A 57,409-nucleotide genomic window follows, 5' to 3' on the forward strand; every position below is an offset into this window, starting at 1 on the left:
TACTCGGAACGGGTCGAGAGCCATGCCGAGATGTCGAAGCGGGTGAACCAGTCTCAGGCGGCTGCGGATTGAGCCAGATGGTCCGCGCCTCTGGTGCCCCGGACGTGGCCAGAGCAAGCGCGGGCCCGACCGCTCATGTGGGCGTCAGATGGCGGGCGTCAGATGGCGGGCGGCCAGAAGGGCGGCGATGCGATCGGTCTCGGCCAGCGGCCTATAGCTCCAGTCGCCGATCGCCCCGTCATAGTCTCGGACCGCGCCTTGGGCGAGCATCGCCGCGTGAAACCGGTCCATCTTGGGGTGGCGGCCAGACAGGCGGAAGGCGTGCACGGGTCGCCCACTGGCGGCGGCTTCCGACACCATGTTGACCGAATCCTCGGTCACAAGAACCGCCTTCGCCAGCCCGAGGATCGCCGGATAGGGGTTCTCGCCCAGCCCGTCCCAGATCCAACATCTGCCCTCCGGCAAAGTGTGCCGCAGCCGTTTGACGAGCGCCGGATCGCTGCGGGGCGACGGGGTGATCATCAGCGACCAACCTGCGGCGACCAGAGCGCCGAGGCGCTGTTCGAGCCGTGCGCTGTCGGCCTCGGTCCATGTGACCTCGCGGGCCGGGCCACCGATCAGCACCGCAAGGCGGGGCTGCGGCAGATGGGCGAACCGCGGTGCCTGCCGCGCGGCCTCTTGCGTGATGCTGATCGCGGTGATCCGTCCCAAAGAGCCCAACACCGGCAGCACGTTGGGCCCGCTCAGCCCGTCGTGCTGCGGCAGCACAACCGCGTCGAAAAGGTTGAAGGGCAGATCGGGGTCCAGCACCATCACCGAGGCCACACGCCGCCCGGCACCGCGCAACCGCCGGGTCAATTCCAGCACCAGCGGTGCGGCGTGGCGTCCGGCTCCGATCACTGCCACGGGGCCGCGTCCGGGCAGCGGCGCGAAAAGCGCGGCACCGCCCTGCAAGGCGACCTCTGGCCAGAAGGGAAGAACGCTGCTGGCCCGGTGCCAGCCCGCGGCGGGCAGACGTCTGGCCCAGCGGCGGATGGCGAAGCGGCGCTCGATAAGATGCGCGCCCGCGTGCCGTTGCAGCGCCTCGGCCAGACCCAGCGCCTGCGCGAGGGTTCCGCCCTCTCCCGTGGTCAGGCAGAGGACCTGTGGCTGGGTCTGTGTGGGCGGAGCGCTGTCCTTCGGCGTCATGGTGTAAGCTTAGCCAAGCCATTGCGCCTGGCAAGCGCCGGGCGCGTCTGGGTGTGTCTGGGGCAATTTCGATGCGGAGGGGTTTGCTCATGTAGCGTAAACTTGCCGATACATGCGCGTGAGCGGAAATTTTCTTGCGGCAGGTTACGCGTCAGGCATGCTGGCCATGCATTGGATGTAAGTGTTTTTCACCGCAGACACGGTCCATTTTAGGGACTTTGCGGCGACGTTTTTCTTCAACTCAGATTTTCAAATGATCCGCCCGCACGAGTATTTCTCGGGAGAGTGTTTTTGGGCAGAACCATAGAACGCATTCTGTTTCTTCTCGATCCGGAGGCTCGCCGCCGCCTGTGGCTGGTGTTCGCGGTCAGCATTGGCATGGGGCTGGGGGATATGGCGGCGGTGCTGTCGATCGCGCCGTTCCTGATGGTTGCCGCCGATCCGCAGGCCGCACTCAGCCACCCGACGCTCAGCGCGCTGCACGACTGGCTCGGCTTCTCCGGCAACACCGGCTTTCTGATCGCGCTGGCGCTCAGTTCCTTGGTGATGCTCAGCGTGGCCATCCTGTTCCGCATCTGGGGCTTTTATTTCCTGCGCGGCTTCGTGCGGCATCAGAGCGTCAGCCTCGCGTCCCGGCTGGTGGCGCGCTACATGCGGGTGCCGCTCGACCGGCGGCGAAAGCGCCACTCTGCGGAACTGGTCGCCAACATCCAGACCGAGGTCGAGCGGGTGGTGAACGGGGTGATGATGAACTCCGTCCGGCTGCTGACCGGGATCAGCACGGCCGTATCGCTGGCGATCATGCTGCTGGTTGTGGAGCCGCGCGCGGCGCTGACCATGGCGCTTCTGCTTGGTTGCGGATATGGCGCGATCTTCGCGCTGGTGCGCGGGCCGATGCGACGGGTCGGGGCCGAACGCATGGGCGCCACGCGTGAGACCGCACGGCTGCTGAGCGAGGCGCTGTCGGGCTCGCGCGAGGTAAAGCTCTACGGCATGGAGCGCAGCTATCTCGAGCGGTTCGAGCGCAGTTTCCGCCGCCGCGCCGAGGCCACCACCACCGCCGATCTGCTGCGCGACATTCCCAAGTCGATCCTCGAGGTGCTGACCTTCGGCACGATGATCCTTCTGGTGATCTGGACCCTGATCGAAGAGGGCGAGGGCAGCAACGCGCTGCCGCTGGTCGCGCTTTACGCCTTTGCCGCGGCGCGGCTGTTTCCGGCGCTGCAGCGCATCTATGCTGCCGCCGCCGCGCTGCGCGGCGATCTGCCCGCGCTGGACGAACTCCATGCCGATCTTGCCGCGACCGAGGCGATGCCGCTCTCGGAGCCGGTAGCGGGGGCCGGGCTGCCACTCGACGAGACGCTGGAGCTGCGGGACGTCAGCTATGCCTATCCCGACGGAACGCGCCCGCTGATCGAGGGGCTCGACATGCTGGTCCCGGCGAAAACCATCGTCGGCGTGGTCGGGGCGACAGGGGCGGGCAAGAGCACCATCCTCGACATGCTGACCGGGCTGATCACCCCCGGCAGCGGCAGTCTGATGATCGACGGCACAAAGATCGACGGTGCCAATCTGGCGCGCTGGCGCGCATCGGTGGCCTATGTGCCGCAGGATATCTGCATGATCGAAGGCACCATCGGCGACAATATCGCCTTTGGCAGCACCGCCCCCGGTGATCGGGACGCAGCGCTGCGGCGGGCGGGCGGTTTTGCTGGGCTGGATGGGCTCATCGCCGAACTGCCCGAGGGCTATGACACGCCGCTGGCCGAGCGCGGCCAGAGCCTGTCGGTCGGTCAGCGCCAGCGCATCGGCATCGCGCGGGCGATGTTCCGCGACCCGTCGCTGCTGGTGATGGACGAGTCGACCAGCGCGCTCGACACGATCAGCGAGGCGGAACTGACAGCGGCGGTGCAGACGCTGCGCGGCAGGATGACCGTGGTGATCGTCGCGCACCGGCTGAGCACCGTGCGCAATTGCGACCTGATCTATGTGATCGGCGGCGGGCGGGTGCTCGAGGTCGGCAGCCATGAGGAACTGACCGGACGCGAGTCGAAATTCCACGCCTTTCACCGGGCCGCCACATGACCGGCGCCCTGCGCCAATCCGGCAAAGACGACGCGCCGGTGCTGCGCGTCGCGCAGGTGATCGGAAACCTGCAGTGGGGCGGCACGCAGGAACTGCTGGTCTATCTCGCCGAGTGTCAGGCGCGGGCGGGGCTGGCGCTGCGCGTCTACGTTCTCTCACCGCCCTGTGCGACGCCCTATGCCGACCGGCTGCGGCAGGCTGGGGCCGAGGTGCGCTTCGTGCCAAAGGGGCGAGGCGGTGCGGCCGGGCAGGTGCTGCGATTGGCGCGGGCGCTGCGGCGCGGCGGCATCCAACTGGCACATGCGCATCTGCGGCTTGCAAATACGCTGACGCCGCCCGCCGGGGCGCTGGCGGGGGTGCCGGTGCTGGGCGGATTGCATCTGCCGCATCCGGGCGGCGGCTACCACGCGCGGGCCGAGAGCCTTGCGCTGCGCGGCCTTGCGCGCGGGGCGATCGCCTGTGCCGACAGCGTCGCCAGTGACAACCGCCCGAGGCTTGGGGCGCTGCCGATTGCGGTCGTGCCCAACCCCGCGCCGCCGCCGCCAGACCTCAGCGCGGTTCTGGCACGCCGCGCCGAGGGCAGGACAGCGGAAGTCCCGGCGCGGTTTCTGGTGGTTGGACGGCTGTCGCCGGAGAAGGGCGTCGGCACGGTGATCGAGGCGGCGCGGCTTCTGGCGGGGCAGGGCGCGGCGTTTCGCCTGTCGATCGTCGGCGACGGGGCGGCGCGCGGCGCGCTCGAGGCACGGGCGGCGGGGCTCGAGGGCCATGTGAGCTTTCTGGGGGCGCGCGACGACGTGCCGGAGTTGCTGGCGCGTCATGACATCTATCTCAGCGCCTCGCGCGCCGAGGGGCTGTCGATCGCGCTGCTGGAGGCAATGAGCCACGCGCTGCCCGCGATTGCCACGCCGGCGGGCAGTGCCTTTTCGGTGCTCGATGACACCACCGGGCGGCGCGTTCCACCGGGGGATGCGGCCGCGCTCGCGGCAGCCATGGCCGAACTCGCGGCAGACGCGGTGCTGCGGCAGCGTCTGGGGCTTGCGGCGCGGGCACGGGTGTTGCGTGCGCACCGGGTCGAGGATTGGAGCGCGGCGCTGGCGCGGCACTATCGCCGCGTCGTCGCCGGGGATTTCCGCCCCGGCGGGGCACCGCGAGGCAGCCCCTATCCAAACCACTGAACTGATCGAAGACGAGAGGGCATCCAGCTACCCGGAGGAGGGGGACACTATGCCGAACACGAATAAGATCGAAAGAAGCGTCAAGTCGGTGCTGCAGGGATCGCCGCTTTATGCGCCTGCCAAAGCGGTGAAAGAGCAGGTGCGCCGGGCGCATTTCTCGCTCGCGCAAATGTCGGACAAAGTGGTCCGCCCGGCGCCGCATGAGGTGTTCCTGAGCCTCACGTCGAACTGCAACCTGCGCTGCGGTGCCTGCTGCTATGGCCGGGACTTCATGCATGGCACGCAACTGCCGTGGGAGATCGGCAAGCAGCTGATCGACGATTGCAAGGAAATGGGGATCGGCAACATCCGTCTTTATGGCGGCGAGCCGCTGCTGCATCGGGACCTCGACAAATTCGTGGCGCGCATCCGCGAGCGCGGTCTGAATATGTATGTCACCACCAACGGGCTGCTGCTGGACAAGAAGATCGACAAGCTGGTCGAGGCCGGGCTTAAGAAGGTCTCGGTCGGCCTTTATGGGCTGGGCGATGACTATGACGAGTACGTGCAGCGCAAAGGCTCGTTCGAGTTGGTGAAGAAATCGCTCACCGCCACCCGTCGGCGCTACAATTCGGACAAGTTGCCGATGAGCCTCGACTGGCTGTTGATGCGCGGCACCGGCAAGCCCGAGACGGTGCGGGACACGCTGCAATTCGCCCGCGATCTGGACATGCAGATCTACATCAACCTGATCCACTATTCGCTGCCCTATTTCGTCAAGAAGGACGGTGCCAGCGACAACCAGCCGTTCTGGTTCGAAGAAGAAGACCGGCCGCTGCTCGAAGAGATCGCCGGGATGTTGCTTGAGGTCAAGAAAAAGGAGCCCGACCTCATCCGCAACACCGAGCGCGGCATCCGCTCGATCCCCGACTGGCTGATCCGCAAAGAGAAGATGCGCTTGCCCTGCACCAGCTACGACATGCTGTGGATCGGACCGGATGGCACGGTGCAGCTGTGTTTTGTGACCTTCAAGATGGGCGATCTGCACAAGCAGCGGCTGACCGAGATGCTGTTCACCGAAAAGCACAAGCAGTTCTCGCGCGATGCGTTCAACCTCAACTGCCCGAACTGCAACTGCGGCTATGACAAGCGGGTGAACCTGCACCGGCAATCGCGGGCGCTCTACACGCCGAGCTGAGCTAGGCTGCCGCCCCTGAGAGGCCCATGAGCGGCGCGGCTGCGCCATGGCGAAGGCCGGTCCTTTGGGACCGGCCTTTTGCCTCTTGATTGGGGCGCGTTACTGGATCGCGGCCTGACGCGCCCGGCGTTTTTCGTCGGCCAGCGCCAGCACCGGGGCGAGCCAGCCGGTGGCGTCGATCCTGTCGCTGAAGAACTCGGCCCCGGCCATCGTGTGGTGGCCATAGTCGGGGAAGTATTTCTCTAGCGTCTCATTGGCCGAGTAGCAGGTCTTCTGAGCGTCGGCACAGATGTAATCCATTCGGTCGAGCACGATCAGGCCGGGGTCCTCGGCGGCGAGCCGGTCGATCTCGGCATTGGCGTCGATCACCCGCTCGTCCTGCTCGCCGCTCTTGTACACATCGAAATATTCGGTGTTCGAGCGTGCGGCGATCGTCGCGCCATCCGTGAGACCTTCGGCATAGGCCTCATGCACGACCTTGTCGAAGATGGTCCATTTGCCACCAAGGTAGGTGGGGAACTCGAAGATGCTTTTGACGATGATGACCCGTTTGCCATCGGCCTCCATCCGCGCCAACAGGTCTTTGAGGATGCTCACGTCGCCACGCCGGTCGTCGAAACGGGTGATGATCATCACCGCGTCGGCTTCGCGGTAGTTGGCCGATTTGAACAGCGGGTTCTTCGGAGTGAGTTCGCCGATCTGCGCATTGAACCGCGCCGTCTGAACCCGGCTTGTGGCCTCGTCGCTCAGATAGAGCAGGTTGAACATATCCTTCGAATGGGAATTGCCCACCAGCAGCAGGCGCAGCTTATCGGTGCCGTCGTCGAACCATTTGCGCTGGTTGTTGCCGTTCTTGCAGTTGCCAAGGCAGTCGAGTTGGTCCGCATAGCTGCGCAGGGTGGTCCATGTGGCCAGCCGCAGGCTGTTGTTGTCGTTCTGGTAGCTGAGCATCGAAATACGCTGGTCGAGCGCATTGTACTGGCCGCTGCGGAAATCGAGCCGGTCATAGGTGTGCACATAAAGCCCCAGCGCGATGAAGGCAGTGATGCCAGTGGCGCTTAGCGTGAACACCCGCAGCCGCGGCACACGCGCCTTGCGCACCGGCGTTTCGATGTATTTCCAACTGGCCCAAGCCAGAAAAAGCGTCAGCGCGATCAGCCCGGCCATCACGTACCAAGGCGGCTCGTAGAGCGCGTTGTGCCGCGCAAAGGCCATGAGCGGCTGGTGCCAGAGGTAGGCGCTGTAAGAGATGAGACCGATGCCGATCATCGGCTTCAGGCTGAGCAGCCGGTGCGCCAGCGTGCCGGGCGCGGCAAAGAGGATGATAAGCGCGGCGCCAAGCGTGGGAGCGAGCGTAGAGAGGCTCGGGGTTGGGGTCTCTGCGTCGAAGCCAAAGATCGCGAAGGCAATGAGGCCAAGGCCGGCAAGAGACAGGATGTTGCGCGTTCCCGATCCCAGTGCCCCCGTTCCCAGTGCCGCCGGACCGCTGCGCAGATAAAAGGCGCACATCGCGCCGATGCCAAGCTCCCACGCGCGAGCGGGCAGCAGGAAGAAGGCGGCCATGGGCGCATGACTGACTTGCCATTGCGCCAGCGCGAGGCTGCCAAGGCAGATGATCCCGAGGCTCCAGACCAGCGTCTTGTGGCCGAACCGCCAGAGCGCCATCAGAAGAAGCGGAAAGAAGATGTAGAACTGCTCTTCCACCGCAAGGCTCCACGTGTGGAGCATGGGTTTGAGCTCGGCTGCCGTGTCGAAATAATCGGCCTCCATCCAGAACAGAATGTTCGAGGAGAAGGACGCCACCGCAACGAGGCTGCGGCAGAAGTCGGTGAAATCCCGGCTCTGCAACAGCAGCCACGCCAGCACCAGCGACACGATGCAGACCACGAAGAGCGCAGGAAGGATACGCTTGGCGCGACGCTCGTAGAACCGCAGGATGCTGAAATCGCCGCGTTCCAGTTCGTCCATGATGATGGTGGTGATGAGATAGCCGCTGATGACGAAGAAAATATCGACGCCGACGAAACCACCACTGAAAAGCTCTGCACCAGCGTGAAAGAGGATGACCGGCAGCACCGCAACTGTTCGCAGGCCGTCGATTTCCGAACGATACTTCATCAGGAAAAGCCCCGATCTAAATGAAAAATACTTAAAATTGGTGGCCGCAAAAACACCGCAGCCCGATTGGTCAAAAGATACATGCGACCCGAATCGTCGCGTCTGAAACACCACTATTATAGCGAGCGCATTGCGCTGGGTTAACCACGTGTCTGTGTCATTGGCGGAACTCGGGGCTCTGCCTGCTTCTGCGCCGGTCTCGGCTGCCGATGCCCAGAGATATAGCTGAATTTTCCGCGCACCTCGCACGCATAGAGTGTGAGGGGGTCCGAAAATAAGGCGAAATCTCCGGTTTTGTCAGAAACGGCGGCGCGGTTGCGGGTGCCCGGTCAGCGCCTCCCAGAAGGCATCGGCGCGCTTTTCGAAGGTGGCGGCGTCGCGGGCGTCGCTCTGGTAGAAGGCGCCCTGCGCCACGCCCGGAGCGTATTCCTGTTCGACCCAGCCGCGTGGGTCGTCATGGGGGAATTTATAGCCCACATGGCCAAGGCTCTCGGCGCCCTTGTAATGAGCGTCGCGCAGATAAAGCGGCACCGCAGCAGGCGGCGCGCTGGTGACATGGCCGAGCGCCGCGCCGATGCCGCGCGTCACCGAACCCGATTTCGGCGCGCGCGCCACATGCAGCGCCGCATGGGCGAGGATAAGCTGGCACTCGGGATAGCCGATCTTCTCGACCGCCTGCGCGGCGGCGACGGCGGTCTGCAGCGCGGTATTGTCGGCAAGGCCCACGTCCTCGGAGGCGTGGATCATGATCCGCCGGGCGATATAGCGCGGGTCTTCGCCGCCATGGATCAGCCGCGCCAGCCAATAGAGCGTCGCGTCGGGGTCCGAGCCGCGCATGGATTTCACGAAGGCCGACACCACGTCGTAATGCTGATCGCCCGAGCGGTCGTGGTTGATCGCCGCCGCCTCATAAGCCTCGGCGATCATCTCGTCGCTGATGGTGACCGCGCCGTCATGTCCGACAGCCAAGCTTTCGAGCGTGGTCAGCGCGCGCCGCGCGTCGCCGCCCGAACGCCCGGCGATGAGCCGCCGCTGCTCGGGCCGCAGACTGACCTTGATGCCCTGCGCCGCCAGATGGTCGACACCGCGCTGCACGACCTCTTCCATCTCTTCGATGCTCAGCGGCTCAAGCTTGAGAATGGTCGAGCGCGAGACCAGCGCGGGCGGCAGCGCGTGATAGGGGTTGCCGGTGGTGGCGCCGACGAAATCGGCGGTGCCTTCCTCGCAGATCGACAGCAGGTCGTCCGCCTGCGTGGCCGAGAACCGGTGCACCTCGTCGACGAAGATCAGCAGCGGACGGATGCGCGCCTCGTCGGCGATCTTGCGCAATTCCTTCACCCCGTCGCGGGTGGCGTGCAGCGGGCGGAACTCCTTGCCCAGCATATTGCCCACCGCGCGGGCGATGGTGGTCTTGCCGATGCCCGGCGGGCCGTAGAGGATCAGACTGCCGAGCGCGTTCGCCGCGATCCGGCGGCGCAGGATAGAGCCCGGTTTCACCAGCTTGGGCTGGCCGATGATGTCGTCCAGCGTCTCGGGGCGCAGCGCAGCGGCCAGTGGGGTGCGGCCAAGCCGGGGGCCGGTGTCGAAAAGATCGCTCATGCTCTGGCCTCATCTGCGGGCGTTGCTTGATGCGCTAGCAGATCACGCCGGGGCGGGCAAATGCGGGCTGATCGGCATATCAATCTTGGTTGTAGCCTCTGTCCTTCGCGCGCCGACCTGCTAGACATTTCCGCAACTTGGCGTGCGCAACGGTACGCCCTTTCTCGACGCCCATCTAAGGAGTGCCCGATGACCGATTATGTCTTTGCCCCGCAAGAAACCCCCAGTGTTGCCGTTGCAGGCAGCGAGGCGCGTTTTCCGCTGCGCCGCATCTTCTGCGTCGGGCGCAACTACGCCGAGCACGCGCGCGAAATGGGCCATGATCCCGACCGCGAGCCGCCGTTCTTCTTCGACAAGCCGATCGACACGATCGCCGAGGCGGGGGACGCCATTCCCTATCCGCCCGCGACCGCCGATCTGCACCACGAGGGCGAGTTGGTCGTCGCGCTGGGGCAGGGCGGTGTCGATATCCCCGAGGACAAGGCGCTGGAGTGTGTCTGGGGTTATGCCGCGGGCATCGACCTGACGCGCCGCGACGTGCAGGCCGAGGCCAAGAAGAAGGGCCGCCCGTGGACCATGGCCAAAGGGTTCGACTATGCCGCCGTCTGCGGTCCGGTGCATCCGGTGGCGCAGGTCGGCCATCTGGACAAGGGCAGGCTGCGGCTGGCGGTGAACGGCGAAGAGCGGCAGAACGGCGATATGGCGCAGATGATCTGGTCGGTGCCCGAGGTGATCGCTTACCTCTCGGGGCTGGTCGAATTGAAGGCGGGGGACCTCATCTACACCGGCACACCCGCTGGGGTCAGCGCGCTGGAACGCGGCGATACCTGTGTGGTCGAGATCGAGGGTCTGGCACCGCTGGAGATCAGCATCGGCTGAGCCGGGCCTCGCAGGTCCGAAACGACAAAGCGCCAGCCCGAGGGCTGGCGCTTTTGTTTTGGTCTCTCTGCCAGCGCGGCGTGTCAGCGTCTGCGGAATTCCGTCCAGATGAACAGCGCCCAGGCGGCGATCATCATCAGGGCCAGACCGGCCCATGTGAGCGCGTAGCTCAGATGCGCATTGCGGAAGCTGACGACCGTCTGCCCGCCGCGCGGCCATGCCTGCGCGTCATCGCCCATGTCCTGATCGACGAAATAGGGCGCGGCCTTCTCGAAGCCTTTAGCCGAGGTGATCGAGCCGATGTCGCGGCGGTACCATTGGCCATTCTCGGGGTCATTGTCGCGCGAGAAGAGCCAGCCCTCGCTTTCCGAGATGCGCAGCAGGCCGGTGACCGTCTGTTTGCCCTCGGGCGCGTCGCGCGTGGCGGGGTTTTTCAGCCGCTCCGGCACCAGCCCGCGGTTGACCATCACCACGGTGCCGTCGTCGCGGCGCAGCGGGGTCAGGATCCAATAGCCGGGGCCGAAGTCGGCGGGGGTGTAAATCTGTACTTCCTCTTCGTTGAGGAAGGTGCCGCTCAGAGAGACATGGAGGTATTCGGCGCTCTCGGCGGTGATCCCGGCCCAGTCGTCCGGGACGGGGGCGGGGACGGGCGCGGCATGGACGCGCGCCTCGACCCTCTCGATAAGGGCGACCTTCCAGTGCAGGCGCTGAACCTGCCAGATCGCCAGCGAGGTGAAACCGACGAGAGCCGCCAGTGCCACCAGTGTGACCGCAATGATGAGCGGCCAGCGGCGGCGCTGCGCGCCGGGCTTATGCGCCGCCGCCGCGCTCATCAGTTGTGACCTTCGTGGCCGCCGGACATGCTTGCGCCCGGCGTGGCTTCGGAATCCATCACCATGTTGCCTTCGCTCATCGGCATCATGTTGGCGTTCATGTTGTGCATGACCCAGAGCGAGCCTGCCAGAACGATGCCGACGATGACCACCGCAAGAACGGTGGCTGCCATGGTCCAGCCGCCTTCATTGTCGCTCTTGAGGTGCAGGAAATACACCAGGTGAACGATGATCTGGATCGCGCCCAGACCCATGATGATGGCGATCAGCCAGGTCCGCGACATGTCGCTTTCCATCATGACCAGCGCGAAGGGGATGACGCTGAGGATCACCGCGAGGGCGAAACCGGTCATCAGCGTGCCCATGGTGCCGTGCGATGCTTCGGAATGTGCGCTCATCAGATCAACCTCACCAGATAGACGAAGGAGAACACCCCGATCCAAACCAGATCGAGGAAGTGCCAGAACATGCTCAGCGTCGAGAGGCGCTGCATGTTGGCCGGGATCATGCCCTTCATGCGGATCTGGGCGATCAGCACGCAGAGCCAGATCAGGCCTGCGGTCACGTGCAGACCGTGGGTGCCGACCAGCAGGAAGAAGGCCGACAGGAAGCCCGAACGGTCAGGGCCCGCGCCGATGTGGATCAGGTGACGGAATTCGTAGACTTCCATCCCGATGAAGCCGAGGCCCAGCACGCCGGTGATCACCAGCCACAGGGTGGTGGCGTCCATGTCGTGCTTTTCCGCCTTCAGCATGGCAACGCCGAAGGTGACCGAGGAGAACAGCAGCAGCGCCGTCTCGATGGCCACGAAGCCCGGCTCGAACAGGTCTTTCGGACCCGGACCGCCGGCGAAGTTGTTGCCCAGCACCGCATAGGTCGCGAAGAGCGATGCGAAGATGATGCAGTCGCTCATCAGGTAGATCCAGAACCCGATGGGCGTGGGGCTCTCGTGGTGATGATCGGGGTGGTGGTCGGGGCCCGCAGGCCCCTCCACTCGTCCGGTCAGCGGAGTGTCAAGCATGGTCATGCTGCACCTCCCTTCGCTTCTTTTTCAGCGACGGTTGCCGCCGGGATCCAGTGATCCTGATTGTAGTTGAAGGTATGCGCGATGGTGGTCGCGATCATGCCGATGAACGAGATCGCGGCGAGCCACCAGATGTACCAGATCATCGCGAAACCGAAGACCAGAGCCATGGCGGCGACGATGACGCCGGTGGCCGTGTTATTCGGCATGTGGATGTCGTGGTAGCTGGTGGACCACTTGAAGCCGTCCTGCTTCATCTTCCAGAAGGCGTCGCGGCCGGTGACCACCACGTCCTGCGGGAAGTTGTAGTTTGCGGGCGGCGACTGGGTTGCCCAGTCGAGGGTGCGCGCATCCCACGGGTCGTTGCCGCAGGCCAGTTCCTTGCGCCGCATGATCGACACGGCGAAGTTGATGAAGCCGCAGGCGATACCAATGGCGATCAGCACCGCGCCGAAGGCGGCGATGATGAAGTAGATCTGCCACGCCTGATCCATGTAGCTCTGCAGACGGCGGGTCACGCCCATCAGGCCGAGCGCATAGAGCGGCATGAAGGCGAAATAGAAGCCGATGCACCAGAACCAGAAGGTGCGGCGTCCCCATTTGTCGTCCAGCTTGAAGCCGAAGGCCTTGGGCCACCAGAAGGTGACGGCGGCATAGACCCCGAACACCACGCCGCCGATGATGACGTTGTGGAAGTGGGCGATGAGGAACAGCGTGTTGTGCAGCTGGAAGTCGACCGGCGGAACCGCCAGCAGAACACCGGTCATGCCGCCGATGGCGAAGGTCACGATGAAGCCGGTGGTCCAGAGCATCGGCACTTCGAAGCGCACGCGGCCCTTGTACATGGTGAACAGCCAGTTGAAGACCTTAACCCCGGTGGGCACCGCGATGATCATCGTGGTGATGCCGAAGAAGGTGTTCACATTGGCGCCGGAGCCCATGGTGAAGAAGTGGTGCAGCCACACGACGAAGGACAGCACCATAATGCAGGCGGTCGCCCAGACCATGGTCTTGTAGCCAAAGAGCGGCTTGCCCGAGAAGGTCTGCACGATCTCCGAGAACACGCCGAAGATCGGCAGGATCAGGATGTAAACCTCGGGGTGACCCCAGATCCAGATCAGGTTCACATACATCATGGCGTTGCCGCCAAGATCGTTGGTGAAGAAGTGGAAGCCAAGGTAACGGTCGAGCGTCAGCATGGTCAGCGTGGCGGTCAGCACGGGGAAGGCTGCCACGATGAGCACGTTGGTGCAGAGCGCGGTCCAGGTGAAGACCGGCATGTCGAAGAGCTTCATGCCCTTGGCGCGCATCTTGAAGATGGTTGCCAGCAGGTTCACGCCCGAAAGCGTCGTGCCCACACCGGCGATCTGCAGCGCCCAGAGGTAGTAGTCGACGCCCGGCCCGGTGGAGAAGGCCGATCCCGACAGCGGCGGGAAGGCCAGCCAGCCGACACGTGCGAACTCACCGATGAAGAGCGAGATGTTCACCAGCAGCGCGCCAGCCACCGTCATCCAGAACGAGAAGTTGTTCAGGAAGGGGAAGGCCACGTCGCGGGCACCGATCTGCGTCGGCATGACGTAGTTCATGATGCCGGTGATGAAGGCCATCGCCACGAAGAAGATCATGATCACGCCGTGGGCAGTGAAGACCTGATCGTAGTGGTGCGGGGGCAGGTAGCCCTCGGCGCCGCCAGCCGCCATGGCCTGCTGCGCGCGCATCATCAGCGCGTCGGCAAAGCCGCGGATGAACATGATGAAGCCAAGCACCATATACATGATGCCGATCTTCTTGTGGTCGACGCTGGTGATCCAGTCACGCCAGAGCGGACCCCAGAGCTTGAAGTAGGTCATCAGGACCAGCGCGACGAGGCCGCCCAGAACGATGGCCGAGAAGGTGCCGACAAGGATCGGCTCGTGGTACGGAATCCAGTCGAGAGTCAGCCGGCCGAAAATCGGCGACCAGGTCTCGGGGGCTTGGACATGTGCTTCAGTTGCCATGCTGCGCCTCTCCCTCGTGGGTGTTCATCGACAGCTTGTCGCTGTCATCGTGAGTGTCGTGCGCCGGTGCCGCAGGCTCGGACGGCGTGCCGATCAGGTTGCCGAAACCATCGACTGCACGCTGATCGTCGTACTCATACTTGTGCTTGTCGCCGATGCCAGCGAGGCCGCCGCCACCCTGTTCGTCCTGCATCATCATCTGATCCATGCAGACCTTGCCCTGCTCGACGCAGAGGCCGCGGATGCGGTCGAAGAGGCCGTCGTCGACAGCGCTGTAGTACTGCACGTCAGCATCCATCGTCGGCTTTTCGAGCTCGAGGTAGGCGTCGCGGGTCAGCGCGTCATCCGATGCGCGGGCTTTCTCGACCCACTGGTCGAAGTCGGCATCGCTCATCGACTCGGTGTCGAAGTGCATTTCGGCAAAGCCCGGGCCGTTGTAGTGCGCGGCCTGACCGAAGAAGGTGCCTTCTTCGTCTGCGATGAGGTGCAGCTTCGTCTCCATGCCGGCCATGGTGTAGATCATGCCGCCGAGCGCGGGGACCGAGAAGGTGGTCATCACGGTCGAGGAGGTCAGGCGCAGGTTCAGCGGACGACCGGCGGGAACCGCCAGTTCGTTCACCGAGGCGACGCCCAGCTCGGGGTAGATGAACAGCCATTTCCAGTCGAGGGACACGACCTCAACTTCGAGCGGCTCGCCGATCTCGGTGCCGATCTCCGTCGCTTCGAGCGGACGGTACGGGTCGAGACGGTGGGTGTAGATGTAGGTGTAGACGCCAAGGATGGCGACGATGATGATCGGCACGCCCCACAGCACATACTCCAGACGGGTGGAGTGCGACCAGTTGGGGGCGTAGTCGGATTGATCGGGGCGGTCTGCGCGGTAGCGCAGCGGGAACCACACGGCCATGAAAATGACCGGGATGATCACGATCAGCATGAGCAGGGTCGAAATGACCAGCAGATCACGCTGCTCGGCGGCCACCCAGCCCGACGGTGCAAGCACGTCGTACTGGCATGCCGACAGGCTCGCGACCGCTCCCAGCAGGATCGGAATTTTGAACGATAGTCTCAAGTCAGCCTCGCAAGTCTTTCCGGGCTGACGGAGTGAGAGGAGGAGGCCAGCCCGGGAGAAGAGTTCGGGCGCACTCAGCACGGGCGCGTCCGGTAAAGGTGGCACGCGCGTAGAATGCTGCGAGCGCGAACCGAATAGGTCATTCCGTCGCACATATTTGCCGATCAGCTATCCGTGACGGAACGTGCGGCGCGGCGACTCGTTCACCGCGCGCGCTGGAAATAGACCGGGAAAGTGCGTACTTTCTAGCGAAAACATGCGGAAAGCCGCACGATTTTCTCGCGGCTGCAGCATCGCGAAACCGGCAATTCCTTGCCGTCATCTGCAGCTTGCGAAGTTTTCGCCGGTAAAACTGACACAAAAAATTGAACAAGTCCCACCACGACTTGCGTGGCTTCGGCGGCGAAAGATGCGCAAATGACCTGCGGGTTCCCGCAACTGCGCCGGCCATACCGGCAAGGATTCGCCGGCGCTTGGCTGCCCTTTGGGAATGGTCTAAGCCAGCTTCAAGCGGACCGCAGCAGCAGGGCCGCATGACACAGACCCATGCCCACAGGAGCGCCTGCCTTGTCCGAAGCCCCCCAGATCACCGCCTTTGCCGCCGCACTGCAGCAATCTCACGCCTCCGGGCAGCGGTTCGTGCCCGAGACCGGCATGGCGCTGCCGCGTGACCGTGCCGAATGTCTTGCCGTGCAGCAGGCCGTCTCCGAGGCGCGCGGCGCAGTCGCAGGGTTCAAGGTCGGGGCCGGGACGGGCGCGCTTGCTCCCACCGTGGCACCTATTGCTGCAGCCGATGTGGTGGCCAGCGGCGGGGTGGCGAAGACCCGCGATCAGCTGGGCATCGAGCTGGAAGTGGGCTTCGAGCTTTTAAAGCCGCTGCCCGCCGCGGGCCTGCCCGAGCCGGTGCAAGAGTATTTCGCGCCGCGCGTGGTGATCGAACTGGTGGACACCCGTCTTGAGGGCGAAGCGGCCTCCGATCCGGCGCTGAAGCTGGCGGATATGCAGATCAACGCGGGCATGGTGCTCGGTCCGCGACTCGAAGATTGGGACGGCAGCGATTTTGGCACCGTGGCGGGGTGGTGCGATGCGGGCGAGACGCGCCTGCTGGACGGCGAGGCGACGGTGCCCGGAGGTTCGGCGCTGGCCAACCTCGGGCTGCTCTGCGAGGTGCTGGGCGATCACTGCGGCGGTCTGCAGCCGGGGCAGGTGGTGATCACCGGCTCGCTCTGCGGGCTGCCCTATTTCCCTGCCGGGACCGAGGTGTCGGGCCGTATCGAGGGGCTGGGCGAGGTTTCCGTGACGCTGGCCTGAGCAGGCCACGCGCCCAAGGCGACAAGGAAAAAGGCCCGGCGATTGCCGGGCCTTTTGCTTTGGGTGGGTCTGGGCTCAGGCTGGGCTCAGGCGGCGCTCAGCGCAGGTAGGTCATCGGATCGACGCTGTCGAACCCCTTGCGAACCTCGAAGTGCAGGAAGGCGGGGTCGGCGGCGCGGACCGAGCCGATGGTCTGGCCACGGCTCACCGCATCGCCTTTCTTGACCTGCAGCCCGTCGAGATGGGTGTAGATCGACAGCAGCTCGTCGGCGTGACGGATGACCACGATCTGCACGTTCTCGGTGTTGCGGGTGATCGCCGCGACGGTGCCGCTGGCTGCGGCCTTCACGGCGCTGCCCGCTGGGGCCGAGATGTCGATCCCCTCGTTCTTGCCCTTCGAATACTCGCGCACGATCGAGCCGTTCACCGGCATCGCCATCACCGCGTTGGAACTGGTCGCGGCGGCTTGCCCGATGTCGGCGACCGGCTTGGCGGGGGTGCTTGCGGCGCTGGCGGTCTGCACCGCGCGCGAGGGCTCGTCCTGCGGCAGCGGCTGGCTGGCAGAGGGCGGCTGCGGCGTCGGCGAGCCGCTCCCCGGCGAGACGGTCACGCGCTCGGCGCGGGTGCCCTGTTCCTCGACCACGGGGATCAGCAGATACTGGCCTTCGCGCAGGGTGAAATTGGCGTCGAGCCCGTTCCATTCGCCCAGCGACTTCGGCGTCACACCGTAGAGACGGGCGATGGTATAGGCGGTCTCGCCGCGCTGCACCTTGTGGCGGATCGGCTCGGTACCGGTGGCTGCGGTGCTGCCGGTGGGCGCGGGGGCCAGCGTCGAGGAGGTGACGGTGGTGGCGCGCGACGGCGTCGTGGTGGGGGCGCTGTCGATGGCGTTCCCGGCCAGTGTGGCGATATCGACGTTGCCACCGGTGGGCTCGGCCACGCGGCGCGGCAGGGCGAGCACCTCGCCGTCGCGCAGCACATCGTCCGCCTGCATGCCGTTGTAGCGCGCAAGCTCGCCCGCGGGCAGGCCGACGCGGCTGGCGATGGCGGCGACACTGTCGCCGCGGCGGGCCACGGCCACCTGATAGTTGGGGTAGGAGATCACGCCGCGGGCGTCGGGCGCGGGGCGGTCGGCGGTGCTGGCGGCGAGCGCCGCCTGCGAGGTGTCCACCGTGCCACCCATGCGGCCGCGCATGTCATAGTCGAGCGGACCCGAGCAGGCCGCCAGCAGGGCGGCTGCGGCCAGCGGCCCGGCGAGGCGGGCGGCGGAATTGCGGAGGCTGTCGTCCATCTGTCTCGATCCTCAACTGCGCCCCTTGTCCCGGGGCGTCTCGTAAATCTGCTTCGGGTGGCGGTCAGCTCTCTCTGGCCAGACCTTCCACCAGCGGCACGAAGCGCACGGGGCGCAGCTCGTCATAGTCAAAGCCCTGTTCCGTGCGCGTCACCCGGATGAGGTGTTGCACGGTGTCGGACTGCCCCACGGGCAAGACCATGATACCGCCAATCCGCAGCTGGGCCAAGAGCGGGCCGGGAGGGTCCTCGGCGGCGGCGGTCACCAGGATGCGATCAAAGGGCGCTTGGTCCTGCAGGCCAAAGCTGCCGTCGGCGGTGAAGGCGGTGATGTTCGACAGATCGAGCGCGTCAAAGACCTTGCGCGCCTCGACCACCAACCTGCGATGACGGTCCACGGTATAGACGCGCCGGGCCAGCTGGCTGAGGATCGCGGCCTGATAGCCAGAGCCGGTCCCCACTTCGAGCACCTTGTCGCGGTTCGACACGTTCAGCGCCTGGGTCATCAGCCCGACGACCGAGGGCTGCGAGATGGTCTGCCCGCAGGGAATGGGCAGCGGCATGTCCTCATAGGCGCGGTCGGTGAAATAGCCCTTCACGAAGAGCCCGCGGTCGATCTTTTCCATCGCCTCGAGCACGAGGCTGTCGGTGACCCCGCGCGAGCGCAGGGCAAAGAGGAGCTGCATCTTGGCTTCTGCGTCGAAACTCATGCGAAGGCATCCTCCAGCCCCGCAAGTGCGTCATGGGCGGTGAGGTCGGCGCGCATGGGCGTGACCGAGATATAGCTTTCGAGGTTGGCGGCGGCATCGGTGCCCGCGGGCGCGGGCTGGCGCTGGTCGCCGCCCCGTATCCACAGGAAGCGCCGCCCCGAAGGCGACATATGCGGCTCTACCGCGTAGTTGGTGCCAGCCCGGCGGCCCTGCGGCACGACGCGGGTGCCCAGAACTTCGGCGGCGGGGCAGGGCGGGAAGTTGACGTTCCAGAACAGCCGGTAGTCGCCATCGGATTTCGTGCCCGAGGCAAGGATACGGCGGACCACCTCGGCGCCATGGGTGGCAGCGCCTTCGAAGGGGTTTTCCAGCTCGCGGGTGCGCGGCCCGAGGTATTGCGACAGGGCGATCGACGGCAGCCCCTGCAGTGCGCCTTCCATGGCGCCACCCAGAGTGCCGGAATAGAGCGCGTTCTCTGCCGAGTTGTTGCCGCGGTTGACCCCCGAAAGCACCAGATCGGGCGGGCAGTCCTTCATCACATCATGCAGACCGGCAAGCACGCAGTCGGCAGGGCTGCCCTCGGCGGCCCAGCTGCGCGGACCCATCTGCGCGATCATCATCGGATGGGTGTAGCTGATGCAATGGGCGACGCCCGACTGCTCGAAGGCCGGGGCGACGGTCCAGACCTCGCCCTCGGGCCCGGCAACCTCTTCGGCGAGGGCCTGCAGAACGGCGAGGCCCGGAGCGTTGATGCCGTCGTCATTGGTGATGAGAATGCGCATGGATTGGGTCCCTGTTATGGGACTTGCATAGGGAATGGCCTGCGGCGGGGCAAGGCGCAGCGCAGCCGCAAAGCGGCGCTGATGCGATCCGGTCTCAGGTGTGTCTCAGAAGTAGCGAAGCGCGCCTCTTGGCAAGGCAATGGGCGCAGGGCCGAGGGGCGCTGTGGATGCGCCCGCTTAGGCCACTGGTCTCAGCTTTGACGGCTTAGAGAATGCCCAGATCCGACAGCAGCCGCGCCGCTTCGGCATAGGGAGAGGCCAGCGCCTCTTTGTCCTCGCCGGGGTGGAAGCGCATGCGGGTGGCGGTGTTCATCGGCAGCGGCTGCACGATATCCACCTTCGGGCCGATCTTGGCGCTTTCCGCCTGCCAGCTGCGGGCCAGCGCGATCTGCGCGCCCTTGGTGGTGCCGTAAGAGCCGTAGAACTTCTCGCCCGCGTGGTCGTCTTCGAAGAACACCGCGCGTCCAGCCTCGCCCAGCAGCGGCGCGACGAAGGGGATCAGCACGCCGGTCGCCGTGAGGTTGGTGGCGATGGATTTCTCCAGATCCTTGGCGTCGAGATGGCTGGCCGGGGTCAGCGGTGCCGCGTGAACGGCGGTGTGCAGCCAAAGCGCCGCGCCGCCCCAGCGGTCCCAGATCGAGCGACACAGCTGCGCCATGGCGTCGGTCTTGGTGATGTCCATCGGCGCCAGCGTGGCAGAGCCACCGCGGGCCTTGATCCGGTCATCAAGATCTTCGAGCCCGCCGATCGTACGACCGACAGCGACCACGTGGTAGGCGGGTGCAAGGGCTTCGGCGAGGGCAAAACCCAGCCCGCGCGAGGCACCGGTGACAAGGGCGATCTGTTCACTCATGCCCGTTCTTTCTCTGCGCGGCGCGGGAATGTCAATTGCCGCGCGGGGTCATGCGGTTGCCCGCAAGCCCCCGCAAGCCCCCGCAAGTCCGTGTCGGTCAGGGGATCTCGAGCCACTGCGCGGCATCGCCGCTGGAGAGGGCGATGCGGTCCGCGTCGATGGCGACCACTTTCTGGCGGCCAATGCGCGAGCCGACACCTACGATCACCACCCGCCCGCTGGCGAGGCGCACCAAGGCACGGGGCGCACGTCCGGCGCTGCGCACGCCGAGAAGGGCAAGGCCACGTGGCAGCGGCGCCTTGGTCGTCGCGTTGGACGCGACATTGGCTGGGGTGGAATTTGCCATGGCCTTCTCTCCTCTTTGAACTGCGGGGGATGCAGCCAATTAAAGAAGCTCGACGGGCATAAAAAGGGGGACGTGTGGTCACGTCCCCGTGGGGTGCTTGTCACGTCGCGTCATATGCGGAAAACGGCTGGCGCCCCGGCGAAAGGGCGCGCAGCCGGCGCGTCATTCCGCTGCGGTCTTGAGCTTGAAGCCCTTCTCGATCATGTCCGCAGGCTCGACCGGGTATTCGCCCGAGAAGCAAGCGTCGCAATACTGCGGGCACTTGTTGTTGCGGCCTTCCTCGCTGGCACCGACGGCGCGGTAGAGACCATCGAGCGAGATGAACTTGAGGCTGTCGACACCCAGATGCTCGCGCATCTCTTCTTCCGACATTGTGGCGGCCAGCAGCTTTTCGCGCTGCGGCGTGTCCACGCCATAGAAGCAGGGCCACGCGGTGGGCGGCGAGGCGATGCGGAAGTGCACCTCGGCGGCGCCCGCATCGAGGATCATTTCCTTGATCTTGCGCGAGGTGGTGCCGCGCACCACCGAGTCGTCGACCAGGATCACCCGCTTGCCCTGAATGAGCGCGCGGTTGACGTTGAGCTTCAGGCGCACGCCCATGTTGCGGATCTGCTCGGTCGGCTCGATGAAGGTCCGGCCCATGTACTGGTTGCGGATGATCCCCATGCCGTAGGGGATGCCGCTCTCATGGGCAAAGCCGATCGCCGCCGGGGTGCCGCTGTCGGGCACGGGGCAGACGAGGTCCGCCTCGACCGGCGCTTCGCGGGCAAGCTCCACGCCGATCTGGCGGCGGGTCTCATAGACCGAGCGGCCACCGATGATCGAGTCGGGGCGCGAGAAATACACATGCTCGAAGATGCAGAACTTCGAGGGCTGCGCGCGGAACGGACGGCGGCTTTCGACCTTGCCGCCCGAGATCACGACCATCTCGCCCGGTTCGATCTCGCGCACGAATTCGGCGCCGATGATGTCGAGCGCGCAGGTCTCGGAGCTGAGCACATAGCCGTCGTCGCCGACCTTGCCGAGCACCAGCGGGCGCACGCCCAGCGGGTCACGCACACCGATCAGCTTGGTGCGGGTCATGGCGACCACCGAGAAGGCCCCCTCGACGCGGCGCAGCGCGTCTTCCATCCGGGCCGGGATGTCGCGTTGCAGCGAGCGCGCCATCAGGTGGATGATGCATTCGCTGTCCGACGAGCTTTGGAAGATCGAGCCGCGCTCGATCAGCTCGCGGCGCAGCGCGTCGGCATTGGTGATGTTGCCGTTGTGGGCGATGGCGGCACCGCCCATGGAAAACTCACCAAAGAACGGCTGAACGTCGCGGATCGCCGCGCCTTTCGAGCCGGCGGTCGAGTAGCGGACGTGACCGATGGCAAGCTGACCGGGCAGCGTTTCCATCAGCGAGGCGCGGGTGAAGTTGTCACGCACGTAGCCGAAGCGGCGGGCCGAGTTGAACCCGTGTTCGGGGGCGTAAGAGACGATCCCGCCGGCTTCCTGTCCCCGGTGCTGCAGCGCGTGCAGGCCGAGGGCGACGAAGTTCGCCGCGTCGGTGACCCCGTTGACCCCGAACACGCCGCACTCTTCGTGCAGCTTGTCGGCATCGACGGCGTCGAAATCAAAGGGATGAGCGGGGGGCATCTGGCGATCGGACAAGGGCAGCTCCGAATCCAATTAGGCTGGGGACAGCCCTCTCATACTGGCATGAGGGGCCTGTGTCACGGAAGCTTCGCATATGCACGCCGCGCCGCGGCAAGGCAAGGGGGGCGCTAACACTTGTGCGCGACTTAGTGATCGTAGCGTCAAGCGTGCCCCTTTCGCCACGCCTCACAGCAAGCAGATCGCCGTACAGGGCGCCGGGCAAGAAAAAAGCCGCGCCCGAAAGCGCGGCCATGTTCGTCATGTGGTCTTGATCCCAGCGCCGCCCCGCGAAGGGCCTGCGGCTCAGGCGTCGCTGCCTGCCGGGGCTTCGCAGATGCCCACCAGTTGCTCATACTGCAGGGTGATCCAGCCAAGCGCCGCCTCGGGGTTCTGCTCTTCGATGCGGTCGGTGAACTGCGAGAACACCGCAGCCGAGCGCGAGTCGTCGACCATGGGGATGTCCTGCGAGGTGATCACCGTGTCGTAGACGAAGAAGGCGATCGCCACGAGCAGCACGCCGCGCGCCACGCCGAAGAGAAAACCAAGCCCCTGATCCAGCCCGCCGAGCGCCGAGCGCTGCACGAGGCTCGAGAACACCGGGGTGAAGAGCGAGACGATCACCAGCGCCAGCGCAAAGACCGCGGCAAAGGCCGCGATGATCGAAAGCTCGCAGCTGTCTGCGAGGAAATCGCCCAGAACCGGGATTTCCTTGACCAGCGGCTGCACCTGCGGTGCGAAGATGAAGGCAAGGATCGCCGCGACGATCCAGCCGAGGATCGCCAGTGCCTCACGCACCAGCCCGCGCGAGTAGGCGAGCAGTGCCGACAGCACGATGACGAGCGCGACCACCCCGTCGATGATAGTGAATCCGTCCATGCGCCTCGCGCCCCTCGTCTTGTAAAATCTGATCGGTGCCGCGCCTTATCCGGCGCCGAACACCTCTCCCACCAGCGTGACCAGATCGGGCATCTGACTGAGCGACATGCCGCTCTTGCCCGTGGCCTTTCCGCCTTTTGGCAGGATCGCGTTGGAAAAACCAAGTTTTTGCGCCTCTTTCAACCTGTTTTCGGTCTGGCCGACCGGGCGCAGGGCGCCAGAGAGGCTGATTTCCCCGAAAACAACGGTTTCCGGGGGCACCGCAATATCCTCGCGAGCGGAAAGCAGCGCGGCCGCAACGGCAAGATCCGCCGCTGGCTCGTTGATCTTCATGCCGCCCGCGACGTTGAGATAGACGTCGAGCCCGGCAAAGGGGATGCCGCAGCGCGCTTCGAGCACCGCGAGGATCATCGCCAGCCGCCCGCCGTCCCAGCCGACCACCGAGCGCCGCGGCTGTGATTGCGGGGTGGGGGCGACCAGCGCCTGAAACTCCACCAGCACCGGGCGGGTGCCCTCGATGCCGGAGAACACCACCGAGCCGGGGGCCGGGGTGCCGCGCTCCGACAGAAACAGCGCCGAGGGGTTGAGCACTTCGGCCAGCCCGCCGCCGGTCATCTCGAAGACGCCGATCTCATCAGCCGGGCCGAAACGGTTCTTCACCGAGCGCAGGATGCGGAACTGGTGGCCACGCTCGCCTTCGAAATAGAGCACCGTATCGACCATATGCTCGACCACCCGCGGCCCGGCGATCTGCCCATCCTTGGTGACATGGCCGACCATGATCACCGAGGTGCCATGGCGCTTGGCGAAGGTGGTCAGCTCATGCGCGGCGGCGCGCACCTGCGCCACCGAACCGGGCGCTGATGCGACATTGTCCACCCACATGGTCTGGATCGAGTCGACGATCACGAGGCCGGGCTTTTCCGCCTCCAGCGTGGTGAGAATGTCGCGCAGGTTGGTCTCGGCGGCCAGTTGCACCGGCGCCTCGCCGAGCCCCAGACGCTGGGCGCGCATGCGCACCTGCGCGCGCGCTTCCTCGCCCGAGGCGTAGATCACCTTTTGTCCGGCGCGGGCAAAGGCCGCAGCCGCCTGCAGCAGCAGGGTGGATTTGCCGATGCCCGGATCGCCGCCCACCAGAATGGCCGAGCCCGGCACCAGCCCGCCGCCGAGCACCCGGTCAAGCTCGTCGATCTTCGAGGCGGTGCGCGGCGGCGCCGCCTCGGTGGTGGCGAGATCCGAGAGCGCCACCTTGCGGCCCCGCGTTGCGCCAAGCGCCTTGCCCGAGGGGCCCTGCGACAGCGGCACCTCTTCGGTGATGGTGTTCCATTCTCCGCAGGCATCGCACCGCCCCGACCATTTCGAGGTGATGTTGCCGCAGGACTGACAGACGAAATTCGGGGATGCTTTGGCCATGGCCGGGTTCTGCCCCTTCGGCGCGTCTTGCGCAAGCGCTGGCGCGCGCTTGAGCGAGTGGGGCCAAGGTCTTCTTCTCTTTGAAAATACGCCGGGGCTGAATGCGGCGCAGCCGCAGAGGGGGCAGCGCCCCCTGCTTTATTCGCGACTTTGAAGTGAGGGGCCGTGGTCCGGCGGGGGCGTCGCCCCCGCCGGCAAAGATCATTCCGCTGCGCGCGGCAGCGTCACGACGCGATCGGGCTGCGGGGCCTCGATCTCTTCGGGGGCAGGGCCGTCAAGGCTGACGGTCGCTTCGGGCAGGATCTCGGGCAGGATGTCTTCAAGCTCGTCCACCAGCCGCGCCAGCTGCGCCTGCGCGATCGACTCGTCCATCTCCAGCCGGTCGTGCCAGCGTCGAATCTCGACGGCAGCGGCCTTGGCCTTCTCGATGCGCTGGTTGAAATCCTCGACCTCTTGCTGCCGCGCGATGAGAAAGTCCTTTGCGCGCTCGACGTTACGGTCTGAATAGGTGCGGGCAAGATCGCGCGAGACATGGCTCATCTGCGCCGCCACCTCGAGCACCGAAGGCTCGAGCTCGGCCAGATCGGGGTGATCGCGCAGATACGCGATGCGCTCCCGCACCGAATCGAATTCGGACTGAAGCTTGAACGCCCCCTCCCGGTCGGCGCGATGCGACATCGTATAGGCGCGGGCGATATCGCGCATGCCGATCTGGAACGACCGGTGCGAGCGCTCCAGCGCCATCACATGCGCCGCGTTGGGCAAAAAGGACATCAGGACGAGGGCAATACCAGCAAGTGTGCATTGGACCCAGAGCCCCGCGTTCTCAACCGGTTGACCGCCGAGACTGAGATCGATCTCAAGCCATGGCGCGAGCCCGGCCAGAGCGGCACCTGTCCAGATGAGTAGAGCAAGACCGACAACACCCACAGTGATGAACGCCAGCCTTTGCAGGATGTAGTGCAGGGCAAGACCTGCGTCGCGAAGTTGGGACACCATGCGGGGACTCCCAAGAAAAAGCCAAAGAATGAACCGTTTGTGATTAGAATAGGTCGAGTGTACCGAAAGGAGAGAAAAAAGTTAACTTTAATGAGATGTCGGGCCGCAGGGCGAACAATCCAAGTGGCAGAATTGCAATTGTTCCCAAAAAACTTTGCGGTTCAGGCCTCTAAAAGGCATGTTTCATGCAGTTTTTTAGGTGAATTTAGCCCGACTTTTTTTATCGGATTGGGCGCGAAAAAATTTTCGGATTTTCTCACTCGGAGGCGTTTGAAGGCCCTTTCAGGGCCGGTTTGCGGCCCTCGCAGAGCCCGATCGCCAGCGATGCGAGCACACAGAATGTGAAGAGATAGAGGCCCCAGCCGGTCTCGATCCGTCCCACGCCCATGCCCTTGATCAGCGTCACATAGACCGCCACCAGAAAGATGTCGGCCATGGCCAGCTTGCCCAAAGCATTGATCAGCGGCAGATGCTTTCGGGGCAGGCGGCCGAATTGGATCAGCGCGAGGCCGCCCAGTTTCAGCATCGGCGCGACCAGCGCAAAGACCACCACCACCAGCGCAAGAAAGATGTCGCTGCGCCAGAGCGCCGCGATGCCCGACAGCACGCTGATTTCCGACAGGCTGAAGAGCGGCAGCAGCCCGGCGCGCATCAGCGGCGCGGTCCAGGCGATGGGGTAAAGGACGAAGAGCGCGAGATTTGCGTATTTCAGCATGACCGATCGGGTGACAGAGGACGAAAAGCACCGCGTTGCCCGGCAACTGGGGCCAGCCCGCCGCGGCGGCCACGCGGGCCGGACGCGCCAAGACTACAGAGGAAGGCCATGAATATCGAGCGGTTCGCTCGGTGGCCTGTTGCGGCGGTTCTCTCTGATCCTTGAAGCGGTGTCCTTGCGGTCGGGCCTGATCGCCTCCCGACGGGCAGGCTCTAGCCCTGCCGCGGCATAAAGGCCCTGACAAAATCAGCGAGGCAGGCGTCTCTGAGGGCGCTTTCCAACGCGCGCCGTTCGGCCTCTGCGGCAGAGCGAAGGCCCAGTTCGGCGGCACGGATCATATGGGACACAAGGCCGATGGGCTCGTCCCTCGTGAAGGTTTCAAGCAGATCGACATGCCGCTTGGCGAGATCGGTGTCGCCGTCAAGCATAGCCCGTTCCAGCACGCAGGCGTGAAACCAGATGACCGCATGGGCCAATGAGCCCCGCGCGATGCAGGCCAGCCCATCCGCGATCGCCTGATCTCTTTGTGGGCTATCCTTGGCCGCAAGAACAGCCAAGCCAAAGATCGTCCCGCCGACATAGGCGTCCGTTCCGGCACCGAGCAGCAGTGGCTCGAGCCTTGCCCGTGCCGCGCCCATGTCGCCGCGACGCAAGGCGACAAAGGCATAGAGCGTCTCGACATCCTTCGAAAACCGGCTCTCGCCGCGCGCACTGGCGAGTTTTGTGATGGCCTCCAGATCCTCCTCGAGCCCGCGCAGATCGGCATTCGCCAGCCGCATCTCGGCGCGGACTTCGCGTCCGATCATCTCGGTCCGGGCCGCACCGCACTGCATGGCGCTGTCGACGGCGATATCGACCAGCAGATGCGCGCGCGGTCCCGGCTCGGCGAAGAACAGCGAAAAGGCCCGCATGAAGAGATATTCTTCGCGGACCAGCCCCAGACCGGCCTCCTCGGCCTTTTCGACCGCGCGCGAGAAATGGTGGAAGGCGGTGGCGAACCGGCCCGCCGCATAGGCGGCATCGCCGATGCCGCCATGGCCGCGGGCGATGCCGCGCGGATCGCCGGTCGCCTCTGCGGCGGCCAGCGAGGCCCGGTGCTGGGCCATGCAGACCGCAAGGTCGCCAAGAACGAAGGCCCGGTTGCCGCGCTGCTCGTGGATCTCTGCCCGCCCGAGGCCGCTGAGGCCAATGCTGTCGGCAATCTCTTCGGCGGCGTCCAGAGCCCGGTCGGCCTCGGTGCCGCGGTCCATCCTGTGCAGCACCAGCGCCTGACGGCAGAGCATGGCGGCGCGCGTTTCGGCGCGGGTCGCGCTGGCGTGGGCGGCCCGGTAGTCATCGAGCGCGCCTGCCATGTCGCCCCGGATCCGCCGCAGCCCGGCGCGGCACGAGTGCAGTTCCGCCACGGCTTCCGGCTCTCCCCCGCGCGCAAGGCCCGCCTCGACATAGGGCAGCGCCGCCGAAAACCGCCGGGCGGCAATCATCGCGTTCGCAGCCGCGGCGGCGGCGCGGCAGGCCTCGGCGTCGCTGTCGGTCTTCAGCGCATGGTCCGCCCAGCGGATCGGGTCGGTCTCTCGGAAATGGCTGGCGGCGCGGGCGTGCCACTCTTTCCGAAGCGGTTCGGGGACGGATTCGTAGATTGCCCGGTGCACGAGGTCATGCCCGAAGGCGAGCCCCAGATCCGCCGGGTGCAGCAGGTCGCCGTTCGGACGCGGGCGCGGAAGTTCGGGAAAGATCGCGGCGCAATCGCTGGACGAAAACCTGACGCCGAGGATCGACGCCCGGCGCAAGGCCGCGCGCTCGTCTTCCGGCAGGCGTTCGATCTGTTCCTGCACCAGTTCCGCCACCGACTGAGGCAAGGCTCCGGCGGACCATTTGGCTTCGAGCAGCCGGATCAGAAACAGCGGGTGCCCGCCCGCGTGGGCGACGGTGTCATTGGGGATGCTGTGTCCGGGAGCGATCGCTTGCACCAGTTCGCGCGCCGCGGTCTGCGGCAGAGGCGAGAGCGCGATGCGCACGACGCCTGCCTGCGCGCGCGCCGAGAGCCGGTGGTCAAGACTGCCCTCATGCGGGCGCTCGGTGAGCAGAAAGATCACCGGGCTCTCCTGAAGACGGCCGAGCAGTTCGAGAATGAAATCGCCCGCGCCCAGCGGGCTCCAGTGGCAATCCTCGATCAGCACGATCAGCGCGGCGTCGCTTGCCGCCTGCCTGAACGCCTCCGAGAGCACGTCGAGGATCAGGCGCTGCTGGGTTTCAGGATCGAGCGCGCTCATCCGAAGCGCCGCATCCGGGGCGATCTCTGGATCGGTCAGCCATGCAAGCACCGCCCGTTCCACCGCTGTTGCATCGGGCCTCGGTCCGGGGGTTTTGGGCAAACTCGACGCCAGACGTTGCGCCGGATGGCGCTCGCCGGGGGAAAACGCATCAAAACCGATCTCGACCGTCGCGCGCCCAGAGCGCCCGGCGCGGTGCAGGATTTCGGTCGCGAGGCGGCTCTTGCCGATCCCGGCCTCGCCCGAGATATGGACGACGAGGCTGGTTCTCATGTCTGCGGCGGCGCCGATCGCCGCTTCGGCCTGAGCCAGTTCAAGCGCGCGGCCAATCATCGGAAGCTGCGGACGCTGGGGTGCGGCCCCGGCCTGAAGGTGCACCGCGCGCTGGTCCGGCGCGGCGGCAAGCCCGAGGCGTGTGGCGAGGTCTCTGGCGAGAAGGACCTGTCCGGGTTCGGCAAGCGCGGCGATGCGCCGGGCGTCGACGATGCAGCGGGTCGGCACCGCGTCGGCGCCGGTGACATCGACCAGCCCGAAGGCCATGCTCCCGTCCGCTGCCGCGGCCAGTTCCAATGCGACGTTGGACACCGGGCGCAGTTCCTGCCCGGAGAAGAGGAAGGCGATTTCTCCGGGTCCTGAGGAATGCTCCTCTGCTCCTGCCGCAAGGGCTGCGCGGTGCAGCACCGTGTGATCCGGCATGGGCTCCATCTCGAGCCCGAGCAACAGATACGCCGGTGCAACCTCCGGCGCTGCGTCGCTCTCTATCGCCGCAGCCGGAGCTGATGCGCCGCCAGAGCCGCGGCGGATCCGGTCGAAGAGAGCCCGCGTTTCCGGCTCGGGCGCGGTGCCGAGGTCTCGTGCCAGCGCGGTCTCGAGTGCCTCAAAGCGTGCTCGCGCCGCGCCGCGCATCCCATTGGCAGCGTCGATCCGCATCAGGCGGCGATGGGCGAGCTCGTTGAGCGGATCGAGGCCGAGCAGGCGATGCGCCAATGTCGACGCTCCGGCGCTGTCCTCGACCCGCTCGAGCTCGCGCGCGAGCGTCTCGCAGGCAAGGCTGGACAGTCTGGCGCGCTCGGCAGAAAGCGCCTGTTCGAGATCGGGCGAGACACCGTCGTGCCCATCAAGGAAGGGGCCGCGATAAAGCCGCACCGCTTCGGCGGCGTCGTTGCGCGCAAGCGCCGCGTGAAATGCATCGAGGTCGGTGGAGACCGCGGTGCCAAGTCGCAGGTCGTCGCCTTCGGCCTCGATCCAGCCCTCGCCACAGGCGCGACGGATCTGCGCAGACGCTTGCCGCAGACTGACCCGCGCCTGCTCGGCGTCGCTGGTTTCCCATAGCAGCGCAGCGAGCCGGGCCCGCGACATGCTCCGGCGGCGCGCAGCGGCGAGCAGACCGAGCAGCATCCGGGCCTTTCGCGCACTCAGCGCTATCGGTGTGCCGTCGCGGGACAAAGCGAGGCCCCCAAGGCACTCGAGCCAAAGCTCCATGGTTTCACGCGCCTTTCACGCCCAGCCTCCGCAGCGTTTCACGGCAATAGGAGAGAAAGCCCCCACGACCCGAAACAAGGTGAAACGACCCATGCAACTTTTCAAAAAACCATTCTGGTCGGGATGGCGGGTCCGTCGGGCTCGCCCGCCGATCGCACCGCACGAGCTATCCCGCCACATCCGCACCGATCTCGGCCTGTCGGACATTCATTCCGTTGATCCGGGCACGCGGCTTGCAATACACCACCCATTTCCATGGTGATCCAGATGACTTCTTATCGCAACAATCTGCCGCAATTGAGCGGCGAGCTTCTGCTGACCGACTCGGGGCTGGAGACGACCCTTATCTTTCTTGAGGGCCTCGATCTGCCCGCCTTCGCCGCTTATCCGCTGATGGAGAGCGCCGAGGGGCGCGAGGTTCTGGCGCGCTATTACCGCCGCCATCTGGCCATCGCGGCGGATCACGGCACCGGCTTCGTGCTCGAGGCGCCGACCTGGCGCGCGAGCCGGGACTGGGGCGCCGAACTTGGGCATGGTCCCGAGGATCTGGCCCGCATCAACCACGCGGCGATCAGCTTCCTGTCGGACCTGCGGGCGACCGCCAGCAGCGTCCATCCGGTGGTGATCTCTGGCAACCTCGGTCCGCGCGGCGATGGCTACCGGCCCGACACCGCGATGACTGCCGATGAGGCCGAGGCCTATCACGCCGAGCAGATCGGCTGGTTCGCCGACACCGATGCGGACATGGTCAGCGCTTTCACGCTGTCCACCGTGGCCGAGGGCGTCGGCGTCATCCGGGCCGCCGTGAAGGCGGGGCTGCCAGTGGTGGTCGCCTATACGGTCGAGACCGACGGGCGCCTGCCCGACGGTACCGAGCTTGGCGCTGCCATCGCGCAGACCGACGCCGAGACCGGAGGGGCCGCCGCCTACTTCATGGTCAATTGCGCCCATCCGGACCATTTCCGCGATGCGCTCGAGGCCGGTTCCGGCTGGCTGAAGCGGATCGGCGGCATTCGCGCCAACGCCTCGCGGCTCAGCCACGCCGAACTGGACGAGGCTGAAGAGCTCGACCCCGGCAACCCGGACGAGCTGGGCCGCGATTACGCCCGGCTGCGGCGACTGCTGCCGAACCTTGCGGTGATGGGCGGCTGCTGCGGCACCGACCACCGGCACGTCGAGGCGATGGCCGACTGCTGCGTGCCGACCCGCGCGGCCTGATCCTTTCTGCCGCCCGCCATGGGCGGCAGAAGCACCGCTTCGCCCCGATTTGGGGCGCGGCACAGACAGACACTTTTCAAGACCCGCGCCGGGATTCCCCCGGCCAAGTGATTTTCACCCAAGGCTCAATTTTCAACCACCAGATCTCAAAGGATGATTTTCATGACCTTTGCCATGTCACCGTTTTCGATTTCCGGGCAGGCCATGCCCGCTTCCGATCACAAGCCCAAGGGGCACGCGCTGCGCTATCGCGGCGTTGCCTATCACCCGGCCCAACGGTCCTTTGCCGTAGAGCGGATTGGCGTGCCGATGATCTATCGCGGCATCGCCTATCTCAGCGAACCACGGGCCGGCGCGCCTGCCGGGGCCGAGGGCCAGCGGCGCTATCGCGGCGTCGCCTACTGACCGGAAATTTTCCCAATCCCCGCTGCTGCCGAACGCAATCGGCAGCGGCACCTTCCTGATAAATGGATTTCTCCCATGACCTTTCGCTGCACTTTCCTGATGGCCCTCGGCCTTTCCACCGCACTCACCCATCCCGCGCTTGCCCATGAGACCGAGCGCCGCACCGAGCTTTTCAAACCGGGCGTCCATCACGCCGCCCGCGAGCTTCCGCCCACCGAGGCGGCGGCGCTTGCCGCTGCTGCGGGCTACGGCGATTTCGGCTTCGATCCCGGCACGCAGGTGCCGCAGGCCCGTGCTGCCTTCGAGCAGGGCATCGCGCTGCTTTGGGGGTTCAACCATGCGGCGGCGGTGCAGGCGTTCCGCGCCGCGCAAGAGGCCGACCCCAGCTGCTTTGCCTGCCATTGGGCCGAGGCCTATGCGCTTGGGCCCAACCTCAACGACGGGATGCACGACGAGAACGTCGGCCCCGCTTTCGACGCGGCCTGGACCGCGGTCGACACCGCCGTGAGCGAAAAGGAGATGGCACTCGCCCGCGCCTTGGTGCTTCGCTACGCCTTCGAGGGCGGCGACCGCGACCTTATGAACAAGGCCTTCGCCGAGGCGATGGGCGAGGTGGCGGCCCGCTTTCCCAATGACCCCAATATCCATGTCATCCACGCCGACGCGCTGATGAACATGCAGCCTTGGGACTATTGGGAGGCCGATGGCGTCACGCCCAAAGGCAATGGGGCCGAGATCCTCGCGGCGCTCGAACGGGCCATCGAGCTCGCCCCCGAGCATCCGGCGGCGCTGCATCTCTACATCCACGCGGTGGAGGCCTCCGCCGACCCGGCCCGCGCCGAAGGGGCCGCCGATGCGCTGCGCGGCAGCGTGCCGATGGCGGGTCATCTGGTGCACATGCCAGCGCATATCTACAACCGCATCTGGCGCTATGAGGATTCCATCGCGGTCAACACGGCGGCGATCGACGCGGATGAAACCTACCTCGGGCTTGCCGGTGATGGTGCCAGTGCGCTCTACCGCTATGGCTACTACCCGCATAACGTCCACTTCCTGCTGGTTGGGGCGCAGATGGCGGGGCTGAAGGACGAGGCGCTTTCGGCCGCGGAAAAGCTGGCGGCGGTGACGTCCGACGAGGTGTCCCGCGATCTTGCATGGGTTCAGGCGATCGAGACCGCGCCCTATACGGCGCATGCGCAGTTCAGCGCGCCTGAGGTGATCCTCGCGCTGCCCGATCCGGGCGACGCCTTTCCCTTCGTGAAGGGGCACTGGCACTATGCGCGCGGCACGGCTTTGGCTTTGCAGGGCGATCTGGAAGGTGCGCTTGCCGAGCAGAAGGCCATCGAGGCGATCCTCGCCGAGGCGGACCTGTCGGGGCTGGAAGAGCAGTATCTCCCGGCGCATGACGTGCTGGAGATCGCCAAGCACATCGTCGAGGCACGGATCGCGCAGGCGCAGCAAGACTGGCCCTCCGCCGAGCACCACCTAGAGGCCGCCATCGCGCTCGAAGCCACGATCGCCTACATGGAGCCGCCCTATTGGTACTACCCGGTCAGCCAGACGTTGGGCGCGGTTCGCCTGCAGGCGGGTGACTTCGACGGCGCGCAGGACGCTTTCAACGCGGCGCTGGCCAGCCATCCCGGCAACGCTTGGGCGCTCTGGGGGCTTGCCGAGATTGCCCGCCGCGGCGGCGCACAGGGGGCTGCACAGGAGGCGGCACAGGAGGCCGGGGCGCGCTTCGACCGCGCTTGGCTCGGCAGCGGTGCGCCCGCGCTGAACCGGCTCTGAAACATGGGGTGCCGCCAATCGGGGCGGCACCCCAACCGCAAAACTTCACACCCAAGACTTTGGCGGCGCGTCACCCCGGTCATTGCCGCCGCCGCGCCGCTTGCCTAACGTGCCGCAAGGTAAGGAGGAGCATTTTCATGACAGACAGAACCCCCGGATTCGACACGCTTGCCGTGCACGCGGGCACCGAGCCCGACGCCGCCACCGGCGCGCGGCAGGTGCCGATCTACCAGAGCACATCCTATGTGTTCCGCGACGCGGATCACGCGGCGCGTCTCTTCAATCTCGAAGAGGTAGGCTACATCTATTCGCGGCTGACCAATCCCACCGTCTCGGCGCTGGCGAACCGTGTCACCGCGCTCGAAGGCGGCGCGGGCGGCATCGCCTGCTCGTCTGGTCACGCGGCGCAGATCATGGCGCTGTTTCCGTTGATGGCGCCGGGCTGCAACATCGTCTCGTCCTCGCGGCTTTATGGCGGCACCATCACGCAGTTCAGCCTGACCATCCGCCGCTTTGGCTGGTCCGCGACCTTTGTCGACACCGACGATCTGGACGCCGTGAAGGCGGCGATCGACGAGAACACCCGCGCGCTCTTTTGCGAGACCATCGCCAACCCCGGCGGCTATGTCACTGACCTTGGCGCCATGGCGAAGATCGCCGAGGAGGCGGGTATTCCGCTGATCGTCGACAACACCACCGCCACTCCGTGGCTCTGCAAACCCATCGAGCATGGCGCGACGCTGGTGGTGCATTCGGCGACCAAATACCTCACGGGCAATGGCACGGTCACCGGCGGGATCGTGGTGGATTCGGGCAAGTTCGACTGGTCGGCCTCGGACAAATTCCCTTCGCTCTCGCAGCCCGAGCCCGCCTACCACGGCCTGACCTTTCATGCGGCGCTGGGGCCGATGGCCTTCACCTTCCACTCGATCGCGGTGGGACTGCGGGACCTTGGCATGACGATGAACCCGCAGGGCGCGCATTACACGCTGATGGGGATCGAAACGCTGGGCCTGCGCATGGAGCGGCACGTGAAGAACGCGCAGGCGGTGGCCGAATGGCTGGAAAAAGACCCGCGCGTCGAGGCGGTGACCTATGCGGGCCTGCCGTCTTCACCTTGGCATGAGCGGGCGCAGCGCATCGTTCCCAAAGGCGCGGGCGCGCTTTTCACCGTGGCGCTCAAGGGTGGTTATGACGCCTGCGTCAAGCTGGTGGACAGCCTGAAGCTGCTGAGCCATGTGGCCAATCTCGGCGACACGCGCAGCCTGATCATCCACCCGGCCTCGACCACCCACCGCCAGCTTGACGAAGCGCAGCAGGTGAAGGCCGGGGCGGCCCCCAATGTGGTGCGTATCTCGATCGGCATCGAGGATGTGGCGGATATTATTGCCGACCTTGATCAGGGGCTGGCTGCAGCAGCAGGGTGACCGCTTCGGCTGTGACGTGGCGATCTGGCACCCCGGTGCCCCCGGTGCCAGATCGCATCACGGCGCAGGCGGGACGCTGCCGTGTGACCGGGCGGCCTCAGATGTAGCGGGTGATAAGCCAGAGCGCGATCAGACCGATGACCAGCAGCAGGTGCAGACCATCGATCCAGCGCCAGCGGCGGCCGCCGAGAAAGGCGCTGAGCGCGAGCGGGGCCGAAGCGATCAGCAGGGTGGGCAGCCCCTGACCGAGGGCGAGCGCGCGCGAAAGCGGCGGGTAGAGCGGATTTTGCGTGAGTTGTAGCGCCGGCGCGAGACCGGCGTAGAGCACCAGCGCGGCCATGAGCAGCGAGGGCAGGGCCGCAAGCTGCGCCGGGCCGCGGGCTACCAGCGCGCGCAGCAGCGACAGAAGCGCCAGAACCGCGGGATAACCAAAGCTTTTCAGCAGGATGAAGGAGAGCAGCAGCGGCGTGGGTTCGAAAAGGCTCATCGCACGGCCTCGATCGGGCCGTCGGCACGGCCATGGATGAATTGCTGCAGGTAAGGGTCTGTGGCACCGTCCATTTCGCTGACCGGCCCGCTCCAGTGGATGGTGCCCGCATGCAGCATGGCGACCTGATCGGCGATGGCGCGCACCGAGCTCATGTCATGGGTGATGGTCAGCGCGGTGGCGCCCATCTCTGTGACGATCTCGCGGATCAACGCGTTGATCACCCCGGCCATGATCGGATCGAGACCCGTGGTCGGCTCGTCGAAAAAGATGATCTCGGGGTCGGCGGCGATGGCGCGGGCGAGGCCGACGCGCTTTTGCATGCCGCCCGACAGTTCGGCGGGCAGGCGGTCGGCGACTTCGGGGCCGAGGCCGACGCGGGCAAGCTTGGCGATGGCGATCTCTCGCGCCTCACGCCGCGGGCGGCGCTGCGGGCCGCGCAGCAGGCGGAAGGCCACGTTCTGCCAGACCGGCAGCGAGTCGAAGAGCGCGGCGCCCTGAAACAGCATCCCGAAGCGCGGCATCAGCGCGTCGCGGGCGCCCCGGGTCCCTTGGGTGACATCCTGCCCGGCCACCTCGATACGCCCGCTGTCGGGGGTAGTGAGGCCAAGGATGCATTTGAGCAGCACGGATTTGCCGGTGCCCGAGCCGCCGATGATCACCATCGAGCTTCCCTTGGGCACAGTCAGGTCGACGCCGCGCAGCACGGGCGTTCCGTCAAAGCTCTTGTGCAGGTTCTGAAGAGTGATCATGCCGAGAAGAACACCCCAGTGAGCAAAAAGTTCGCCGCGAGGATAAGGATTGCCGCCGCTTCGACCGAAGATTTGGTGGCGCGCCCAACGCCCTGCGCGCCGCGGCCCGAATGCATGCCGTAATAGCACCCCAGAAGCGCGGCGATGCCGCCAAAGGCCGCGCCCTTGGCCAGCGAGGAGAGCACATCCAGCGGCTCGAGGAAATCGAGCGTGTTCTTGAGGTAGGCCACCGGGGTGAAGCCGAGCGAGCTTGTGGCCACCGCGTAGCCGCCTGCGATGCCGATGACATCGCCCACCGCGACCAGCAGCGGCACGGTCAGCAGCGCCGCCAGAAAGCGCGGCGCGACGAGGTATTTCATCGGATCGGTGGAGAGGGTGACCAGCGCGTCGATCTGCTCGGTGACTTTCATCGTGGCGATCTCGGCGGCGATCGAAGAGGTCACGCGGGCGGCGATCATAAGCCCGACCAGCACCGGCCCCAATTCGCGCACCATGCCGATGGCGACGATCTGCGGCACCACCGCCTCGGCGTTGAAGCGCGCGCCACCGGAGTAAATCTGCAGCGCCAGCGCGCCGCCAGTGAAGATCGCCGTCATGCCCACCACGGGCAGCGACAGCCAGCCGATGTGCAGCAGGGCCTGCAGCACCTCGCGGCCATAGAACGGCGGGCGCAGAATGTGGCTGAGCGCCGAAAGACCAAAGAGCGTTAGCCGCCCGGCAGAGGCCAGCCCGCGCAGCACCGTGCGCCCAAGCGCGCCGAGCGCTGCGATCACCGGCGCGGCGATGGCGGCGCCAAGGCTCATCCGCCGCGGTAGACCCGCGCGTAGCGGTTGCCGAGCGAGGTGAGGATCTCGTAGCCGATGGTGTCGATATGGCGCGCCAGATGGTCGACGGTCTGATGCGGGCCGAGCAGTTCCAGCGTTTCGGGCACCTGCTCGACGGCGGTCACATCGACGGTGATCAGGTCCATCGAGATGCGGCCCAGCAGCTTGCAGCGGGTCTCGCCAGCCCAGAGATAGGTCTTGGGCGCAAGCGCGCGGATCAGGCCGTCGGCATAACCGGCGGAGATTGTCGCGACCTTCATCGGCGAGCGCGCCACAAACGCGTTGCCGTAGCCCACCGACTCGCCGGTCTGTACTTCGCGGGTCTGGATCACCGGGATGTGCAGCGCGGCGACGCGATGCGCCTCTTTGAAGGGCAGCCCGCCATAGAGACCAATGCCGGGGCGGGTGACGTCGAAATGATAGTCCTTGCCCAGCAGGATGCCGCCCGTGGCCGACAGCGAGCGCGGCGCGTCGAGCCCCTCGGTCATTTCGCGGAAGTTGCGCAGCTGATGGGCGTTCATCCCGTGGTTCGGCTCGTCGGCGCAGGCCAGATGCGACATGATCAGCCGCGGCTTTTGCTTCATCGCCGTGTCGCGCAGGGCCAGCCACTCGTCAGCCTCGAGCCCAAGCCGGTTCATGCCGCTGTCGAGCTGGACGCCGAAGGGATGGCCGGGAAGGCTTTCGGCGTGGCGCAGCATCTGCTCGATGGAGTTGATCATCGGGGTCAGCGCCGCGTCGCGGATAAGCGCCGCATCGCCCGCCATATGGCCGCCGAAGACGTTGATCTCGGGACCCTCGCCAAGCGCCTGGCGCAGAACCACGCCTTCCTCGCAGGTGGCGACGAAGAACCGCCGCGCGCCTTCGCGCGCCAGCATCGGCGCGACGCGATCAGCGCCGAGACCGTAGGAGTTTGCCTTGACCACGGCGCCGGTCTCGCAATCGGAGAGGGCGTCGAGGGCGCGCCAGTTGGCGCGGATCGCATCGAGATCGATGGTAAGCTGTGCCTGTGCCATGGCGCGTTGATTGCCGCGCGGGCAGGGGGCGTCAAGAGGGAAAGCGCCGAAGTGGGGCGCGAGGTGGTCCTGCTGTGGGGGCAGGGCCTCTGGCGCGGGCAGGCAGGCAGGCAGGCGGGCCGGAGAGTGGGCGTAGCGAGCCAAGGCCCTGCGGGGGTTTCACACCCCCGCACCCCCGTGGGATATTTTGGCCAAGAGGAAGAAGCGGACTTTAGAAGTTGTCGCCTTCGCCGTTCTGCCAAGGACGCACGAGGTTGCCGAAGCGGGTGAAGCGGCCCTCGAAGCTCAGTTCCACCGTGCCAATGGGGCCGTGACGCTGCTTGCCGATGATCACCTCGGCCTTGCCGTGCAGGCGCTCCATGCGTTCCTGCCAGGCGGCCATTTCGTCGAGCCGGTCATCCGAGGGCTTCTCGCGCTCCACGTAATACTCCTCGCGGAACACGAACATCACCACGTCGGCGTCCTGTTCGATCGAGCCCGATTCCCGCAGGTCCGACAGCTGCGGGCGTTTGTCGTCACGGCTTTCCACCTGACGCGAGAGCTGAGACAGGGCGATCACCGGGATGTTGAGCTCCTTGGCAATGGCCTTGAGACCCATCGAGATCTCGGCGATCTCGTTGACACGGTTTTCGGCGGTGCCGCGCACCAGCTGCAGGTAGTCGACCATCAGCACGTCGAGGCCGTGCGTTCGCTTCAGCCGCCGCGCACGGGCGGCAAGCTGGGCGATCGGGATGGCGGGCGTGTCGTCGATGAACAGCGGGCAGGCCTCGAGGCTCTTTGCCGCGTCGACGAAGCGGCGGAACTCGGTCTCGGTCATGTCGCCGCGGCGGATCTGCTCGGAGGGCACTTCGGCGGCTTCCGACAGGATACGCGCGGCCAGCTGCTCGGCGCTCATTTCGAGCGAGTAGAAGCCGACGACGCCCCCCTCGATCGCACCCTCGGTGCCATCGTGGCGGGTGCCCTTCTTGTAGGCCTTGGCGATGTTGAAGGCGATGTTGGTGGCCAGCGAGGTTTTGCCCATCGAGGGGCGCCCGGCGAGGATCAGAAGGTCCGACGGGTGCAGGCCGCCGAGTTTCTTGTCCATGTCGATGAGGCCGGTGGAGACGCCAGCCAGACCGCCCTCACGCTGATAGGCGGCGTTGGCCACGTTCACCGCATCGGTCACGGCGCGCAGGAACGACTGGAAGCCGCCCTCGGTCTGGCCCTGCTCGGCCAGCTTGTAGAGCGCCTGTTCGGCCTGCACGATCTGTTCGCGCGGCTCGGATTTCACGTCGACCTTGGTGGCGCGGGCCGAGATGTCGCGGCCCAATCCGATAAGATCGCGGCGCACCGCCAGATCGTAGATCATCTGCGCGTAGTCGCGCACGGCAAAACTCGAGACCGCGGCGCCGGCGAGGCGCGCCAGATAGGCCGGTCCACCCAGTTCCTTGAGGCCCTCGTCATCTTCCATGAACGCCTTCAGCGTCACCGGGGACGCGAGGTTGTTCTTGGCGATCCGCGCCGCGGCGATCTCGAAGATGCGGCGGTGCACCGGGTCGTAGAAATGCTGCGGGCCGAGGATGGCCGCGACCCGGTCGTAGACATCGTTGTTGGTCAGGATCGCGCCCAGCAGTTGCTGCTCGGCCTCGATCGAATGCGGCATCGTGTCAGCCTGCTCGACCTCGACGCCCGTGGCGTTGAATACGCTGTGATCGTTCATGCCTGTCCCCTTGGCCCATGTCGCCATGGTCCGACGTCTTTTTGTCCCTTTGATGTCCCGCTGGCTCCCCCGAGTCCCGCAGGTTCAAGCGTCATAGCGCGCCGCGGGTCGCGGACCAATCTGGAAATCTCTGTGGACTATTTCGGGATAACCGGAAATGGGCCCGGTGCCCGCTGCTGCTCGTGAAGATATCGTAGCAGGATCGCGGCGTTTCGCAACATTTGGTGCGATGTGCCGGGCGAAGAGGCTGGCCCTTCGCCCGAAGAAAATGCGCTTATGCGCCGTTTTCCGCCTGCCATTTGCGCGGGTCTTCGAGGAAGGCCTCGACCGCCGCCAGCGTCGCGGGCTCGAAGCCGCCGCGCGCCTTGGCCTCGGCCAGCACGTCATGCCAGGTGCAGAGGTAGTGCAACTCGACCCCGTGATCGCCGAGCGTCTTCGTGGTCTCGGGGAAGATGCCGTAATAGAAGATCACCGCGGTATGGGCGCAGGTGGCCCCGGTGTCGCGGATCGCATCGACGAAGCTGAGCTTGGAGCCGCCATCGGTGGTCAGATCCTCGACCAGCAGCACGCGCTGGCCCTCGGTCATCTTGCCTTCGATGCGGGCGTTGCGGCCATAGCCTTTGGGCTTCTTGCGCACATAGGTCATCGGCAGCGCCATGCGCTCGGCCACCAGTGCGGCGAAGGGGATGCCCGCGGTCTCGCCGCCGGCAATGTTGTCGAAGGCTTCGAAGCCGGCGTTGCGCATGACGGTGACGGTCAGGAAATCCATCAGCGTCGAGCGGATGCGCGGGTGCGAGATCGGCGTCCGGCAGTCGATGTAGACGGGCGAGGGCAGGCCTGAGGCCAGCTTGAAGGGCTGGTCGCCCATGAAATGCACCGCGCCAATCTCCCAGAGCATCCGGGCCGTCAGCCGGGCCATTTCTTCTTGCGAGGGATAGGACGAGGGGATCATGGGGCAGCTCCTTTGAAAACCGCGCCCGCCTTAGCGCGAAAGCGCGCGTTCGGGAAGGGCGCATCGCGCGCCGCGCCCCTGTTTCATTGTTCCGCAAATACGCCGGGGGGTACGGGGGCAGCGCCCCCGTCGTGCACAGCACGACAAACCAGAAGCGCGTGCGGGGGCGTCGCCCCCCGTCGTGCACAGCACGACAAAGCAAAAGCGCGTGCGGGGGCAGCGCCCCCGCTGGCCTTAGTCCTCGACCCGCCAGTGCAGCGGCATACCGGGATCAAAGACGGTCACCGGTCCGGCGCCGGTCTCGATCTTGCCCGGGTAGGTGACGGGCGCGCCCTTGGTCAGGGTCACAACCTCTTCGCTCACCGGCAGGCGGTAGAAGGCCGGGCCATTGCGCGAGGCGAAGGCCTCGAGCTTGTCCAGCGCGCCGTCCTGTTCGAAGACCTCGGCGAGGATCGACAGCGTATTGGTGGCGGTGAAGCAACCCGCGCAGCCGCAGGCGCTTTCCTTGGCCGGATCGGCGTGGGGCGCGCTGTCGGTGCCGAGGAAGAAGCTGGCATCCCCGGAGGTCGCGGCCTCGCGCAGGGCCAGCCGGTGCTCTTCGCGCTTGGCGACGGGCAGGCAGTAGTAATGCGGCTTGATGCCACCGACGAGGATGTGGTTGCGGTTGATCACCAGATGGTGCGTGGTGATCGTCGCGCCCAGATCGTCGCCACCGGCGCGGGCGTAATCGACGCCCTGCTTGGTGGTGATATGCTCCATGACCACGCGCAGGCCGGGGGTGCTGCGGCGGATCGGGTCGAGCACGCGGTCGATGAACACCGCCTCGCGGTCAAAGATGTCGATGTCGCTGTCCACCACTTCGCCGTGCACGCAAAGCGGGATGCCGCGCTCGGCCATCAGCTCGAGCACCGGGCGGACCTTGTCGAAATCGCGCACGCCCGAGGCAGAGTTGGTGGTGGCGCCTGCGGGGTAGAGTTTCAGCGCGGTGATCAACCCGCTTTCATGCGCCGCCGCCACATCCGCCGGATCGGTGGTCTCGGTGAGGTAAAGCGTCATCAGCGGGGTGAAACCGCTGCCTTCGGGCAGGGCTTTGAGGATGCGCTCGCGGTAGGCGGCGGCGTCATCTCCGGTCACCACCGGCGGCACGAGGTTGGGCATGATGATCGCCCGGCCGAAGTGGCGGGCGGATTCGGGGGCGATGCCGGCCAGCATCTCGCCATCGCGGAGGTGCAGGTGCCAGTCGTCGGGGCGGCGGATCGTGATCTGGGTCATGCGCGCGGAGTATCACGGTGCCGCGGTCTGGGCCAGATACCTTGCGCGCCCTTGCCGGTGCTTTGTGACCTACCGAGTGACTGACAGAGCGCCCGGCGGACCGGCAGAAGGGGGCGCTGCCCCCGTCCGCTGACGCGGACTCCCCCGGCGTATTTTGAAAGAGAAGAAGCGGGAGCAGTGCAGGTGTCTTCTTCTCTTTTTCAAATACGCATGGCACGCCATGGCGGCCGGGCGGGGCGGCGCCGGGTGGGGCGCCGCGCCGGATCTTCAAGGGTCTTCAGTTTTTTGTGGCGGTGAGTGCCACATCGACCGCGACCTCGAAGCTCAGCTGGTCGGGATCGTTCATGCTGCTGCCGATCTCGTAGTTGCGGCGGTCGAGCGTGGTGCTGCCCTGCATTGTCGCCGTGCCATTCTCCAGCGTCAGTTCGAAAGGCAGGGTGACCGGCACCTCGGCGCCCTTGAGGGTCAGCGTGCCCTGGGCCTCATAGCCGCTGTCTGCGCGCAGGATATCGGCGGTGAAAGTGGCGGTGGGATGCTCTTCGGCGTTGAAGAAATCCGCGCCCAGAGCCTGTTTGCTGACCGAGCCGAGGGTCAGCGTCGGGATGGCGATCTGCACGGTGACCTCGCCTGCCTTGCCCGGGGTCTCGCGCGGCTCGAAGGCGATCTCTGCGGTCCAATCGGCAAAGCTGCCCTCGATCTCCTTGCCCATCTGCACGAGGCTGATGGCAAGTGTGCCCTCGGTGACCTGCCAGTCGGACTGGGCCTCGGCCAGTTGCGGCGCGGCGGGGGCCTCTTCGGTGCTGAACATGCCAGCCGCCGCGCCGCCGCCGATCACCGCCACCCATGCGGCGAGGGCGAGGGCCACCGGGCGCAGCACCACATGCGACGCGCCATGGCTGCCGCCCTCGGCGCCGCGCAGCATACGCGCCAGCGTGCCGTCACGGTCGATCACCGCGTGTTTCAGCGCCCCGGCCACATGCAGCGCCAGCGCCGCCACCAGCAGCCATTGCGCCAGAAAGTGCACGGAGGCGGCGGCTTCGGCGACGCTGTCGGAATTGGGCACGAAGGGCAGGTCCTGACCGAAGGACCAGAGGATCGGTGCAAAGCCCTCGGTGGCGGCATGTTCGATCCAGCCCGACAGCGGCACGATCACCAGCGTCGAGTAAAGCAGCCAGTGCACGCTTTCTGCGGCCAGCACTTCGGCGCGGCGCTCGGGGTGCAGCGGCGCGGGTTTGGTCTGGGTCAGCGCCCAGAGGATGCGGAACAGCGCGATGAAGAACAGCGCGACGCCGATGGTCTTATGCACCGAGAAGAGCTGCGCTTTCACGGCGAGTTGCGCCTCGGTCTCCCACGGCGCGAAATGGGCGATCCAGCCCAGCGGGATCATGATCAGGATGCCGAGCGCGGTCAGCCAGTGCAGACTGCGCGTGACGGCGCCATAGGCGGTCTTGGTGTTGGCGAGGGACATCAGGGTCTCCGGGGCTCGGGAAGCGGGTTTGGGGCTCGGGGAGCGGTTTTCCGGAAGATCGGCGATGCCGCGGCGCAGCGCAATTTGCGCGGATGCACAGATCCCGTGCGCGCCATTCGTTTAGGCCTCGTAGCTGTAGCCGAGCGCGGCTTCCAGCGGCAGGTCAAGGCGGCTGCGCAGGAAGGCGAGGTCCGCCTCGGACAGATGCGCCGGGGTCTGCGGTCGCGGCTCGTCCACGGCAGGCAGGAAGCGGCTGCCGAGGCGTTTGTGCACCGGGCGGAAAGCACCCTCGGGCGCGGGCAGGCCGAGGCTGCCCCGCAGCGCCGTCAGGAAATCTTCGGGCGCGGCCTGCACCGCCTCCAGACGGCAAAAGAGCAGCGCGCCGCCGCGGTTGAAGAAGCTCAGCAGCCCCTGCAGCTTTGCGCGGCGCAGGGCGAAAAGATCGGGGAAGGGGGCGCCGGTGAGCGGGTGGCGGTCGTGTTGCAGCGGCTGGCCCGCGCCCCCCAGCGCCGCGACTTGCGGGAAATAGCGCGGCCGGTCGGCGATGGTGGCCCATTCGGTGCGCAGGAAGTCGGAAAACGGCAGGCGCTGGATCGCCGCCGGGCAATGCCACGGCCGCGCATGCATCGACCGCGCCCAATCGGCGGCATTGCGCGTCACGCACAGGATCAGCGTGTCCTGCGGGATGGCGGTCATCTGCGGGAACCCGTGCTTCCAGCCCAGATCCTCTGTCGGGGTGAGGGGCGTGTTGCGACCGATCAGCCGTTTGAGGAAGTTGGTGCCGGAACTGCGCTCGCCAAACACCTGATAGCGGGTGATCGCGGGAGAGCGGGGGATGCCGGGCGTCTGCGGCGCGGGCAGATGGAACTGCCAGCCGGTGCTGCGGAACTCCTGCGTGATCATCTGGGCCTCGTGCTTTGCATGGCACGATAACGGCGGCGCGGTCGATTGGCGATTCTCTTTTTACCACAAGGCGCTATGCTCAGGCTTTACAGGGGCCGCCGGGGCGGCAAAGCGAGGAGACCGACATGCAGACCGTGGCCGCCGCCGTCACCATGGTGCGCGACGATAGGTTCTTTCTGGAGGCGTGGCTGCGCCATTACGGGCGTCTTCTGGGGCGTGAAAACTGCTATATCGTCAACCACGGACGCAGTGCTGATCTGGCTGAGCTGGCGCAGGGCTGCAACCTCATCGGCATTCCCGGCGATCCGCATCCGAACTTTGACATGAAGCGCTGGCGGCTGCTCAACGGTCTGGTGAACGGGCTGCGCAGCTACTACCGGCATGTGATCGTCGGCGATGTGGACGAGCTGGTGGTGCTGGACCCGGCAGAGGGCAACCTGTTGGATTTCCTCGCGCAGCAGCCCATCCGCCGAGTGCTGACGCCGGTCGGGCTTGAAGTGGTGCACCGCATTGACCGCGAACCGGCTGAGCTGACGGACAGCATCCTTGGCCCGCGCCGCCATGTGCGGCTTGCGCCGCATTATTCCAAGCCCTGCGTGCTGTCGCTGGGCACGAAGATCGCGCGAGGCGGGCATTACACGCAGGCGTCGAAACTGTTCACGCCGGAGCCGCTTTATCTTTTTCACCTAAAGTACTGCGATTTCGCGCAATATGTGGCGGCCATGGACCGGCGCAACGCGGTGACAGAGGCTGTGGGCGTGGGGGTCAAACAGGCGGCGATCGGGCGGCATTGGTTTGCCGAGGCGCGGGGCGAGGATCGGGCGCTGTTCGAAGGATTTGCCGAGCTGCCGATGCAAGAGGGGTTCGACTTCGCGCAGGTTCGGCGGCGCATGCATCGCAGTTGGGCGCCGCGCGGCGAGACTGGCTATTGGCAGTTCGACCGACCCGAGGATGCGCGGCAGTATTGTCTGCCCGACAGGTTCTTCGGCCTGTTCTGAGCCGCGCTCTGAGGGGTTCGTTGCGTAGGGCGTGAGCGGTGGTCTTATCCGGGGCTATACTCCGGGCGGTCTTCTTCGGGCCGGGGTCCCCCGGCGCGGTGGATCAGTTGCCCAGCGAGCTGAGGAACGTGGTGCCGCTGATCTCGAGGCCCGCCGGGCCGCGCACCGAGTTACCGGCGGCGAGCATCACATTGCGGGAGTTCTCATCAAGCAGGCCAAGGCCGGTTTCATAGACTTCGGCGGGCACCTGCGTCAGAACCACGGCGGCGACGATCCCGGTGACGAGGCTGAGCGAGTTGCCGCGCTCCCCTGCGCGACGGCCAACGCAGCGCAGCAGGTGCATGATCGCGACCACGCCGGAGACGGCGAGCAGCGCTGCGAGCATTCCAAAAACGTAGACGTGATATTCCTGCGGCAGGCTGCCCTGCGCGAGGCTGTCTGCGATCTGAGCTTGATTGCGGGCGACGGCGATCACAATGCCGGCCCAGACAAACCCGACGAGACCTGAAAGGATCGGGCGCTTGGCGGCGCGCGCGGTGCTGGCCGCGCTGGCCTGATGCCCGAAGCGGGCGAATTGCGGATCGACGCGTTTCACGCGGGCGTCGAAATCGGCATGGGTCATCTTGCGGATGGCGTAGGCTCTCATCAATTCCCAGCTCCTTCTGCCAGATTCGTGCCGGCTTTCTGCCGACCGGGGCGGTCGTGACGCTCCCGTTAGAATCGACGGTAGGAATGGATTGTGGCGAAATGTGGCGGCGAATATGGCTCGGACTGGATATCTTCTTGGCGAAAATGGCGATCCGTTCGCGCCGCTCACCTATCCCTTTGGATGGGTGTGTCAGAGAGCCGTAAAAATAAGGGCTTTGAGATGTGTCGCCCTGCTGACAGGGTGTCGTGAAATTGTTGCAAATGCAGGGGTTGGCAGGGCGAAAATTCGTCGCCCCGCCGAAAATATTACCTAAATCTTAAGCAGCAGTGGCCATCGCATCGAGGATCCGGGCCCAGCTGCGAATCCCTTTGTGGAAGGATTCGAGGTCGTATTTCTCGTTCGGCGAGTGCAACTGGTCGTCGTCCTTGCCCCAGCCCACCAGCATCGCATCCATGTCGAGGATGTTCTGGAAGTAGCCCGCGATCGGGATCGAGCCGCCGCAGCCCGCATAGGCCGCCGGATCGTCCCATTCGTCGCCGAGCGCCTTGCGCGCCGCTTCAAAGCCGGGGTGGGTGGTGTTCATCTCGGACGCGGGCGAGCAGCTGTGGTCCTTCCATTCGACCGAGCAGTCGGACGGCACCTGCGCCTCGACCCAGGCGCGGAAGTTCTTGCGGATCGCCTGCGGGTCCTGCGTGCCGACGAGGCGGAAGCTGATCTTGGCCGAGGCTTCGGCGGGCAGCACGGTCTTGAAGCCCGCGCCGGTGTAGCCACCCCAGATGCCGTTGATCTCGGCGGTGGGGCGCGACCAGATCATCTCGATCGGCAGGTGATCCTTCTCGCCCGCGGGCTGCGACAGGCCGACGCCGCCAAGGAAGGCCGCATCGTCGAAGTTCAGCGATTTCCACTGATCGAGGATCTCGGGCGGCAGGTCGGGCACGCCTTCATAGATCTCGGGCACCTGAATCGTGCCGTTCTCATCGAAGAGCCCGCCGAGGATCTTGGTCAGCACGCGGATCGGGTTCATCGCAACGCCGCCATACATGCCCGAGTGCAGGTCCTTGTCGGCAGCCTTGATGGTCAACTCTTCGCCCAGCAGGCCGCGCAGGCGGGTGATGATCGCCGGGGTCTTGGACTGGAACAGGCCGGTGTCGCAGATCAGCGCGATCTCGGCTTTCAGCTCTTCGGCGTTCTCCTTCATGAAGGGGATCAGCGAGGGCGAGCCGCTCTCTTCCTCGCCTTCGAAGAAAAAGGTGATCTTGCAGGGCAGGGTGCCATGCACCGCTTTCCATGCGCGGCAGGCCTCGATGAAGGTCATCAGCTGGCCCTTGTCGTCCGACGAGCCGCGGCCGCGGATCACCTTGCCCTTGGCGGTGTCCTCGATGGCCGGATCGAAGGGGTCGCGGTTCCAAAGGTTCAGCGGATCGACCGGCTGCACATCATAGTGGCCGTAAAACAGCACGTGCGGGCCCGGTCCGTCCACATGGCCCACTACCATCGGATGGCCGGGGGTGGGGCGCTTGCTGGCTTCGATGCCGATGCTGGCGAGATCGGCGACCAGCCAGTCGGCGGCCTTGTCGCAGGCGTCCTTATAGTCGGGGTCAGTCGAGATCGAGGGGATTCGCAGCAGGTCCAGCAGGCGGTCGAGCGAGGCCGGAAGGTCGGCGTCGATTTTGCTGAGCACAGTGTCGAGAGACACGTTTTCTTGAGCCATGGGGCGCTCCTTCTTGAGAGTTGCGCGGAGCCTACCACCCGGCCCGGCACTGTCCAGAGCGCAAGGCGAGAGGGGCGATGTCACGCCGCAACGGCCCAGAGACCCAGCAGAACCAGCACCGCCCCCGCCATCTGGCGGTGGCTCAACCCCTCGCCGATGCAGAGGGCATAAAGCAGCACGAGCACCGATTCCGCGACGATAATGGCGATATAGACATAGGAGAGATCGTAGCTCCGCATCAGCAGGATCTCGGACATGAAAGCGATTAGAAATCCGATGGTTGCAAGAAGTACCCCAAGCGAAATCTGCCCCATGGAGACGGATTTCATGCCCACGGTCGCCAGCGCGTATCCCAGCGCGGTGCTCAAGGTCAGAAAGGGGGTGGGCAGAAAGAGCCCCGACAGGAACGGCATACGGCCTCCAAGGAAAAATCCACGCCCCGGCAGCCCGCAAAGCGGTGGGGGCACGTTTGAAATGACTGGAGACAGGCTGCGCCGATGAGCGTCACGCGACCAGTATGGGAAACCCTACCTTGAAACATTACTCCGAAAGTCTTGATTCAAATCAAGGGCGCGACGCTTAGTCTCGTTCTAAAGCGTGGACATGGAGCGCCGTGGTCGGTATCCAATCCAAAACGTGAATGTGGCCCTGAGACCACATGGGCGCCGCGACAAACGCGGCCAACAATAGATGAAGGAAGGAGATACCGGTGGACTACACCGCGAAGCTCGACGAAGCCCTTGACCGCCTGCATGCCGAGGGCCGCTATCGCACCTTCATCGACATCGAACGCAAGAACGGCCGTTTCCCCCACGCAACGTGGCGCAAAGCGGACGGCAGCGAGATGCCGATCACCGTGTGGTGCGGGAATGATTACCTTGGGATGGGGCAGCACCCGGTTGTGCTGGCCGCGATGCACGAAGCCATCGACGCCACCGGCGCCGGCTCTGGCGGCACGCGCAACATCTCGGGCACCACGGTCTATCACAAGCGGCTCGAGGCTGAACTGGCCGACCTGCACCAGAAAGAGGCCGCGCTGGTCTTCTCCTCGGCCTATATCGCCAATGACGCGACGCTCTCGACGCTGCCGAAGCTGTTCCCCGGCCTGATCATCTACTCGGACGAGCTGAACCACGCCTCGATGATCGAGGGCATCAAGCGTAACGGCGGTGCCAAGCGCATCTTCCGCCACAACGACGTGCAGCACCTGCGCGAGTTGATGGAGGCCGATGATCCCGCCGCGCCGAAGCTGATCGCCTTTGAATCGGTCTACTCGATGGACGGCGACTTTGGCCCGATCGAGGCGCTTTGCGATCTCGCCGACGAGTTCGGCGCGCTGACCTATCTCGACGAGGTGCACGCGGTGGGCATGTATGGCCCGCGCGGCGGCGGTGTCGCCGAGCGCGACAACCTGCTGCACCGGCTCGACATCATCAATGGCACGCTGGGCAAGGCCTTTGGCGTCTTCGGCGGCTATATCGCGGCCTCGGCGAAAATGTGTGACGCGGTGCGCTCCTACGCGCCGGGCTTCATCTTCACCACCTCGATCCCGCCCGCTGTGGCGGCAGGGGCGGCGGCGTCCATCGCGCATCTCAAGCAGGACCAGGAGTTGCGCGAGCGGCACCAGACCCAAGCGAAGATCCTCAAGCTGCGGCTCAAGGGGCTTGGCATGCCGATCATCGATCACGGCTCGCACATCGTGCCGGTGATCGTCGGCAACCCGGTGCACACCAAAAAGCTGTCGGACATGCTGCTTGACGGTTTTGGCATCTATGTGCAGCCGATCAACTTCCCGACCGTGCCGCGCGGCACCGAGCGCCTGCGCTTCACCCCGTCGCCGGTGCATGGTCCCGACGAGATGGACAAGCTGGTGCGCGCCATGGACGAGCTTTGGTCGCATTGCGCGCTCAACCGTCAGGAACTCAGCGCCTGAGCGTGATCGCTTCCAGCGCTAACTCAACCATCGCGGTCCCTGCGGTTTCCTAAATCGCGGGGACTTGTTTTGTTCTGGCGTTGCCACAGGTTGATTGTGGAAAACCCACGCAGCCTGCGCAGATCAACGCCGATGTAACCCTGAATTTCTGTCATTTCAGTTGTTCTGTGCTAACCTAGCATCAATAAAGGCCGCGACCCGAATCGCGAGCCCGTGATTTGGCAGGCGCAGTCTGGGACGGTGGAGCACAAGGCGGAACGCATGATAGGGCGTAATTCCCCTCGTATGTCTGATGAACAGCACGACGCGGAGACAACTCCGCGCGGCTTCGATGATTTTACGTTGCAACTTGGTGATGTGATGCGCGGCGAACGCGCGACGATGGGCAAATCCCTGCTCGACGTGCAGCGGGAATTGCGCATCAAAGCCAGTTACATCGCCGCCATCGAGAACTGCGATCCCTCGGCATTTGACACGCCCGGCTTCATCGCTGGCTACGTGCGCTCCTACGCCCGTTACCTGAATATGGACCCGGACGAATGCTATCGCCTCTTCTGCGAAGAGAGCGGTTTTGCCGTCGCGCATGGCATGTCCGAGAAGGCCTCGACGATCCGCAAGGGGCAGGGCGATCTGCCCGCGCCGATGGCCCGTGACATCTTTGAACAGCCGCGCATGCCCTTCGTGCCGGCGGGTGACAGCTTCTTCTCGCGGATCGAGCCGGGCGCTATCGGCTCGCTGCTGGTGCTGGTCGCCCTGCTGGGCGGGATCGGCTACGGCGGCTTTGCGGTGCTGCGCGAAGTGCAGCGCGTGCAGGTTGCGCCGGTAGACCAGACCCCGCTGGTGCTGAGCGATCTCGACCCGGTGCAGGGTGCCGAGGAAATCACCGAAGACGCGGGCGGCGAAGACGTCGCCAGCGCCGAGGGGGCAGGGCCCTTCTCGCCGCCGTCGAATGAGGCGCTGGACCGGCTCTACCGGCCCAAGGCGCTGGACGTTCCGGTTCTGGTGGCCCGCGATGCGCCGATCTCCTCGCTCGATCCGTCGACCGTGGGCGCCTTCGCGCAGGCCGCGCGCAACCAGTTGCCGCAGGTCGATACCAATCCCGCCGATGCGGCGCTGCAGGTGGCCGGTCTCGCTGGCCCGGCGGCGCAGCCCGGCGCCACCGCGCTGCCGCGCACCGTGCTGGACAGCAAGAGCGTGACGCTGCTTGCCGTGCGTCCCGCGTGGGTGCGCGTGCGCGGCGACAGCGGCAACGTGCTTTACGAGCGGGTGATGGAGCCGGGTGACACTTGGACCGTGCCCGAGGGCCAGCAGAGCGCCAAGCTCACCGTTGGCGAGTCGGGCGCGCTCTATCTGGCGACCAATGGCCAGACCCTCGGCCCGCTCGGGCCGAAGGGGCAGGTGACCCGCGATGTGGAACTGGTGCCCGAAGTGGTGAGCGCCGCCTATCAGCCTGCTGAACCGCAGCAGGATGGTGATCTGCAGCGCGTGCTTGCCAAGCTGAACGACAGCATCATGCCCGCCGCCGCGCCGCAGGTTCAGCTTGCGCAGGCCGGTGCCGAGATCGCAACGCAGCCCGGCGCGCCCAAGGTGCTTCAGGACAGCGCGCCCGGTGTGACGATGATCGCCGTGCGCCCGGCATGGGTGCGTGTGCGCGCCGCCGATGGCTCGGTGATCTTCGAGAAGACCATGCGCGCCGGGGACACTTGGACCGCGCCTGCCACGCAGGACCCTGCCAGCCTGCGCGTCGGCGAGTCGGGGGCCGTCTACTTCGCGGTCAACGGCCAGACCTACGGTCCGGTCGGCGCCAGCGGCACGGTCACCAAGAACCTGCAGCTTTCGGTCGATAACCTGACCCGCGCCTACAAGGTGGCCGACATCAGCCGCGACGCCGATCTCGAGCGGGTGGTGGCCGAGCTTTCCAGCGACGTGCGGGCCGACTGAGCCCATCCGGCCCGCCTCACGCTCACGCCATCGCGATCCTTTCCCTTGCGGACGAGGCAGGGCCCCTCTGGTTTCATGACGCCACGGGGGCTATGTTGGATGTGAGTACAAATGAATGCCCTCAGGAGGGTCCTTCCGCATGAGCCACAACCCGATCCGCCCATGGCGCAGCATCGAGCGCCGCAAATCCCGGCAGATCATGGTGGGCAACGTGCCGGTGGGCGGGGATGCACCGATCTCGGTGCAGACCATGACCAACACCGTCACCACCGACGTCAAGGCGACCATTGAACAGGTGCAGCGCGCCGCCGAGGCGGGTGCCGACATCGTTCGAGTCTCGGTGCCCGATGAGGCTAGTTCGAAAGCGCTGAAAGAGATCGTGCGCGAAAGCCCGGTGCCGATCGTCGCCGACATCCATTTCCACTACAAGCGCGGCATCGAAAGCGCCGAAGCTGGCGCCGCCTGCCTGCGCATCAACCCCGGCAACATCGGCAGCCCCGAGCGTGTGCGCGAAGTGATCGCCGCCGCGCGCGACCACGGCTGCTCCATGCGCATCGGGGTGAACGGCGGATCGCTCGAAAAGCATCTGCTCGAGAAATACGGCGAGCCGTGCCCCGAGGCGATGGTGGAATCCGCGCTCGATCACATCCGCATTCTGGAAGACAACGACTTCCACGAGTTCAAGATCAGCGTGAAGGCCTCGGACGTGTTCCTGTCGTCCGCCGCCTACATGGGGCTGGCGGAAGCCACCGACAAACCCATCCACCTTGGTATCACCGAGGCGGGCGGGCTGACCTCGGGCACCATCAAAAGCGCCATCGGCCTTGGCCAACTGCTGTGGATGGGCATCGGTGACACGATCCGCGTCTCGCTCTCGGCCGATCCGGTCGAAGAGGTGAAGGTCGGCTATGAGATCCTCAAGTCCCTCGGCCTGCGCCACCGCGGCGTGAACATCATTTCCTGCCCGTCCTGCGCGCGTCAGGGCTTTGACGTGATCAAGACTGTGGAAACGCTCGAAGAGCGGCTGGAGCACATCAAGACCCCGATGAGCCTGTCGATCATCGGCTGCGTGGTGAACGGACCGGGCGAGGCGCTGATGACCGACGTCGGCTTCACCGGCGGCGGTGCGGGTTCGGGCATGGTCTATCTGGCGGGCAAGGCCAGCCACAAAATGTCCAACGAGCAGATGATCGACCACATTGTCGAAGAGGTCGAGAAGAAGGCCGCCCAGATCGAGGCCGACGAGGCCGCCAAAGCGCAGGCTGCGGAGTAGTCTCGTGCAGCGGGCGAGTGCACTCGAAGGGGTCATCCCGCCCGCCGGTCAGCTGTTGGATTTCACCGCGTTGCGCAGCCTCGAGGGGCTGCGGCGCGCGCAAGGGCTGCTGAGCGTCGCGCTGATCAGCCTCGCCTCTCTGGCGATCTGGGCCTTCATGGATGTGCCGATGATGCTGCCGTGGCTGGCGGGCATGATCCTGATCTTCGGCCTGCATTTCCTCGCCGTGACCACGCTTCCCGACACCGGCTATCGCCTGCGGCTGCTGCTGCCGGTGCTGACGCTGGTCCTTTCGGGGCTGACCTATATCGCCGGGGGCATGATCCTGTGGATGCAGGGCGAGCCTGCGCTGTCGATCCTGTCGCTGATGTTCGTCTTTGTCGCGCTGCTGAACACGCTGTCTTACCGCGTGCACCTGCGGCTTTTGCTGGTGCTGGATCTGTCGCTGATGGCGGTGGGTATCCTTGCGCGGGCGGGCTGGCTTTGGCACGTCGATCCCGGCACCCCCGATACGGTGCTGATCAGCGCTGCTTTGGTGATTTGCTATGTCTACTTCTGCCGCGTCGCATGGAGTGCGCTGCGCACACGCGAGGCGCTGGAGATTGCGGCGGGAGAGGCGCTGGCCAAGGCGCGGGGCCGGGCGCTGGAACAACTGACCGGCGGCGTTGCGCATGATTTCAACAATCTGCTGACCGCTGTTCTGGGCAATCTGGAACTGGCGCGGCTGACCGGCAGCGCGGCAGAGCGTGACGAATTGCTGGACGAGGCCGAGCGCGCGGCGCGGCGCGGGGCCGATCTGACCGGGCAGTTGCTGGCGACGGCCAGCCGCGCGCCGCTCAGCCCGCTGGCGGTGCTTCCGGCCAGTCAGGCGCGCGAGGTGCAGCGCCGCGCCCTTGCGGTGCTGGGGCCGGGGCACAGGCTGACGCTGAGCGTCGCGCCCGATCTGCCCGATGTGCATGTGGACGCGCCGAGGCTGCAGGCCTGCCTTCTGGAACTGGTCAAGAACGCCTGTGACGCGATGCCGACGGGTGGCACGCTCGAATTGGCGGTTCTGCGGCGCGGAGGGTCTGTCTGCTTTGAGCTGAGCGACAGCGGCCCCGGCATTGCCGCCGATCTGATGCCGCTGGTCTGCGAGCCCTATTTGACCACCAAGCCGGTGGGGCAGGGATCGGGTCTGGGTCTGGCGATGCTGCGCGGATTTGCAGAGCAGTCGGGCGGCAGTTTCGAGCTCGCGTCCGGGCACGGCGGTCGCGGCACCTGCGCAAGGCTCTGTCTGCCGGTGCGGAGCGTGGAGGCTGGCGCAGAGTCCGCGGCGGACAGGACGCCGCAGGCCGGACTAGGGGTGCGGTCGGCGACCGGGGTCGCCGACGCGGCAGAGTAGGGCTCAGCCCTCGCTGCGGATCTGATCGACGATCTGGCGCATCCCGTCGATCGGCACATAGCCGCGCAGCATCTGGTCGCCAAACACGAAGGTCGGCGTGCCGCTGATCTGCAGGCGCTGCGCCAACTCGTGGGTTTCCTTGATGCGGCGGTCCACCTCGGGATCGCTCATCTTGGCGAGAATGGCCTCACCATCCAGCCCAAGCGTGTCCGCCAGTTTCGACAGCACCGGCTCGCTCGGCTCCTGCTTGAGCGAGATCAGCGCGTCATGCATCTGCTTGTAGGCGTCCGGCCCTTCGACCAGCATGGTCGCCAGCGCAAAGCGCGACGAGGTCACGCTGTCCTGCCCGAGGATCGGGAATTCCTTGATGACGATGCGGATGTTGCCATCGCTTTGCACCAGCTGCTCGACCTCGGGGAAGGCCTTGCGGCAATAGCCGCAGCGGTAGTCCGAAAATTCCACGATGGTCACGTCGCCGTCGGGGTTGCCACCCACCCAGCTGTAGCCGTCATCGAAGAGCGCGCCAGCGTTGGCGGCCACGAGGTCTTCGTCGGCGGCGGCCTGTTGCTGCTGCTGCTTGGCTTCGAGCGCGCTCACCGCCTCCATGATCACTTCGGGGTTGTCGAGCAGATACTCCCGCACCTCGGCGCGGAAGGCCTCGCGCTGCTCGGGGGTGAGGTTCTCGAGGTCAAAGCTCTGGGCCGCCACGGGCTGCGCCATGAGCCCGGTGGCCACGGCCAGCGAGGCGGCGGCGCGGCGAAGGGCGGTGCGTCGGGTCGAAAGGGATTGCATCTTGTCTCCGTCGGTCAATTGCGCCCGCAGGGGGCGGTGTCAGCGTTTCCTTGCGGCGCGCTCGGATGCGTCTAGCACATCCTGCGCCCGGCGCCACGGGGCCGAGCCGCGTGGCAGTAAATCCAATGCACGTTTTGCGTGAATGGCGGCGTCGTCCATCCGGTTTTGCAGCGCGTAGCGCTGCGCCGTGGCCTCCGAGGCCATGCCGGTGTTGCCGGCGCGGGCGTAGGCCACCGAGATGTCGCGCAGGATGCGCGGATCGGCCCAGTCACGACCGCGCGCGGCTTCCAATGTCTGCAGCGCCGGGGCGTATTGCTTTGACGCCAGCTGCGCCCGGCCCAGCCCGCCAAGGACCTGCGCGTTGCGCGGGGCCAATCGCCGGGCCTGCTCGCCGACGCGGGCGGCCTCTTCGGGGCGGCGCGATTCCAGCAGGATCTGGCCCTTCAGGTCGCGATAGAAGGGATCGTTGGGGCGCAGCGCGATGGCGCCGTCGATCGCCCGCAGGGCGCCGCCGAGATCGGACTGGCGGTGGCGGGCGACCGCCTCACGCATCAGCGCGATGTCTTGGCTGCCGCTGCGGTCCAGCCGGTCCAGCGTCCAGCCCGGCGCGCGCAGGAAGGCGGTGAGCTTGCCGCGCGCCCGCAGGAACCAATATTGCGCGGCGGGATCATCGGCTTCGGCCGTCTTCGTGCCCGCCACCAGCGCCTCGAGGCTGCGGAAACGGTCGCGGGTCAGCGGATGGCTTTGCATATAGGGATCTTGCCGCCCGACGTTCAGCGCCTCTTGCCCGAGGAACAGCTCCTGCGCCTGCAGCGCGCCGCGTGGGTCGATCCCGGCGGTGACCAGCGTGCGCACCGAGGCGATATCGGCCGAGCTTTCCTCGGCGCGGGTGTGGCCGAGAAAACTGCGCAGTGCCGAGCTTTGCGCGCCGATCAGCAGCCCGGCCGCGGCGTCGGCACTGCCCGAGGCGGCACCTGCGGCGACGGCCAGCACCATGCCCAGACCGGCGGCGTTGCGCGCCGCCCGCATATTGCCGAGCCGCCGGGTGATATGCCCGCCGGTGATATGCGCGGCCTCATGCGCCAGCACCGCCTGCAGCGCCTTGGCGCTCGGCAGTTTCATCAGCAGCCCGGAGTTCACGAAGATATGGCTGGGGTCGGCGACGAAAGCGTTCAGCCGGTCGTCCTGCACCACCATCACCTGCACCTGTCCCGGGCTCAGCCCGGCGGCGCGCAGCACCGGAGCGCTCAACTGCGTCAGCGCGTGTTCGATGTCGGCGTCTCGCAAAAGCGTGGCGGCATGCGCAGAGGGCGCCACCAGCAGCAGGGCCAGGGCGCAGAGCGTTGCAACCAAGCGCAGCGTGGCGCGCGGCATTGACCCTCCCTTTGAAGCTTCGTACTCCGCCCGGAGGCGTCGTGCCGGGTCACCATGGGAGAGAGACATGCGAAACTCAAGCCGCGGGGCAGTTGATCCCTTCATCGTGATGGATGTGATGGAGCAGGCCCGCGCCGCCGAGGCGGCAGGCCGCCACATCATCCACATGGAAGTGGGCCAGCCCAGCTCGCCCGCGCCCGAGGCGGCCCGCAAGGCGCTGGCCGACGCGATGGAAAGCGATGCGCTCGGCTACACCGTGGCGCTTGGCATTCCCGAACTGCGGGCGCGCATCGCGCGGCTTTACGGCGAATGGTATGACGTCGATCTGAACCCCGAGCGGGTGGTGGTCACGCCGGGCTCTTCGGGGGGCTTCATCCTTGCCTTCTCGGCGCTTTTCGACGCGGGCGACCGGGTGGCACTGGGAGCGCCGGGCTACCCGTCCTACCGGCAGATCCTCAAGGCGCTGGACCTGCGCCCGGTCGAAGTGCAGACCTCCGCCGAGAACCGCTATCAGCTGACCCCGCAGGACCTTGCCGGGGTGGGCTATGAGGGCGCCATGGTCGCCTCGCCCAGCAACCCCACGGGCACCATGCTGGGCAAGCCCGAACTGGCGGAGTTGGTCGAGGCGGTGCAGGCGCGCGGCGCGTCGTTCCTGTCGGACGAGATTTACCACGGCATCGATTACGACAAAAAGCCGGTGACCGCGCTGCAGGTCTCCGACGATGTCTGCGTGATCAACTCCTTCTCGAAGTATTTCTCGATGACCGGCTGGCGAGTCGGCTGGCTGGTGGTCCCCGAGGCGCAGGTGCGGCAGTTCGAGCGGCTGGCGCAGAACCTTTTCATCTGCGCGCCGAACGCCTCGCAGGTCGCCGCACTTGCAGCGATGGACGCGACCGAGGAACTGCAGGCCAACCTTGCGGTCTACGCCAAAAACCGCGCGCTGATGATGGAGGGGCTGCCCAAGGCGGGCTTTGATCGGATCGCGCCGCCGGATGGCGCCTTCTACGTCTATGCCGACGTCAGCCATCTGACGAGCGACAGCCGCGCCTTTGCCGCCGAGATCCTCGAGAAGGCCGGTGTCGCCGTGACGCCGGGCCTCGATTTCGATCCGGCGCGCGGGGCGGGGACGTTGCGCTTTTCCTACGCCCGCGGCACGGCAGAGATCGAAGAGGGGCTGGCACGGCTCAAGGCCTTCATGGCAAGCCGGGGCTGAGCCGCACCTGCCTCGCCGCGCCGCAATGTGATCATCGCACCCGCCGCGAAGCAGGTGCGAATCCGGGCCGGGACTGCTAGGCTTCGGCCCAACCACAAAAAGAC

Annotated in this window: 48 protein-coding genes; 15 read left to right on the forward strand and 33 right to left on the reverse strand. The window is 66.0% G+C overall.

Features of this window, described 5'->3' with window-relative positions; all coding sequences use genetic code 11:
* Positions 1–144: 144 nt before the first annotated feature.
* On the reverse strand, positions 145–1,188 hold the full coding sequence (locus G0A00_RS14450; protein WP_164182568.1) for a mitochondrial fission ELM1 family protein: 1,044 nt from the start codon (positions 1,186–1,188) through the stop codon (positions 145–147).
* 291 nt (positions 1,189–1,479) lie between these two features.
* Here G0A00_RS14450 and G0A00_RS14455 point away from each other — a divergent pair, with 291 nt between their 5' ends.
* Genes G0A00_RS14455 through G0A00_RS14465 form a run of 3 tightly spaced genes read left to right on the forward strand, consistent with a single transcriptional unit; the run spans position 1,480 to position 5,625 of the window.
* Positions 1,480–3,273 carry an ABC transporter ATP-binding protein gene (locus G0A00_RS14455; protein ID WP_164182566.1) on the forward strand — a complete coding sequence of 598 codons (1,794 nt, stop codon included), beginning with the start codon at positions 1,480–1,482 and terminating at the stop codon, positions 3,271–3,273.
* Entirely contained in the window at positions 3,270–4,448 is a 1,179-nt protein-coding gene (locus G0A00_RS14460; RefSeq protein WP_164182564.1) for a glycosyltransferase, read from the forward strand. Before G0A00_RS14455 ends, G0A00_RS14460 begins: the two co-directional genes overlap by 4 nt.
* 49 nt (positions 4,449–4,497) lie before the next feature.
* Positions 4,498–5,625, forward strand: coding sequence for a radical SAM protein (locus G0A00_RS14465; protein WP_164182562.1), 1,128 nt, complete (start codon positions 4,498–4,500; stop codon positions 5,623–5,625).
* Positions 5,626–5,724: 99 nt separating this feature from the next.
* On the opposite strand, the gene G0A00_RS14470 is transcribed toward G0A00_RS14465, so the two are convergent.
* Both G0A00_RS14470 and G0A00_RS14475 read right to left on the reverse strand, forming a co-directional pair.
* Positions 5,725–7,743, reverse strand: a complete 2,019-nt coding sequence (locus G0A00_RS14470; RefSeq protein WP_164182560.1) for an acyltransferase family protein — start codon at positions 7,741–7,743, stop codon at positions 5,725–5,727.
* A 297-nt stretch (positions 7,744–8,040) separates the two neighbouring features.
* The gene (locus G0A00_RS14475) at positions 8,041–9,342 is read right to left on the reverse strand and encodes a replication-associated recombination protein A (protein ID WP_164182558.1); all 1,302 of its coding nucleotides are present in this window, start codon (positions 9,340–9,342) and stop codon (positions 8,041–8,043) included.
* Positions 9,343–9,531: 189 nt separating this feature from the next.
* Between G0A00_RS14475 and G0A00_RS14480 the strand changes: the two genes are divergently transcribed.
* Positions 9,532–10,221: a fumarylacetoacetate hydrolase family protein gene (locus tag G0A00_RS14480; protein WP_164182556.1), complete on the forward strand. Its 690-nt coding sequence runs from the start codon at positions 9,532–9,534 to the stop codon at positions 10,219–10,221.
* Positions 10,222–10,304: 83 nt separating this feature from the next.
* Here G0A00_RS14480 and G0A00_RS14485 read toward each other — a convergent pair whose 3' ends face one another.
* The 5 genes from G0A00_RS14485 to cyoA are packed head-to-tail and all read right to left on the reverse strand — an operon-like array spanning position 10,305 to position 15,147.
* Entirely contained in the window at positions 10,305–11,054 is a 750-nt protein-coding gene (locus G0A00_RS14485) for an SURF1 family protein (RefSeq protein ID WP_164182555.1), read from the reverse strand.
* Positions 11,054–11,452 (reverse strand): cytochrome o ubiquinol oxidase subunit IV, encoded by a 399-nt coding sequence (gene cyoD, locus G0A00_RS14490; protein ID WP_164182554.1) that lies wholly within the window; start codon positions 11,450–11,452, stop codon positions 11,054–11,056. Before cyoD ends, G0A00_RS14485 begins: the two co-directional genes overlap by 1 nt.
* Positions 11,452–12,075: a cytochrome o ubiquinol oxidase subunit III gene (gene cyoC, locus G0A00_RS14495; RefSeq protein WP_164182580.1), complete on the reverse strand. Its 624-nt coding sequence runs from the start codon at positions 12,073–12,075 to the stop codon at positions 11,452–11,454. The genes cyoD and cyoC overlap by 1 nt, the downstream gene beginning before the upstream one ends.
* Positions 12,076–12,077: 2 nt before the next feature.
* Positions 12,078–14,075 carry a cytochrome o ubiquinol oxidase subunit I gene (gene cyoB, locus G0A00_RS14500; protein ID WP_164182553.1) on the reverse strand — a complete coding sequence of 666 codons (1,998 nt, stop codon included), beginning with the start codon at positions 14,073–14,075 and terminating at the stop codon, positions 12,078–12,080.
* Positions 14,065–15,147, reverse strand: a complete 1,083-nt coding sequence (cyoA, locus tag G0A00_RS14505) for a ubiquinol oxidase subunit II (RefSeq protein ID WP_235953111.1) — start codon at positions 15,145–15,147, stop codon at positions 14,065–14,067. Before cyoA ends, cyoB begins: the two co-directional genes overlap by 11 nt.
* Positions 15,148–15,714: 567 nt before the next feature.
* Between cyoA and G0A00_RS14510 the strand changes: the two genes are divergently transcribed.
* Complete coding sequence (locus G0A00_RS14510) at positions 15,715–16,458, forward strand: hydratase (protein WP_235953110.1); 744 nt, start codon at positions 15,715–15,717, stop codon at positions 16,456–16,458.
* Positions 16,459–16,555: 97 nt separating this feature from the next.
* Here the strand turns inward: G0A00_RS14510 and G0A00_RS14515 are convergent, their stop codons facing one another.
* The 11 genes from G0A00_RS14515 to G0A00_RS14565 all read right to left on the reverse strand — a co-directional run bounded on the left by G0A00_RS14515 (position 16,556) and on the right by G0A00_RS14565 (position 29,832).
* Positions 16,556–17,749 (reverse strand): LysM peptidoglycan-binding domain-containing M23 family metallopeptidase, encoded by a 1,194-nt coding sequence (locus G0A00_RS14515; protein WP_164182551.1) that lies wholly within the window; start codon positions 17,747–17,749, stop codon positions 16,556–16,558.
* A 64-nt stretch (positions 17,750–17,813) separates the two neighbouring features.
* The gene (locus G0A00_RS14520; RefSeq protein ID WP_066105432.1) at positions 17,814–18,458 is read right to left on the reverse strand and encodes a protein-L-isoaspartate(D-aspartate) O-methyltransferase; all 645 of its coding nucleotides are present in this window, start codon (positions 18,456–18,458) and stop codon (positions 17,814–17,816) included.
* Positions 18,455–19,240 (reverse strand): 5'/3'-nucleotidase SurE, encoded by a 786-nt coding sequence (gene surE, locus G0A00_RS14525; protein ID WP_164182550.1) that lies wholly within the window; start codon positions 19,238–19,240, stop codon positions 18,455–18,457. The genes G0A00_RS14520 and surE overlap by 4 nt, the downstream gene beginning before the upstream one ends.
* A 205-nt stretch (positions 19,241–19,445) precedes the next feature.
* The gene (locus G0A00_RS14530) at positions 19,446–20,093 is read right to left on the reverse strand and encodes an SDR family oxidoreductase (protein ID WP_164182549.1); all 648 of its coding nucleotides are present in this window, start codon (positions 20,091–20,093) and stop codon (positions 19,446–19,448) included.
* 97 nt (positions 20,094–20,190) lie between these two features.
* On the reverse strand, positions 20,191–20,439 hold the full coding sequence (locus G0A00_RS14535) for a pilus assembly protein PilP (RefSeq protein WP_164182548.1): 249 nt from the start codon (positions 20,437–20,439) through the stop codon (positions 20,191–20,193).
* Between the two features lie 162 nt (positions 20,440–20,601).
* Positions 20,602–22,077, reverse strand: coding sequence for an amidophosphoribosyltransferase (gene purF, locus G0A00_RS14540; protein ID WP_164182576.1), 1,476 nt, complete (start codon positions 22,075–22,077; stop codon positions 20,602–20,604).
* 303 nt (positions 22,078–22,380) lie between these two features.
* Positions 22,381–22,953, reverse strand: coding sequence for a CvpA family protein (locus tag G0A00_RS14545; protein ID WP_066105444.1), 573 nt, complete (start codon positions 22,951–22,953; stop codon positions 22,381–22,383).
* Between the two features lie 45 nt (positions 22,954–22,998).
* Positions 22,999–24,366 carry a DNA repair protein RadA gene (radA, locus tag G0A00_RS14550; RefSeq protein ID WP_164182547.1) on the reverse strand — a complete coding sequence of 456 codons (1,368 nt, stop codon included), beginning with the start codon at positions 24,364–24,366 and terminating at the stop codon, positions 22,999–23,001.
* Positions 24,367–24,567: 201 nt separating this feature from the next.
* Entirely contained in the window at positions 24,568–25,365 is a 798-nt protein-coding gene (locus G0A00_RS14555) for a DNA repair protein (RefSeq protein ID WP_066105446.1), read from the reverse strand.
* Positions 25,366–25,621: 256 nt separating this feature from the next.
* Positions 25,622–26,080 (reverse strand): paraquat-inducible protein A, encoded by a 459-nt coding sequence (locus G0A00_RS14560; RefSeq protein WP_164182545.1) that lies wholly within the window; start codon positions 26,078–26,080, stop codon positions 25,622–25,624.
* 212 nt (positions 26,081–26,292) lie between these two features.
* Positions 26,293–29,832, reverse strand: coding sequence for an AAA family ATPase (locus G0A00_RS14565; RefSeq protein ID WP_164182543.1), 3,540 nt, complete (start codon positions 29,830–29,832; stop codon positions 26,293–26,295).
* A 267-nt stretch (positions 29,833–30,099) separates the two neighbouring features.
* Between G0A00_RS14565 and G0A00_RS14570 the strand changes: the two genes are divergently transcribed.
* The 4 genes from G0A00_RS14570 to G0A00_RS14585 all read left to right on the forward strand — a co-directional run bounded on the left by G0A00_RS14570 (position 30,100) and on the right by G0A00_RS14585 (position 34,670).
* Positions 30,100–31,050: a homocysteine S-methyltransferase family protein gene (locus G0A00_RS14570; protein ID WP_164182541.1), complete on the forward strand. Its 951-nt coding sequence runs from the start codon at positions 30,100–30,102 to the stop codon at positions 31,048–31,050.
* 162 nt (positions 31,051–31,212) lie between these two features.
* A complete protein-coding gene (locus G0A00_RS14575) occupies positions 31,213–31,455 on the forward strand; it encodes a DUF4278 domain-containing protein (RefSeq protein WP_164182539.1) in 243 nt (80 codons plus the stop codon).
* A gap of 75 nt (positions 31,456–31,530) precedes the next feature.
* Positions 31,531–33,243 carry a hypothetical protein gene (locus G0A00_RS14580; RefSeq protein ID WP_164182537.1) on the forward strand — a complete coding sequence of 571 codons (1,713 nt, stop codon included), beginning with the start codon at positions 31,531–31,533 and terminating at the stop codon, positions 33,241–33,243.
* A 137-nt stretch (positions 33,244–33,380) separates the two neighbouring features.
* The gene (locus G0A00_RS14585; protein WP_164182535.1) at positions 33,381–34,670 is read left to right on the forward strand and encodes an O-acetylhomoserine aminocarboxypropyltransferase/cysteine synthase family protein; all 1,290 of its coding nucleotides are present in this window, start codon (positions 33,381–33,383) and stop codon (positions 34,668–34,670) included.
* Between the two features lie 97 nt (positions 34,671–34,767).
* Here G0A00_RS14585 and G0A00_RS14590 read toward each other — a convergent pair whose 3' ends face one another.
* From G0A00_RS14590 to G0A00_RS14630, 9 genes are all read right to left on the reverse strand, one after another.
* Positions 34,768–35,157 carry a hypothetical protein gene (locus G0A00_RS14590; RefSeq protein ID WP_164182529.1) on the reverse strand — a complete coding sequence of 130 codons (390 nt, stop codon included), beginning with the start codon at positions 35,155–35,157 and terminating at the stop codon, positions 34,768–34,770.
* Positions 35,154–35,909, reverse strand: a complete 756-nt coding sequence (locus tag G0A00_RS14595; RefSeq protein WP_164182528.1) for an ABC transporter ATP-binding protein — start codon at positions 35,907–35,909, stop codon at positions 35,154–35,156. Before G0A00_RS14595 ends, G0A00_RS14590 begins: the two co-directional genes overlap by 4 nt.
* Positions 35,906–36,712, reverse strand: coding sequence for an ABC transporter permease (locus tag G0A00_RS14600; protein WP_164182527.1), 807 nt, complete (start codon positions 36,710–36,712; stop codon positions 35,906–35,908). The genes G0A00_RS14595 and G0A00_RS14600 overlap by 4 nt, the downstream gene beginning before the upstream one ends.
* Complete coding sequence (gene alr / locus G0A00_RS14605) at positions 36,709–37,746, reverse strand: alanine racemase (RefSeq protein ID WP_164182526.1); 1,038 nt, start codon at positions 37,744–37,746, stop codon at positions 36,709–36,711. Before alr ends, G0A00_RS14600 begins: the two co-directional genes overlap by 4 nt.
* Before the next feature lie 211 nt (positions 37,747–37,957).
* The gene (locus G0A00_RS14610; protein ID WP_164182525.1) at positions 37,958–39,445 is read right to left on the reverse strand and encodes a replicative DNA helicase; all 1,488 of its coding nucleotides are present in this window, start codon (positions 39,443–39,445) and stop codon (positions 37,958–37,960) included.
* Positions 39,446–39,719: 274 nt separating this feature from the next.
* Entirely contained in the window at positions 39,720–40,397 is a 678-nt protein-coding gene (locus tag G0A00_RS14615) for an orotate phosphoribosyltransferase (protein WP_164182524.1), read from the reverse strand.
* 234 nt (positions 40,398–40,631) lie between these two features.
* Entirely contained in the window at positions 40,632–41,669 is a 1,038-nt protein-coding gene (gene pyrC / locus G0A00_RS14620) for a dihydroorotase (protein ID WP_164182522.1), read from the reverse strand.
* A gap of 277 nt (positions 41,670–41,946) precedes the next feature.
* Complete coding sequence (locus G0A00_RS14625) at positions 41,947–43,137, reverse strand: cytochrome b/b6 domain-containing protein (RefSeq protein WP_164182520.1); 1,191 nt, start codon at positions 43,135–43,137, stop codon at positions 41,947–41,949.
* A gap of 120 nt (positions 43,138–43,257) precedes the next feature.
* A complete protein-coding gene (locus G0A00_RS14630) occupies positions 43,258–44,040 on the reverse strand; it encodes a hypothetical protein (protein ID WP_164182518.1) in 783 nt (260 codons plus the stop codon).
* Between the two features lie 125 nt (positions 44,041–44,165).
* Here G0A00_RS14630 and G0A00_RS14635 point away from each other — a divergent pair, with 125 nt between their 5' ends.
* Entirely contained in the window at positions 44,166–45,038 is an 873-nt protein-coding gene (locus G0A00_RS14635; RefSeq protein ID WP_164182516.1) for a glycosyltransferase family 2 protein, read from the forward strand.
* Between the two features lie 103 nt (positions 45,039–45,141).
* Here G0A00_RS14635 and G0A00_RS14640 read toward each other — a convergent pair whose 3' ends face one another.
* The 3 genes from G0A00_RS14640 to G0A00_RS14650 all read right to left on the reverse strand — a co-directional run bounded on the left by G0A00_RS14640 (position 45,142) and on the right by G0A00_RS14650 (position 47,811).
* Positions 45,142–45,684, reverse strand: coding sequence for a hypothetical protein (locus tag G0A00_RS14640; protein ID WP_164182514.1), 543 nt, complete (start codon positions 45,682–45,684; stop codon positions 45,142–45,144).
* A 319-nt stretch (positions 45,685–46,003) separates the two neighbouring features.
* Entirely contained in the window at positions 46,004–47,398 is a 1,395-nt protein-coding gene (locus G0A00_RS14645) for a M20/M25/M40 family metallo-hydrolase (protein ID WP_164182512.1), read from the reverse strand.
* A gap of 80 nt (positions 47,399–47,478) precedes the next feature.
* On the reverse strand, positions 47,479–47,811 hold the full coding sequence (locus tag G0A00_RS14650) for a 5-aminolevulinate synthase (protein ID WP_164182510.1): 333 nt from the start codon (positions 47,809–47,811) through the stop codon (positions 47,479–47,481).
* 296 nt (positions 47,812–48,107) lie between these two features.
* Between G0A00_RS14650 and hemA the strand changes: the two genes are divergently transcribed.
* The 4 genes from hemA (at position 48,108) to G0A00_RS14670 (ending at position 53,926) form a co-directional block, all read left to right on the forward strand.
* Positions 48,108–49,331, forward strand: a complete 1,224-nt coding sequence (hemA, locus tag G0A00_RS14655) for a 5-aminolevulinate synthase (RefSeq protein ID WP_066105487.1) — start codon at positions 48,108–48,110, stop codon at positions 49,329–49,331.
* 285 nt (positions 49,332–49,616) lie between these two features.
* On the forward strand, positions 49,617–51,272 hold the full coding sequence (locus G0A00_RS14660; protein ID WP_235956746.1) for a helix-turn-helix domain-containing protein: 1,656 nt from the start codon (positions 49,617–49,619) through the stop codon (positions 51,270–51,272).
* A 139-nt stretch (positions 51,273–51,411) separates the two neighbouring features.
* Complete coding sequence (ispG, locus tag G0A00_RS14665; RefSeq protein WP_164182508.1) at positions 51,412–52,545, forward strand: flavodoxin-dependent (E)-4-hydroxy-3-methylbut-2-enyl-diphosphate synthase; 1,134 nt, start codon at positions 51,412–51,414, stop codon at positions 52,543–52,545.
* A 4-nt stretch (positions 52,546–52,549) separates the two neighbouring features.
* The gene (locus G0A00_RS14670; RefSeq protein WP_164182507.1) at positions 52,550–53,926 is read left to right on the forward strand and encodes an ATP-binding protein; all 1,377 of its coding nucleotides are present in this window, start codon (positions 52,550–52,552) and stop codon (positions 53,924–53,926) included.
* A 3-nt stretch (positions 53,927–53,929) separates the two neighbouring features.
* On the opposite strand, the gene G0A00_RS14675 is transcribed toward G0A00_RS14670, so the two are convergent.
* Complete coding sequence (locus G0A00_RS14675; protein ID WP_164182506.1) at positions 53,930–54,718, reverse strand: DsbA family protein; 789 nt, start codon at positions 54,716–54,718, stop codon at positions 53,930–53,932.
* A 39-nt stretch (positions 54,719–54,757) separates the two neighbouring features.
* On the reverse strand, positions 54,758–56,092 hold the full coding sequence (locus tag G0A00_RS14680) for a M48 family metalloprotease (protein WP_235953109.1): 1,335 nt from the start codon (positions 56,090–56,092) through the stop codon (positions 54,758–54,760).
* Between the two features lie 67 nt (positions 56,093–56,159).
* Between G0A00_RS14680 and G0A00_RS14685 the strand changes: the two genes are divergently transcribed.
* Complete coding sequence (locus G0A00_RS14685) at positions 56,160–57,305, forward strand: pyridoxal phosphate-dependent aminotransferase (RefSeq protein WP_164182504.1); 1,146 nt, start codon at positions 56,160–56,162, stop codon at positions 57,303–57,305.
* Positions 57,306–57,409 lie beyond the last annotated feature (104 nt).

It is taken from the genome of Salipiger sp. PrR002, from assembly GCF_010500775.1.
In the GTDB taxonomy this organism is placed as follows: domain Bacteria; phylum Pseudomonadota; class Alphaproteobacteria; order Rhodobacterales; family Rhodobacteraceae; genus Salipiger.

Bases quoted from the DNA above. Each gene is read 5' to 3' on its own strand.
- G0A00_RS14515 (WP_164182551.1), bottom strand. From the start codon at position 17,749: ATGGACGACAGCCTCCGCAATTCCGCCGCCCGCCTCGCCGGGCCGCTG.
- G0A00_RS14480 (WP_164182556.1), top strand. From the start codon at position 9,532: ATGACCGATTATGTCTTTGCCCCGCAAGAAACCCCCAGTGTTGCCGTT.
- G0A00_RS14635 (WP_164182516.1), top strand. From the start codon at position 44,166: ATGCAGACCGTGGCCGCCGCCGTCACCATGGTGCGCGACGATAGGTTC.
- G0A00_RS14575 (WP_164182539.1), top strand. From the start codon at position 31,213: ATGACCTTTGCCATGTCACCGTTTTCGATTTCCGGGCAGGCCATGCCC.
- ispG (WP_164182508.1), top strand. From the start codon at position 51,412: ATGAGCCACAACCCGATCCGCCCATGGCGCAGCATCGAGCGCCGCAAA.
- G0A00_RS14475 (WP_164182558.1), bottom strand. From the start codon at position 9,342: ATGAGCGATCTTTTCGACACCGGCCCCCGGCTTGGCCGCACCCCACTG.
- G0A00_RS14600 (WP_164182527.1), bottom strand. From the start codon at position 36,712: ATGAGCCTTGGCGCCGCCATCGCCGCGCCGGTGATCGCAGCGCTCGGC.
- G0A00_RS14460 (WP_164182564.1), top strand. From the start codon at position 3,270: ATGACCGGCGCCCTGCGCCAATCCGGCAAAGACGACGCGCCGGTGCTG.
- pyrC (WP_164182522.1), bottom strand. From the start codon at position 41,669: ATGACCCAGATCACGATCCGCCGCCCCGACGACTGGCACCTGCACCTC.
- G0A00_RS14675 (WP_164182506.1), bottom strand. From the start codon at position 54,718: ATGCAATCCCTTTCGACCCGACGCACCGCCCTTCGCCGCGCCGCCGCC.
- G0A00_RS14645 (WP_164182512.1), bottom strand. From the start codon at position 47,398: ATGGCTCAAGAAAACGTGTCTCTCGACACTGTGCTCAGCAAAATCGAC.
- G0A00_RS14545 (WP_066105444.1), bottom strand. From the start codon at position 22,953: ATGGACGGATTCACTATCATCGACGGGGTGGTCGCGCTCGTCATCGTG.
- G0A00_RS14485 (WP_164182555.1), bottom strand. From the start codon at position 11,054: ATGAGCGCGGCGGCGGCGCATAAGCCCGGCGCGCAGCGCCGCCGCTGG.
- G0A00_RS14470 (WP_164182560.1), bottom strand. From the start codon at position 7,743: ATGAAGTATCGTTCGGAAATCGACGGCCTGCGAACAGTTGCGGTGCTG.
- G0A00_RS14595 (WP_164182528.1), bottom strand. From the start codon at position 35,909: ATGATCACTCTTCAGAACCTGCACAAGAGCTTTGACGGAACGCCCGTG.
- G0A00_RS14660 (WP_235956746.1), top strand. From the start codon at position 49,617: ATGTCTGATGAACAGCACGACGCGGAGACAACTCCGCGCGGCTTCGAT.
- G0A00_RS14520 (WP_066105432.1), bottom strand. From the start codon at position 18,458: ATGAGTTTCGACGCAGAAGCCAAGATGCAGCTCCTCTTTGCCCTGCGC.
- G0A00_RS14680 (WP_235953109.1), bottom strand. From the start codon at position 56,092: ATGCCGCGCGCCACGCTGCGCTTGGTTGCAACGCTCTGCGCCCTGGCC.
- G0A00_RS14640 (WP_164182514.1), bottom strand. From the start codon at position 45,684: ATGAGAGCCTACGCCATCCGCAAGATGACCCATGCCGATTTCGACGCC.
- radA (WP_164182547.1), bottom strand. From the start codon at position 24,366: ATGGCCAAAGCATCCCCGAATTTCGTCTGTCAGTCCTGCGGCAACATC.
- G0A00_RS14465 (WP_164182562.1), top strand. From the start codon at position 4,498: ATGCCGAACACGAATAAGATCGAAAGAAGCGTCAAGTCGGTGCTGCAG.
- surE (WP_164182550.1), bottom strand. From the start codon at position 19,240: ATGCGCATTCTCATCACCAATGACGACGGCATCAACGCTCCGGGCCTC.
- G0A00_RS14560 (WP_164182545.1), bottom strand. From the start codon at position 26,080: ATGCTGAAATACGCAAATCTCGCGCTCTTCGTCCTTTACCCCATCGCC.
- cyoD (WP_164182554.1), bottom strand. From the start codon at position 11,452: ATGAGCGCACATTCCGAAGCATCGCACGGCACCATGGGCACGCTGATG.
- G0A00_RS14625 (WP_164182520.1), bottom strand. From the start codon at position 43,137: ATGTCCCTCGCCAACACCAAGACCGCCTATGGCGCCGTCACGCGCAGT.
- G0A00_RS14535 (WP_164182548.1), bottom strand. From the start codon at position 20,439: ATGGCAAATTCCACCCCAGCCAATGTCGCGTCCAACGCGACGACCAAG.
- G0A00_RS14650 (WP_164182510.1), bottom strand. From the start codon at position 47,811: ATGCCGTTCCTGTCGGGGCTCTTTCTGCCCACCCCCTTTCTGACCTTG.
- G0A00_RS14585 (WP_164182535.1), top strand. From the start codon at position 33,381: ATGACAGACAGAACCCCCGGATTCGACACGCTTGCCGTGCACGCGGGC.
- G0A00_RS14555 (WP_066105446.1), bottom strand. From the start codon at position 25,365: ATGGTGTCCCAACTTCGCGACGCAGGTCTTGCCCTGCACTACATCCTG.
- G0A00_RS14610 (WP_164182525.1), bottom strand. From the start codon at position 39,445: ATGAACGATCACAGCGTATTCAACGCCACGGGCGTCGAGGTCGAGCAG.
- cyoB (WP_164182553.1), bottom strand. From the start codon at position 14,075: ATGGCAACTGAAGCACATGTCCAAGCCCCCGAGACCTGGTCGCCGATT.
- G0A00_RS14615 (WP_164182524.1), bottom strand. From the start codon at position 40,397: ATGATCCCCTCGTCCTATCCCTCGCAAGAAGAAATGGCCCGGCTGACG.
- cyoC (WP_164182580.1), bottom strand. From the start codon at position 12,075: ATGCTTGACACTCCGCTGACCGGACGAGTGGAGGGGCCTGCGGGCCCC.
- alr (WP_164182526.1), bottom strand. From the start codon at position 37,746: ATGGCACAGGCACAGCTTACCATCGATCTCGATGCGATCCGCGCCAAC.
- G0A00_RS14570 (WP_164182541.1), top strand. From the start codon at position 30,100: ATGACTTCTTATCGCAACAATCTGCCGCAATTGAGCGGCGAGCTTCTG.
- G0A00_RS14580 (WP_164182537.1), top strand. From the start codon at position 31,531: ATGACCTTTCGCTGCACTTTCCTGATGGCCCTCGGCCTTTCCACCGCA.
- purF (WP_164182576.1), bottom strand. From the start codon at position 22,077: ATGCCCCCCGCTCATCCCTTTGATTTCGACGCCGTCGATGCCGACAAG.
- G0A00_RS14590 (WP_164182529.1), bottom strand. From the start codon at position 35,157: ATGAGCCTTTTCGAACCCACGCCGCTGCTGCTCTCCTTCATCCTGCTG.
- G0A00_RS14530 (WP_164182549.1), bottom strand. From the start codon at position 20,093: ATGAGTGAACAGATCGCCCTTGTCACCGGTGCCTCGCGCGGGCTGGGT.
- G0A00_RS14450 (WP_164182568.1), bottom strand. From the start codon at position 1,188: ATGACGCCGAAGGACAGCGCTCCGCCCACACAGACCCAGCCACAGGTC.
- G0A00_RS14685 (WP_164182504.1), top strand. From the start codon at position 56,160: ATGCGAAACTCAAGCCGCGGGGCAGTTGATCCCTTCATCGTGATGGAT.
- G0A00_RS14630 (WP_164182518.1), bottom strand. From the start codon at position 44,040: ATGATCACGCAGGAGTTCCGCAGCACCGGCTGGCAGTTCCATCTGCCC.
- G0A00_RS14565 (WP_164182543.1), bottom strand. From the start codon at position 29,832: ATGGAGCTTTGGCTCGAGTGCCTTGGGGGCCTCGCTTTGTCCCGCGAC.